The 57,671-nt window shown below is 42.5% G+C and carries 49 protein-coding genes and 9 pseudogenes; 24 read left to right on the plus strand and 34 right to left on the minus strand.

Annotated features, from left to right (window positions below; genetic code table 11):
* Positions 1 to 201 precede the first annotated feature (201 nt).
* From fusA to TT12_RS17690, 5 genes are all read right to left on the minus strand, one after another.
* The gene (gene fusA / locus TT12_RS12180) at positions 202 to 2,328 is read right to left on the minus strand and encodes an elongation factor G (RefSeq protein WP_045455243.1); all 2,127 of its coding nucleotides are present in this window, start codon (positions 2,326 to 2,328) and stop codon (positions 202 to 204) included.
* A 345-nt stretch (positions 2,329 to 2,673) separates the two neighbouring features.
* The gene (rpsG, locus tag TT12_RS12185; RefSeq protein WP_021814163.1) at positions 2,674 to 3,147 is read right to left on the minus strand and encodes a 30S ribosomal protein S7; all 474 of its coding nucleotides are present in this window, start codon (positions 3,145 to 3,147) and stop codon (positions 2,674 to 2,676) included.
* Between the two features lie 206 nt (positions 3,148 to 3,353).
* Complete coding sequence (gene rpsL / locus TT12_RS12190; protein ID WP_011281154.1) at positions 3,354 to 3,728, minus strand: 30S ribosomal protein S12; 375 nt, start codon at positions 3,726 to 3,728, stop codon at positions 3,354 to 3,356.
* Positions 3,729 to 4,185: 457 nt separating this feature from the next.
* Positions 4,186 to 5,130 carry an EcsC family protein gene (locus TT12_RS12195; protein WP_243443670.1) on the minus strand — a complete coding sequence of 315 codons (945 nt, stop codon included), beginning with the start codon at positions 5,128 to 5,130 and terminating at the stop codon, positions 4,186 to 4,188.
* Complete coding sequence (locus TT12_RS17690; protein WP_243443671.1) at positions 5,130 to 5,378, minus strand: hypothetical protein; 249 nt, start codon at positions 5,376 to 5,378, stop codon at positions 5,130 to 5,132. Before TT12_RS17690 ends, TT12_RS12195 begins: the two co-directional genes overlap by 1 nt.
* 496 nt (positions 5,379 to 5,874) lie before the next feature.
* On the opposite strand from TT12_RS17690, the gene TT12_RS12200 reads away from it, so the two are divergent.
* A complete protein-coding gene (locus TT12_RS12200; RefSeq protein WP_045455246.1) occupies positions 5,875 to 7,110 on the plus strand; it encodes a beta-ketoacyl-ACP synthase II in 1,236 nt (411 codons plus the stop codon).
* Positions 7,111 to 7,112: 2 nt separating this feature from the next.
* Positions 7,113 to 8,817: pseudogene (locus tag TT12_RS19460) on the plus strand (anthranilate synthase component I family protein).
* Between the two features lie 124 nt (positions 8,818 to 8,941).
* Here TT12_RS19460 and hisC read toward each other — a convergent pair.
* The 9 genes and pseudogenes from hisC to TT12_RS12245 all read right to left on the minus strand — a co-directional run bounded on the left by hisC (position 8,942) and on the right by TT12_RS12245 (position 17,143).
* Positions 8,942 to 10,074: pseudogene (gene hisC / locus TT12_RS12210) on the minus strand (histidinol-phosphate transaminase).
* Between the two features lie 79 nt (positions 10,075 to 10,153).
* Positions 10,154 to 11,448, minus strand: a pseudogene (gene hisD / locus TT12_RS12215) (histidinol dehydrogenase).
* Positions 11,449 to 11,737: 289 nt separating this feature from the next.
* Positions 11,738 to 12,433: an ATP phosphoribosyltransferase gene (hisG, locus tag TT12_RS12220; RefSeq protein WP_045455248.1), complete on the minus strand. Its 696-nt coding sequence runs from the start codon at positions 12,431 to 12,433 to the stop codon at positions 11,738 to 11,740.
* A gap of 147 nt (positions 12,434 to 12,580) precedes the next feature.
* Positions 12,581 to 13,849, minus strand: coding sequence for a UDP-N-acetylglucosamine 1-carboxyvinyltransferase (gene murA / locus TT12_RS12225; RefSeq protein WP_045455251.1), 1,269 nt, complete (start codon positions 13,847 to 13,849; stop codon positions 12,581 to 12,583).
* Positions 13,850 to 13,954: 105 nt separating this feature from the next.
* A complete protein-coding gene (locus TT12_RS12230) occupies positions 13,955 to 14,206 on the minus strand; it encodes a BolA family protein (protein ID WP_045455254.1) in 252 nt (83 codons plus the stop codon).
* Between the two features lie 122 nt (positions 14,207 to 14,328).
* A complete protein-coding gene (locus tag TT12_RS12235) occupies positions 14,329 to 15,078 on the minus strand; it encodes an alpha/beta hydrolase (RefSeq protein ID WP_243443672.1) in 750 nt (249 codons plus the stop codon).
* On the minus strand, positions 15,051 to 15,335 hold the full coding sequence (locus TT12_RS15690; RefSeq protein ID WP_207804073.1) for a hypothetical protein: 285 nt from the start codon (positions 15,333 to 15,335) through the stop codon (positions 15,051 to 15,053). Before TT12_RS15690 ends, TT12_RS12235 begins: the two co-directional genes overlap by 28 nt.
* Before the next feature lie 276 nt (positions 15,336 to 15,611).
* Positions 15,612 to 16,442, minus strand: a complete 831-nt coding sequence (locus TT12_RS12240; protein WP_045455256.1) for a BON domain-containing protein — start codon at positions 16,440 to 16,442, stop codon at positions 15,612 to 15,614.
* A gap of 227 nt (positions 16,443 to 16,669) precedes the next feature.
* Positions 16,670 to 17,143, minus strand: a complete 474-nt coding sequence (locus TT12_RS12245) for a YraN family protein (RefSeq protein WP_207804074.1) — start codon at positions 17,141 to 17,143, stop codon at positions 16,670 to 16,672.
* Between the two features lie 159 nt (positions 17,144 to 17,302).
* Here TT12_RS12245 and rsmI point away from each other — a divergent pair, with 159 nt between their 5' ends.
* Complete coding sequence (gene rsmI / locus TT12_RS12250; protein ID WP_045455259.1) at positions 17,303 to 18,271, plus strand: 16S rRNA (cytidine(1402)-2'-O)-methyltransferase; 969 nt, start codon at positions 17,303 to 17,305, stop codon at positions 18,269 to 18,271.
* A 51-nt stretch (positions 18,272 to 18,322) separates the two neighbouring features.
* Positions 18,323 to 19,342, plus strand: coding sequence for an adenosine kinase (locus TT12_RS12255; protein WP_045455261.1), 1,020 nt, complete (start codon positions 18,323 to 18,325; stop codon positions 19,340 to 19,342).
* 139 nt (positions 19,343 to 19,481) lie between these two features.
* Here TT12_RS12255 and TT12_RS12260 read toward each other — a convergent pair whose 3' ends face one another.
* Together TT12_RS12260 and nfuA are read right to left on the minus strand one after the other, a co-directional pair.
* Complete coding sequence (locus TT12_RS12260) at positions 19,482 to 20,804, minus strand: O-acetylhomoserine aminocarboxypropyltransferase/cysteine synthase family protein (protein ID WP_045455264.1); 1,323 nt, start codon at positions 20,802 to 20,804, stop codon at positions 19,482 to 19,484.
* A 205-nt stretch (positions 20,805 to 21,009) separates the two neighbouring features.
* Positions 21,010 to 21,693, minus strand: coding sequence for a Fe-S biogenesis protein NfuA (gene nfuA, locus TT12_RS12265; RefSeq protein WP_045455268.1), 684 nt, complete (start codon positions 21,691 to 21,693; stop codon positions 21,010 to 21,012).
* Between the two features lie 859 nt (positions 21,694 to 22,552).
* Between nfuA and TT12_RS17695 the strand changes: the two genes are divergently transcribed.
* The 5 genes and pseudogenes from TT12_RS17695 (at position 22,553) to TT12_RS12290 (ending at position 27,118) form a co-directional block, all read left to right on the plus strand.
* Positions 22,553 to 23,029: an alpha/beta fold hydrolase gene (locus TT12_RS17695; protein WP_243443673.1), complete on the plus strand. Its 477-nt coding sequence runs from the start codon at positions 22,553 to 22,555 to the stop codon at positions 23,027 to 23,029.
* A 190-nt stretch (positions 23,030 to 23,219) separates the two neighbouring features.
* The gene (locus TT12_RS17700) at positions 23,220 to 23,510 is read left to right on the plus strand and encodes a hypothetical protein (protein ID WP_243443674.1); all 291 of its coding nucleotides are present in this window, start codon (positions 23,220 to 23,222) and stop codon (positions 23,508 to 23,510) included.
* 280 nt (positions 23,511 to 23,790) lie between these two features.
* On the plus strand, positions 23,791 to 24,735 hold the full coding sequence (locus TT12_RS12280; protein ID WP_502685187.1) for a bifunctional nicotinamide-nucleotide adenylyltransferase/Nudix hydroxylase: 945 nt from the start codon (positions 23,791 to 23,793) through the stop codon (positions 24,733 to 24,735).
* A gap of 133 nt (positions 24,736 to 24,868) precedes the next feature.
* Positions 24,869 to 26,265: pseudogene (locus tag TT12_RS12285) on the plus strand (nicotinate phosphoribosyltransferase).
* A gap of 4 nt (positions 26,266 to 26,269) precedes the next feature.
* Complete coding sequence (locus tag TT12_RS12290; protein ID WP_045455274.1) at positions 26,270 to 27,118, plus strand: SGNH/GDSL hydrolase family protein; 849 nt, start codon at positions 26,270 to 26,272, stop codon at positions 27,116 to 27,118.
* 139 nt (positions 27,119 to 27,257) lie between these two features.
* Here TT12_RS12290 and TT12_RS12295 read toward each other — a convergent pair whose 3' ends face one another.
* Positions 27,258 to 27,539 (minus strand): type B 50S ribosomal protein L31, encoded by a 282-nt coding sequence (locus TT12_RS12295; protein ID WP_011281173.1) that lies wholly within the window; start codon positions 27,537 to 27,539, stop codon positions 27,258 to 27,260.
* A gap of 587 nt (positions 27,540 to 28,126) precedes the next feature.
* Here TT12_RS12295 and TT12_RS12300 point away from each other — a divergent pair.
* Together TT12_RS12300 and TT12_RS12305 are read left to right on the plus strand one after the other, a co-directional pair.
* The gene (locus TT12_RS12300) at positions 28,127 to 28,627 is read left to right on the plus strand and encodes a YceI family protein (protein WP_243443675.1); all 501 of its coding nucleotides are present in this window, start codon (positions 28,127 to 28,129) and stop codon (positions 28,625 to 28,627) included.
* Positions 28,628 to 28,868: 241 nt separating this feature from the next.
* Positions 28,869 to 29,957: a GNAT family N-acetyltransferase gene (locus tag TT12_RS12305; protein WP_045455278.1), complete on the plus strand. Its 1,089-nt coding sequence runs from the start codon at positions 28,869 to 28,871 to the stop codon at positions 29,955 to 29,957.
* A gap of 107 nt (positions 29,958 to 30,064) precedes the next feature.
* Here the strand turns inward: TT12_RS12305 and TT12_RS12310 are convergent, their stop codons facing one another.
* Positions 30,065 to 30,499 carry a COG4315 family predicted lipoprotein gene (locus TT12_RS12310; protein WP_045447953.1) on the minus strand — a complete coding sequence of 145 codons (435 nt, stop codon included), beginning with the start codon at positions 30,497 to 30,499 and terminating at the stop codon, positions 30,065 to 30,067.
* A gap of 520 nt (positions 30,500 to 31,019) precedes the next feature.
* On the opposite strand from TT12_RS12310, the gene TT12_RS12315 reads away from it, so the two are divergent.
* Complete coding sequence (locus TT12_RS12315) at positions 31,020 to 32,636, plus strand: FAD-dependent oxidoreductase (RefSeq protein ID WP_045455281.1); 1,617 nt, start codon at positions 31,020 to 31,022, stop codon at positions 32,634 to 32,636.
* A gap of 121 nt (positions 32,637 to 32,757) precedes the next feature.
* On the opposite strand, the gene TT12_RS12320 is transcribed toward TT12_RS12315, so the two are convergent.
* Positions 32,758 to 33,435, minus strand: a complete 678-nt coding sequence (locus TT12_RS12320; RefSeq protein ID WP_045455284.1) for an LOG family protein — start codon at positions 33,433 to 33,435, stop codon at positions 32,758 to 32,760.
* A gap of 286 nt (positions 33,436 to 33,721) precedes the next feature.
* Between TT12_RS12320 and TT12_RS17705 the strand changes: the two genes are divergently transcribed.
* A complete protein-coding gene (locus tag TT12_RS17705; protein ID WP_243443676.1) occupies positions 33,722 to 33,985 on the plus strand; it encodes a hypothetical protein in 264 nt (87 codons plus the stop codon).
* A gap of 20 nt (positions 33,986 to 34,005) precedes the next feature.
* Positions 34,006 to 34,611, plus strand: a complete 606-nt coding sequence (locus tag TT12_RS12325; RefSeq protein WP_243443677.1) for an alpha/beta hydrolase family protein — start codon at positions 34,006 to 34,008, stop codon at positions 34,609 to 34,611.
* Between the two features lie 36 nt (positions 34,612 to 34,647).
* Here the strand turns inward: TT12_RS12325 and TT12_RS18605 are convergent, their stop codons facing one another.
* Both TT12_RS18605 and TT12_RS12330 read right to left on the minus strand, forming a co-directional pair.
* Positions 34,648 to 34,779 carry a hypothetical protein gene (locus TT12_RS18605; protein ID WP_279378895.1) on the minus strand — a complete coding sequence of 44 codons (132 nt, stop codon included), beginning with the start codon at positions 34,777 to 34,779 and terminating at the stop codon, positions 34,648 to 34,650.
* Positions 34,773 to 35,333, minus strand: coding sequence for a 3'-5' exonuclease (locus TT12_RS12330; RefSeq protein ID WP_243443678.1), 561 nt, complete (start codon positions 35,331 to 35,333; stop codon positions 34,773 to 34,775). Before TT12_RS12330 ends, TT12_RS18605 begins: the two co-directional genes overlap by 7 nt.
* Positions 35,334 to 35,528: 195 nt before the next feature.
* Here TT12_RS12330 and TT12_RS12335 point away from each other — a divergent pair, with 195 nt between their 5' ends.
* Positions 35,529 to 36,131 carry a M23 family metallopeptidase gene (locus TT12_RS12335; protein WP_045455287.1) on the plus strand — a complete coding sequence of 201 codons (603 nt, stop codon included), beginning with the start codon at positions 35,529 to 35,531 and terminating at the stop codon, positions 36,129 to 36,131.
* Here the strand turns inward: TT12_RS12335 and phoR are convergent.
* The 4 genes and pseudogenes from phoR to dtd all read right to left on the minus strand — a co-directional run bounded on the left by phoR (position 36,128) and on the right by dtd (position 38,625).
* Positions 36,128 to 36,937, minus strand: a complete 810-nt coding sequence (phoR, locus tag TT12_RS12340; protein ID WP_306304350.1) for a phosphate regulon sensor histidine kinase PhoR — start codon at positions 36,935 to 36,937, stop codon at positions 36,128 to 36,130. The genes TT12_RS12335 and phoR overlap by 4 nt on opposite strands.
* A gap of 112 nt (positions 36,938 to 37,049) precedes the next feature.
* Positions 37,050 to 37,229 carry a hypothetical protein gene (locus tag TT12_RS18915; RefSeq protein ID WP_306304351.1) on the minus strand — a complete coding sequence of 60 codons (180 nt, stop codon included), beginning with the start codon at positions 37,227 to 37,229 and terminating at the stop codon, positions 37,050 to 37,052.
* Positions 37,230 to 37,309: 80 nt separating this feature from the next.
* Positions 37,310 to 38,013, minus strand: a pseudogene (gene phoB, locus TT12_RS12345) (phosphate regulon transcriptional regulator PhoB).
* Between the two features lie 156 nt (positions 38,014 to 38,169).
* A complete protein-coding gene (dtd, locus tag TT12_RS12350) occupies positions 38,170 to 38,625 on the minus strand; it encodes a D-aminoacyl-tRNA deacylase (protein WP_045455288.1) in 456 nt (151 codons plus the stop codon).
* Positions 38,626 to 38,737: 112 nt separating this feature from the next.
* Between dtd and asd the strand changes: the two genes are divergently transcribed.
* Complete coding sequence (asd, locus tag TT12_RS12355; RefSeq protein WP_045455291.1) at positions 38,738 to 39,574, plus strand: archaetidylserine decarboxylase; 837 nt, start codon at positions 38,738 to 38,740, stop codon at positions 39,572 to 39,574.
* A 132-nt stretch (positions 39,575 to 39,706) separates the two neighbouring features.
* Here asd and TT12_RS19155 read toward each other — a convergent pair.
* The 8 genes and pseudogenes from TT12_RS19155 to fadB all read right to left on the minus strand — a co-directional run bounded on the left by TT12_RS19155 (position 39,707) and on the right by fadB (position 48,382).
* A pseudogene (locus TT12_RS19155) lies at positions 39,707 to 40,310 on the minus strand (DUF1287 domain-containing protein).
* A gap of 115 nt (positions 40,311 to 40,425) precedes the next feature.
* The gene (locus TT12_RS17710) at positions 40,426 to 40,815 is read right to left on the minus strand and encodes an HD domain-containing protein (RefSeq protein ID WP_243443679.1); all 390 of its coding nucleotides are present in this window, start codon (positions 40,813 to 40,815) and stop codon (positions 40,426 to 40,428) included.
* 64 nt (positions 40,816 to 40,879) lie between these two features.
* Positions 40,880 to 41,053, minus strand: coding sequence for a hypothetical protein (locus tag TT12_RS17715; protein ID WP_243443680.1), 174 nt, complete (start codon positions 41,051 to 41,053; stop codon positions 40,880 to 40,882).
* Positions 41,054 to 41,233: 180 nt separating this feature from the next.
* Positions 41,234 to 41,809: an isochorismatase family protein gene (locus tag TT12_RS12370; protein ID WP_045447933.1), complete on the minus strand. Its 576-nt coding sequence runs from the start codon at positions 41,807 to 41,809 to the stop codon at positions 41,234 to 41,236.
* Between the two features lie 249 nt (positions 41,810 to 42,058).
* Positions 42,059 to 43,723, minus strand: coding sequence for a rhomboid family intramembrane serine protease (locus TT12_RS12375; protein ID WP_207804075.1), 1,665 nt, complete (start codon positions 43,721 to 43,723; stop codon positions 42,059 to 42,061).
* Positions 43,724 to 43,740: 17 nt separating this feature from the next.
* Entirely contained in the window at positions 43,741 to 44,670 is a 930-nt protein-coding gene (locus TT12_RS12380) for a hypothetical protein (RefSeq protein ID WP_045455296.1), read from the minus strand.
* Between the two features lie 123 nt (positions 44,671 to 44,793).
* A complete protein-coding gene (gene fadA / locus TT12_RS12385) occupies positions 44,794 to 45,966 on the minus strand; it encodes an acetyl-CoA C-acyltransferase FadA (protein ID WP_045455299.1) in 1,173 nt (390 codons plus the stop codon).
* 259 nt (positions 45,967 to 46,225) lie between these two features.
* Positions 46,226 to 48,382: pseudogene (gene fadB, locus TT12_RS12390) on the minus strand (fatty acid oxidation complex subunit alpha FadB).
* Positions 48,383 to 49,170: 788 nt separating this feature from the next.
* Here fadB and TT12_RS15695 point away from each other — a divergent pair.
* The 5 genes from TT12_RS15695 (at position 49,171) to TT12_RS12405 (ending at position 52,624) form a co-directional block, all read left to right on the plus strand.
* On the plus strand, positions 49,171 to 49,524 hold the full coding sequence (locus TT12_RS15695; RefSeq protein WP_243443681.1) for a hypothetical protein: 354 nt from the start codon (positions 49,171 to 49,173) through the stop codon (positions 49,522 to 49,524).
* Between the two features lie 43 nt (positions 49,525 to 49,567).
* Positions 49,568 to 50,281: a polyprenyl synthetase family protein gene (locus TT12_RS12395; RefSeq protein WP_502685186.1), complete on the plus strand. Its 714-nt coding sequence runs from the start codon at positions 49,568 to 49,570 to the stop codon at positions 50,279 to 50,281.
* Between the two features lie 41 nt (positions 50,282 to 50,322).
* Positions 50,323 to 50,949, plus strand: a complete 627-nt coding sequence (locus TT12_RS12400; RefSeq protein ID WP_279378898.1) for a DUF72 domain-containing protein — start codon at positions 50,323 to 50,325, stop codon at positions 50,947 to 50,949.
* Positions 50,946 to 51,140, plus strand: a complete 195-nt coding sequence (locus tag TT12_RS18620) for a DUF72 domain-containing protein (RefSeq protein ID WP_279378899.1) — start codon at positions 50,946 to 50,948, stop codon at positions 51,138 to 51,140. The genes TT12_RS12400 and TT12_RS18620 overlap by 4 nt, the downstream gene beginning before the upstream one ends.
* Positions 51,141 to 51,544: 404 nt before the next feature.
* Positions 51,545 to 52,624: a GTP pyrophosphokinase gene (locus tag TT12_RS12405; RefSeq protein WP_045455302.1), complete on the plus strand. Its 1,080-nt coding sequence runs from the start codon at positions 51,545 to 51,547 to the stop codon at positions 52,622 to 52,624.
* 85 nt (positions 52,625 to 52,709) lie between these two features.
* On the opposite strand, the gene sodB is transcribed toward TT12_RS12405, so the two are convergent.
* Complete coding sequence (gene sodB / locus TT12_RS12410; RefSeq protein WP_045448006.1) at positions 52,710 to 53,339, minus strand: superoxide dismutase SodB; 630 nt, start codon at positions 53,337 to 53,339, stop codon at positions 52,710 to 52,712.
* Positions 53,340 to 53,895: 556 nt separating this feature from the next.
* Between sodB and rdgB the strand changes: the two are divergent.
* The 3 genes and pseudogenes from rdgB (at position 53,896) to clpP (ending at position 57,595) form a co-directional block, all read left to right on the plus strand.
* Positions 53,896 to 54,548 (plus strand): annotated as a pseudogene (gene rdgB, locus TT12_RS12415) (RdgB/HAM1 family non-canonical purine NTP pyrophosphatase).
* Positions 54,549 to 55,060: 512 nt separating this feature from the next.
* Positions 55,061 to 56,403 (plus strand): annotated as a pseudogene (gene tig / locus TT12_RS12420) (trigger factor).
* A gap of 487 nt (positions 56,404 to 56,890) precedes the next feature.
* On the plus strand, positions 56,891 to 57,595 hold the full coding sequence (clpP, locus tag TT12_RS12425) for an ATP-dependent Clp endopeptidase proteolytic subunit ClpP (protein ID WP_270896824.1): 705 nt from the start codon (positions 56,891 to 56,893) through the stop codon (positions 57,593 to 57,595).
* Positions 57,596 to 57,671: the final 76 nt, after the last annotated feature.

A 57,671-nucleotide genomic window follows, 5' to 3' on the forward strand; every position in this document is an offset into this window, starting at 1 on the left:
TCAAATGCTAAGCTCGTATAAATACGATAACAAAGACGATCTTGACCACATTAAGATAATTGTTAAAAGGGTACACATACTAATGTGCAGATATTATAAGAAAATCACCGCCAATAACAAGTCTTTTAACCAATTATTGGCGTATTCTTCTATGACAACAGAGAGATAATAGCTACATTGTCATATTTAATAGACGATTACTTACTCGTCATCATCTTTACTGTTGAATTTAGAGATGATGTCAGCAGCAACTGATTTTGGAATTTCAGCGTACTTTTGGAATTCCATTGAATAAGTAGCACGGCCTTGTGACATTGAGCGCATTTGTGTGGCATAACCAAACATTTCTGCTAATGGTACTTCGGCACGGATCTGCTTAGTACCGCCAGGTAGGTCTTCCATACCCTGTACTAAACCACGACGACGGTTAAGATCGCCCATGATATCGCCCATATAATCTTCAGGCGTTTCAACTTCAACTTTCATAATTGGTTCAAGTAGCGCTGGATCCGCTGCCATGAAGCCTTTTCTGAATGCCATAGAACCAGCCATCTTAAATGATAGCTCATCCGAGTCGACGTCATGGTAAGAACCGTCATACAAGGTCGCTTTTACGCCAACCACTGGATAACCAGCAAGTACGCCATTTTTCATGCGTTCTCGGATACCTTTATCAACAGCACCATGGAATTCTTTCGGTACAGTACCACCAACAACTTCTTCAGCGAATTCATATTCAACTGCGCCCGCTGGATCAAGTGGCTCAAGACGTAACCAAACGTGACCGAATTTACCACGACCACCAGTCTGACGTACGAATTTGCCTTCTTGCTCAACCGTGTTACGGATCGTTTCACGATAAGCAACCTGCGGCGCACCGATGTTCGCTTCAACGTTAAACTCACGCTTCATACGATCAACAAGAATCTCTAGATGCAGCTCACCCATACCACTGATGATTGTCTGACCAGACTCTTCGTCAGTATGTACACGGAACGATGGATCTTCTTTCGCCAAACGACCCAAAGCGATTGACATTCTTTCTTGGTCAGCTTTGGTCTTAGGTTCAACCGCTAGGCTGATAACTGGATCGGGGAATTCCATACGCTCAAGCGTGATAACATTTTGCTCATCACATAGCGTATCACCAGTCGTTACATCTTTCATGCCGACCAATGCAGCGATATCACCAGTACGGATTTCTTGCAACTCTTCTTGAGAGTTAGCCATCATCTGTACGATACGACCAACGCGCTCACGCTTCATTTTAACTGGGTTATAAACACTGCTGCCTTGCGTTAAAACACCTGAATAAACACGAACGAAGGTTAAGTTACCAACGAATTTGTCATTCATGATTTTAAATGCTAAAGCTGAGAATGGTGCTTCATCTGACGCTTCACGAGTGCCTTCAGTTTCATCTTTGTCATCAAGGATACCTTTAATAGCAGGTACATCCATTGGTGCTGGAAGATACTGAATAACCGCATCCAACATCTTTTGTACACCTTTGTTTTTAAAGGCAGTACCACAAAGTAATGGAATGATTTGGTTATCAATAGTCAATTGACGAATAGCAACGTTGATCTGCTCTACAGACAACTCGCCATTTTCTAGATACTCATTCATCAATTCTTCTGTTGCTTCAGCCGCATTTTCTACAAGAATCTCACGATACTCTTCTGCTTTTTCTTGTAATTCAGCTGGGATTTCGCGCTCTTCAAACTCCATACCTTGAGATGCTTCATCCCAATAAAGAGCTTTCATGGTAACTAGATCAATAACGCCTTCGAAATCATCTTCTTTACCAATTGGAATAACCAATGGTACAGGATTACCGCCTAGACGAGTTTTGATCTGCTCAATAACACGATAGAAATCAGCGCCAACGCGATCCATTTTGTTTACAAATGCAAGACGTGGCACTTTATATTTATTTGCCTGACGCCATACGGTCTCAGACTGTGGCTGAACGCCGCCTACTGCACAGTAAACCATGCAAGCGCCATCAAGTACACGCATAGAACGTTCAACTTCGATCGTGAAGTCAACGTGACCTGGGGTGTCAATAATGTTGATACGATGTTCGTCAAACTGTTTTGCCATACCTGACCAAAAACAAGTTGTCGCTGCTGAGGTAATAGTAATACCGCGCTCTTGTTCTTGCTCCATCCAGTCCATAGTGGCTGCGCCATCATGTACTTCACCAAGTTTGTGACTAACACCGGTATAAAATAAAACACGCTCAGTAGTGGTTGTCTTACCAGCATCGATGTGCGCTGAGATACCAATGTTGCGATAGCGTTTTAGGGGAGTTTTACGAGCCATAGTGTTTTCCTAGGAAAAGTCGTGTATATAATAATGTATTGTGTCTCTACCTCATACTCTATGACAAAGCGGTCAGCTTCATATTACTTACTGATTATTGAGCCTAATACGGACAAAAAAAGAGCAAATACTAAGAATAGTGCGGCATCAGATTTGGGATGCTCTCTTGTGACAAGCATACTTAATTAAGAGAGACATCTTGATAGATGTCCGCCATCTCGTTGTTGATAGTCAAAAACTACTTACAACAAGATAAACGATGGCGGCAATCAATAGAATAAATAACAATGTAAGATGAGCTGACTTCAGCCAGCTAATCTAAAGCTACTACTAATAGACAGTAGCTTAGAAGCGGTAATGAGAGAACGCTTTGTTAGCATCTGCCATGCGGTGAACTTCGTCACGCTTTTTCATAGCAGCACCTTTGCCATCAGCAGCATCATTCAATTCGCCAGCCAAACGCAAAGCCATTGATTTTTCAGAACGCTTAGCAGCAGCTTCAGCTAACCAACGCATAGCCAAGGCAGTACGACGGGAGGGGCGTACTTCCATTGGTACTTGGTAGGTTGCACCACCAACGCGGCGAGCTTTCACTTCTACCATTGGGCGTACATTTTCTAAAACTTCTTCGAAGAAAGATACTGGATCTTCGATTTTACGTTTTTCGCTTACTGTTTCAAGTGCACCGTATACGATACGCTCAGCAGTAGATTTTTTACCATGACTCATTACATGGTTGATGAATTTTGCAACAGTTTGGCTACCAAACTTAGGATCCGGTAGGATCTCACGGGTAGCAACGACGCGACGTCTTGGCATAATAATAATCCTTTTCTTCAGGAGTGTCTGACATTCACAATCTCGCACCAATTAATATTGGATGGCGTTATATCGAGTTGTCAGTCAGCCTTACTGCACGGCGGTATGTTTTAACAGTGAATTACTAATTTAATAATACTGTCAACACCAGACCCATGCACAGTTAATGTTTGGTATAAAAAAGCTTAGCTAATAACGATTCGTTATTAAACTTTAGGCTTCTTAGCACCATATTTAGAGCGACCTTGCTTACGGTCTTTAACGCCTGCGCAATCTAATGCACCACGAACGGTGTGATAACGTACACCTGGTAGATCTTTTACACGACCACCACGGATAAGAACAACACTGTGCTCTTGTAAGTTATGACCTTCGCCGCCGATGTAGCTTGATACTTCATAGCCTGAAGTCAAACGTACACGACATACTTTACGCATTGCTGAGTTAGGTTTTTTAGGGGTAGTAGTATATACGCGAGTACATACACCACGACGTTGTGGGCACGCTTCCAACGCAGGAACTTTTGACTTTTCCTTGATGGTTTTGCGACCTTTACGAATCAATTGGTTAGTTGTTGCCATGAGGCATCCTTCTCCCGTTTGGTATAAAACAAAAAATGGGGAAACGCACCATCCATCTGACTTTAATGACAGATTTTGGTACACCCATTTTTAGGACAGTGTATTATAAAGAGTTGTTGCTGCTATTTCAACCACTTATGCGTGATTGCACTTTACAACATTTGATAGATATGCATTCACCCTACTACTATAACACTTTATCTATTTTTAGTTAAAAATCAGCTAAAAAGTAGATTGTCATACAGTATATCGAAAGTAGCATTACGAACGATTTAAATAGAATGTTTGACTATAAATAAATAGCAATTTATGAGTACTAAATGGCGATATTATCTTGTTTTTCAAGAGAAAGAAGATAATATCGCCAAAATTAGCAGTAGATATCCAGCTCATAATCCTTCTATGATATAAGCTGTCTTAAGAAAAGTAACACTTAAGTCTGATTGTTTAGACGCTCTTATTTGCTTTTCTTGTTAGCCGTCTTGTTTGATTTGCTGTCAGAGGATTTGTTCTGACTGCCTTGCTTGTTATTATCGTCATTGTCGTCTTTCTGCGTTTCTTTCACGACCTTTTCATCAGCTTCTTGATGGTTATTTTTTTCTTCAGCAGTATCTTTCTTGCTATCGGTATCCTTGCTTGACTCTTTCTCAGCATCTTGCTGCTTGTCATTGTCAGCTGTTTTGTTTACCTTAGCTTCATTACCGCTATCATCAGTGATTGCACGATTGGCAAGTTTGGCTTCTGGGGCAAAAGTCGCTTGAGCCACGCCAATCACTTCATCAATGAGCTGGCTGTTGTAGCGCATACCAACGATAACAGCGGTAACTGGTAAGAATTTGCGTATCCATGTTAAATTGATTTTATCCAGGTCAATACCGACCTGACTGGCAATGCTGTCAACTTGTTCTGCATAAAAGTTGACGTTTTTATCCTTTAGACCTAGGTTTTTTAGCTCATTGTGTAGACCACTGCTTTGGGCATTATCCAATAAGCCTTTGCCGATACCAATACCTGCTAGCAATGCTTGTTTTTCTTGCATCTTGCTCAGATCAGCATTCGCTAGCAGCTCATAAGCCATTTTAACGCCTTGTTTACCTGTGAGGGGTTTATTGTAGACAGCACCCAACTGATAGACGGTACGTAATGATACCAATAAAAGCCAAAGCGTATCAGCCAGCAGACCAGGAAGCCCAGCCAAACCTGTTAGGCCCCCTATCGTTGCCAATGCACGATTTTGATTGGCGATATCAGTGGCTAATGCATAACGCTCTTCATCATCTAAGCTTGCGATATTGGCGAAACGATGCTCATTAGGTAAATCGATCTGACTCCAATTAGAGGCAAGATTTGCCACTTGTGCAAAAGCGCCATCGACCGTCGACTGAAAAAAACTGTTTGGCACTACTTTTTTGGCATATTTACCATAAGTGGCAAAACGTGGCCTAATAATTGCTGAGTGGCTTTTAACGTTTGCTCACGGAACAAATCCTGCTGATAGTCTTCATCGCCTAAGTTGACTGCTTTGTATTGACGCGGTTTTCCCGTCTTAGCATTCATGCTATCAATCATAGCGCCCATGCGCTCTAGATTATTGCGAGTAAAAGAGCCAACGGTAGTGATACCTTTAGAGAGAGTGCTACGCTTCGCCATCGTGATGTCCTTAATGTGATGAGTAATTTTGTTTTATTGTAAGCGATTTATAATAATAGATGTGCCATTCTAGTCAATCACTATAATCGATGTCAGTGCGAACAATGTTATCGCAATCACAAATTTTGTATCCAAAAGTATCACTTGATGTATGATTGATACCATCATATAAGCTGTCTTCAACCAAATAGTCTTTTTAGATGGCTTTAGACAGCAAGCGCGATTTTGTCGTTATTTTGCACTTGTACAAAGATTTTGGACGCTCGATACGTTATCATGTGCCATAACTCACAGTACACTTGTACTTCTATTTATAAGTAGTTCGTTACTTATAAATAATCAGTTACCAAGCATATAGTTTTACTATGATCATCACAATGATTGTAAAATGAGACTTTAACGCTCAATACACCCTAATATTAAATAATAGAAATACATACTTAAAAACGATTATTAAAAGTAATTGTGAAAAATCGTTACTCATAAGGAATAGAATATGCGCCGCGTTGTTATCACTGGAGCAGGGATTGTCTCTTGTATCGGACATGATTTAGCCACGGTCACTGCCGCTTTAAAGCAAGGGCAGTCTGGCATTACATTTAATGAGGCTTATGCTGAGCATGGGTTTAAATCACACGTTAGCGGTAGTATCGACCAGTCGACGCTTGATACCAGTGGTATCGATCGTAAGTTGAAGCGGTTTTTTAGTGATGCCAGTCTATACGCTTATGTCAGTGCTTTAAACGCCATTGAGCAGTCTGGTTTGTCGCTTGAAACCATCAATAATAATCCACGCGTGGGCGTGGTCGCAAGCTCTGGCGGCGCATCGACAGAGAATATTGTCAATGCTATAGATGCCATGCGGGATAAAGGTCTGCGCGGTGTCGGCGCGATGGCTGTGCCAAAAACGATGGGCAGTTCAGTATCAGCGGCATTGGCAACAGGTTTAAAAATCCAAGGCGTATCATACTCGCTCACCTCTGCTTGTGCCACCTCAACCCATTGCATCGGTCATGCGGCTGAACTTATTCAGTTGGGCAAAGCAGATGTGATACTTGCGGGTGGTAGCGAAGCGGAACACTGGACACAGTCTTGTATGTTTGATGCCATGGGTGCAGTCAGTACTCAATATAATCAGACACCGCAGCGCGCCTCAAGAGCTTATGATAAAGATCGTGATGGCTTCGTGATTGCTGCTGGTGGTGCGATGGTAGTGGTTGAAAGTCTAGAGCATGCACAAGCACGTGGCGCCAACATATTGGCTGAAATCGTCGGTTATGGTGCCAGCTCTGATGGCGCTGAAATGGTTGCGCCAAGTGGTGAAGGTGCCGTACGCTGTATGCAGCAAGCACTAGCCGAAGCTGGTTTGCAAACTGTCGACTATATCAATAGCCACGGTACTAGTACGCCACTTGGTGACATCACTGAGCTTAAAGCCATTGCTAAAGCATTTGGCGATGATATCAGTCAAGTACCTGCGATCAGCTCTACCAAATCTATGACAGGTCACAGCCTTGGTGCCGTTGGTGCGCAAGAGCTGATTTATTGCTTGTTGATGCTAGAAGAAGGCTTCATTGCGCCCAGTATCAATGTTGATAATTTAGACCCTGCGGCTGAAGGCTTTGATATTGTCACCGAAATGCGTGAAGCCAAGCTTGAGACACTAATGAGCAACAGCTTTGGCTTTGGCGGTACTAATGCCACATTAATCATTAAAAAGTTTGACGCCTAACTATGCTCGCAGCACATCCTCTCAAAACTGAGCAAATAATGTCTGATCCATCGTCAGCTACTAAACCTAGCTGGCGTTTTGGTGACCTATCGGCTGCAGAACTTATGCCGCTGCTACAGCAGTATTTAATCGCACAAGATACTAAGGCAAACTGGCAATTGGTTTGGCTCGACAATGATGATCAACCAGTGATTGGTTTATTGCCAAAAGTAAGCTGGTCTGTTTATGATTGCGCTGAAAACACGCCAGATTCGAACGAACAAGCAGCCCTTTATCAAGTCACAAAAACCTGCCGTGATGCCGTTCACAATGATATCACTAGCACTCATATGAGTTATAGCGACTGGCAAGATGAATTAATCAGTTATAGTCAAACTTATGATACTGATAATGAAAACTCAGAATCAGTAAGCGATTTAAATGAAAAACCAAGTTATCATCATGGTTTGATAGGTTTTATTGGTTATGATATTGCGGCTCATGAGCTAAGCCCGTCCGCCAAAATTGAGCGAGCAGCACAGCCTTGTGCCGTATTAGGACATTATGATATTTACCTAAGACCTGATGGAAATGATGGCAACACAGGTTGGAAATTAACGATAAAGGCAACTGCTAACGACTCTGAAAACGACTCTGATAATCAGCAAAAAAATAAAATGATCATGGCACTTGTCTCTTATTTAAATATAGTAGATAAAAAGCTGGCTGATGACTGTCTCAATAAAACGCAACTGACAGCATCATCAACGCCTGCTCCTGTAGTATTGAAATCACGATGGCGCAAACAGGACTATCAACAAGCATTCAATCAAACCCAAAACTATCTACAGCAAGGCGACTGTTATCAAATCAACCTAACCCAAGAATGGCAAGGTTTTTTTGATCATAATCCCAGCGATAATGGCGCTTTGCCGATGCTGATTGATTATTTACCTGCTTTACATCGTAATACCCGAGCACCTTTTGCCGGATACTTTGCGGTTAATCCCTTTAACTGTGAAATCAAAGATAATACGTCCCAGCATCCGTTTGAATTATTGAGCTGCTCGCCTGAGTTGTTCTTTACATTTACCAAGGATATCGATACTGGCAAGCACCATATCATCACTAAGCCATCAAAGGGACCATGCCGCGCAGCACCAATATTCAACAAGACCATGCTTATAAACAGCAACTGACTGATAGTGAAAAGGATCGCGCCGAAAACGTGATGATTGTCGATTTATTGCGTAATGACTTGGGTAAATATGCCAAGATAGGTAGCGTAAAAGTGCCGCAGTTATTCGCGATTGAGAGTTTTAGTAATGTGCACCATATGGTCAGCACCATTACCGCAGAATTACAGACGGACACTCACCCACTCGCCGTTTTGTTTGGTAGTTTGCCTGCTGGCTCGATTACTGGCACCCCAAAAAAGCGGGCGGTTGAAATTATATCTGAGCTAGAAACTACACCGCGCGGTGCTTATTGCGGCACATTGGCTATATGAACTTTGATGGCAGTGGTCAATGGAATGTGCTCATTCGTACGCTGCAAGCTAACACTTCATCACATAATGAATTGGATAAAAAAAGACATATCAGCTTATGGGCAGGCGGTGGTATCACTGTCGCCTCTGATTGCGATGCTGAATACCAAGAATGTTTGGATAAAGTCGGTAATCTATTAAGCGTTTTAACTCAAGAAAATATCCACAAATATCCTTAAGGTTGTTCGAAAAACATGATCGGAGAAATCCATCAAAAAGCCTGCTCAACATAATGTTGGCAGGCTTTTTATCAATATAAGCATCGTCATTCAATTATTAACTGTCAAAATCGCGAACCAGATATTAATCAGCAATGATTTCAGCCTCTTTTTGCAACGTCTGTAAAGCCTCTATCAAACGGCTGTTTTGCTCTGCTGTACCAGTAGTGATACGCAAATACTCATTGATGCGTGGCTTGTCAAAATGACGGACGATGATACCTTGCTCACGTAACGCATTCGCTACCGTATTGGCATTACCGTCTTTAGGGCGGGCAAAAACAAAGTTGGCATGCGATGGCAACACATCAAAACCTAACGCTGTCAGCTCTGCTGTAAGAGATTGGCGTAAGTCGATGACTTGCTGGCAGGTCTGAGTAAAATACTCAACATCCAATACACTGGCAGTCGCCCCTACTTGCGCCAGCTTATCCAGTGGATAGCTATTAAAGCTGTTTTTCATACGGGTTAAGGCTTCAATCAATGAGGCATTACCAAAAGCCATACCAACGCGTAATCCAGCAAGCGAACGTGACTTTGAAAAGGTTTGGGTCACAAGAATGTTGTCAAACTCATTGATTAAGCTCACTGCTGAAATTTCTGCATCTGAGCTACCGTCAACTGCCCGCGCAAAATCAATATAAGCCTCATCAATCACAATCACTGAGTTTGAGTGCTCACTAGCCAGCTTGCGAATATCGGCAAGCGATAATAATAATCCAGTTGGGGCATTTGGATTGGCAATGATAATGCCGCTACAAGGCTGGCGATAAGCATCAGGATCAATACTAAAATCTTCTTCCAAGGCAATTTGTACCAGCTCGATACCAAAGGTCTGCGCATAGACTGGATAGAAACTATAGCTGATATCGGGTGCTAAAACAGGTCGCTCTTTTAGGAAAAAGCTGGCAAATACTAGCGCCAACACTTCATCAGAACCATTGCCAACAAACACTTGGTTGATATCAATATCATAGAGTTGTGCCAATGCGGCACGCAAATCATCAGACTCAGGCGCTGGATATAAACGCAGATCATCCGCTTGCTGCTCTAGAACCTTTGCGATTGCCTCACCTACTTTTGGTGACGGTGGGAATGGATTTTCATTGGTATTTAATTTGCATAAATTTTCATGCTGAGGCTGCTCACCAGAACGTAAGGTGACAAATTACGCGCTTTAGATGACCAAAGTCTGGTGTCTATCTTTAACTCACTCATAAGTTATCCTACTATTAGCCACATAAATTATTAAATATAAATCTCAAAAGTACAATTCAAAAGCAATCATTAAGCCACGTTACTGATAACGATAACGGGCTGAGCGCGCATGGGCTTCTAAGTCCTCACGTTGCGCTAAAATATCTGCGGTCTCAGCCAATGGCTTACTACCGGCTTCAGTACAATAAATAATAGAGGATTTCTTTTGGAAATCATAAACACCAAGCGGTGAAGAGAAACGCGCAGTGCCAGAGGTTGGCAACACGTGATTGGGTCCTGCGCAGTAGTCACCAATCGCCTCAGGCGTGTGACGTCCCATGAAAATAGCACCTGCATGACGAATATCGTTGAGTAGCACATCAGGATGATCAACTGACAACTCTAAATGTTCTGGGGCAACCCGATTAATCACCGCCATACCTTCAACGCGGTCTTTGACTAAAATAAGTGCGCCACGATTTTTTAGCGAATCGCGGGCGATATCGGCTTTTGGCAACTCTGCCAGCGCTTTTTCAATTTCAGCCGCTACGTCTGCAAGCTGCTGTTCACTGGTCGTGACAAAGATAGCTTGAGCGATACGGTCATGTTCAGCTTGTGACAATAAATCCATCGCCAACCAATCGGCGCGATCTTGCGCCTCGCCCTCTGCATAGACCAATACTTCAGAGGGACCAGCGATCATATCAATCCCAACTTGACCAAATACTGCGCGCTTGGCGGCAGCAACATATTTATTACCAGGGCCAGTGATTTTATCCACCGCTGGAATCGTTTCGGTACCGTAAGCCAAGGCAGCAACCGCTTGCGCACCGCCGATGGTAAAGACACGGTCGACTTGTGCCAAATGTGCGGCGGCTAGCACCAATGGATTGAGCACGCCTTTTGGCGCTGGCACCACCATGATGACCTCTTTAACACCCGCCACTTTGGCAGGAATGGCATTCATCAATACAGAAGATGGATAAGAGGCCAAACCACCAGGCACATAAATACCAACGCGATCAAGTGCGGTGACTTTTTGACCCAAGCGATTACCAAGCTCATCTTCATACTGCCAAGTCTCTTGTACTTGCGCTCATGAAAGGTCTGCACACGCGTTGCTGCGGTGGTCAATGCCAATTTTACTGTATCATCAAGATTCGCAAACGCTTCAGCAAGCGCCTCTTTAGACAGCTCTAGCTCTTGCATCGTCGTCGCCGGATGCTGATCGAATTGCTGGGTTAACGCCAGTACGACGCGATCGCCATCATGCCGAACTTGCGCGATGATATCATCAACGGTCTTAAGTAAATCGGCATCATTGACGGTTTCAAAGGCAAGTAACTCTGTCAACTGACTGTCAAAATCGGCATCTTGGGTACTTAGTTGGCGCATGACTTAATCCTATATCTGAGCATAAAAGACTGCTGAAAATTAGCGATGTAAAAATGAGTGGTATTGAGTATTAATAATAATTGTGATGGCTGATATACCAGTTTCTATATATTTAGTTTGTTCAGATTATACTAACCTCATACTTTCTGGCAAGCAAATACAACAAAACCAGTTTAGCACGCTATATCTATCTTATAGCGCTAAACTGGTTTAAAAATTTGTATGACAATGCTTAAGATTATCAATGATTAGTATCGTTTGATAAGACATTGATTCATTAGGAATTAATTTATGAAGCGCTGGCAATACTATTTTTAAAGCTATCTAAAATCGGCTCAAGTAACGCAAATTTACGCTTGTAGCTCACTTGATTGACGATAAGGCGTGAGGACACATCGCAAATATGATCGCGTGCTTCAAGACCATTTGCGCGCAACGTATTACCTGTATCAACCACATCGACGATCAAATCACCCAACCCGACCAACGGCGCAAGCTCCATAGAGCCATACAGTTTAATCACATCTACTTGCTGACCTTGGCTGGCAAAGTAAGCGCGGGCCACATTGACGTATTTGGTCGCAATACGTAGGCGACGATTGGGTAGCGGCGCATCTTTCACGCCAGCTGTCATCAACTTACACTGAGCAATTTGCAAATCAAGTAACTCATAGACATGGTTGGCACCATTTTCAAGCAACACATCTTTACCCGCCACTCCAAAGTCAGCCGCGCCATGTTCAACGTAGGTTGGCACATCACTGGCACGCAAAATCAATACACGCACGTTGGGGTTTGAGGTTGGAAAAATAAGTTTGCGTGAGGCTTCAGGATCTTCTAATAACTCAACACCAGCTGCGCGTAGCAGTGGCATGGTCTCTTCTAGAATACGACCTTTTGATAAGGCCAGTGTTAAGCCTGAAAACTCATCATTTACTTCATTTAACAAACCATCATTTGGTAGGCTATTGCTTGCTTCAGTCATAATGACATCGTGTCCATGTGCAGTTAACACCCCCGCTGAAGGGGGCTTTTAGTGGTAGGTTACTAATAGTGGTAGATTGCTAAGCCATTCATATCAACGCCAATCGTATCAATGATTGAGGTCATGGATTTGATAAGAAAATCGATATTAGTCATTAGTATTGATACGTTCGATATTGACCCCAAGCGCACGCAGCTTTTCTTCGACATGCTCATAACCACGATCGATATGATAAATGCGGTCGATTAAACTTTCACCTTCAGCAGTTGCCGCTGCCATCACCAATGACATAGACGCACGTAAATCAGTCGCCATCACAGGGGCAGCGGTGAAGTTTTCGACGCCTTTTACTACGGCCGTATGACCATCTACTTGGATAGAAGCGCCTAGACGATTAAGCTCAGGGACATGCATATAGCGGTTTTCAAAGATATTTTCGATAAAGGTACTCGTACCATCCGCCAGACACGCAATAGCCATGACCTGCGCTTGCATATCGGTTGGGAAACCTGGATGCGGCTGAGTACGGATATCAACCGCTTTAGGGCGACCTTTCATCTGCGCACGAATCCAACCATCACCAGTGGTAATAATGGCACCCATGTCTTCGAATTTTTCTAATACAGGTGTTAGTAATAGCGCAGAGGTGTTTTTAGTCAACACATCGCCACGCGTCATGAGTGCGCCAGCAAGGTATGAGCCTGTTTCGATACGATCCGGTACCACCGAATACTCACAACCGTGTAAGCGCTCAACGCCTTCGATGGTCATAATCGAAGTGCCGATACCGCTGATTTTAGCGCCCATCGCGACCAACATATTGGCCAAATCAACGACTTCTGGCTCAAGGGCACAATTACCTAAGACGGTCGTACCTTTGGCAAGTGCGGCTGCCATAATGACGTTTTCAGTACCGCCAACGGTAATCATATCAAAAGAGTAGTTACAGCCAATCAGCTTACCGCCTTTTGGCGCTTGTGCTTTTACGTAACCATTTTCGACACTAATGTCAGCACCCATCGCCTCAAAGGCTTTTAGGTGTTGGTCAACAGGACGTGAACCAATGGCACAACCGCCGGGCAATGACACTTCTGCCTCACCAAAACGTGCTAGCAATGGTCCAAGCACTAAAATTGAGGCGCGCATGGTCTTTACTAAATCATACGGTGCATAGAAATTATCGATATTTTTGGTATCGCAGGTGACAGTATCGTCCTGCTTTTGGATTTTGATACCCATGCCACCGATCAATTCAATCAACGTCCGCACATCTTGTAACGATGGCACATTGTGCAATGTCGTTGGCGTCTCGGCCAATATCATAGCGGCAAGTAACGGCAAAGCAGCATTTTTGGCGCCTGAGATAGTAACTTCCCCTGCGATACGACTACTACCAGTGATTAAAAATTGATCCATAGAAGTGACAACCTAACGATGAGTATTAAAATAGTGAAAATCAGACCAATCACACCTAGCCAATATAATAGCCAGTCTAATAAGCCCAATCATATGTATAACGGTCTAGCCTTTGGATTGAACTTCCCATTCAGCAGGCGTCAGCGCTTGAATATTGAGCGCATGAATATCGCCACTGGCGATCTTATCATTGACTAATGCATAAATCGCCTGCTGACGTTGCACGGCACGCTTACCTTCAAAACTGGCATCAACCACGCGTACATCAAACTTATTACCTTGATTGGCAGCTTGAATAAAAGCGTCTGGGAAGTGAGTCTGTAAAAATGCAATCAAATCATCAGCGTTCATGCTCATAGAATATTCTGCCTTAAAGTGTCAGATAGGGTATAGATTTAAAGTGACGACATTATAACAAGAGTTTAAGCATCTTACAGTACTGTCTTACGCAACTGCACCTAACTTCTGATTGCCGTCCATTATTTGAGCATTTTATCCAAGTACGTCAGTACTTGCGCGCGTACATCATTGACCCAACGTAGCGGCGGTGCCATCGCACCAATACTGGTCGCATGACTGGCACCTTTTATTTCACCGTTTTCTACGGTGACGCCCGCCTCTTGCAACGCTTTGGTCATTTTAATCGTATTGGTCGCATACACCACTTTGTCTTTTTCGGCAGTCAACAATAAATACGGGGGCTGCTCGCCTTTGATTTGACGGTCTGGCATGACGTCGTCTGGCGTAGCATCAGCAGCAAAGGCGGTGGCGCTATCAAATTTACGGAAGTCGTAACTATAAGGACCAGCAATACCCACGACCGCGGTAATATCCTTTGGCTTAATACCATAAGGCGCTAAAAAATCTTCATTGGCGACCGCTGCAACCGCGTTAAATGCACCAGCAGAATGTCCAATTACCGCTAAGCGTTTAGGATCAGCATGTAGGCTCGGAGCATTATTGATACTCCAAGCAATCGCTTGCGCCGTATCTTTGACATAATCAGGGTACACATGCTCAGGCGCTTTACGATAATTAATTACGGCGGTGACATAACCTGCTTGCGCCAAACTCTGACCGACAAAGGCATACTGTTCTTTATTACCACTCTCCCATGAGCCACCGTGGACAAACACCACCATCGGATAGCTATCATTAATCGCACCATCATTGATGGCGCTTTGGGCTTTCATCGCTTGTGCTAATGGCTTGGGATAATAAATATCCAAATCTTGATCGGGCTCATCACCATAGAGAATATTTTTGCTGACGCCAACGCCGCCACTAGCAGTAATGCCATTGACGATAGCGAGTGGCGATAGGCTTGCGCATTCTGGGTGGCTAGCGCAACGCTACCCAGTGCTAAGGCAGCGACGCCTGTGAATTTTAGAATGCCTACTTTGCTAGCAGTATTATTAATCATGCTTTCATTATTTATTTTTTGACGGCTTTTATTATATTCTAAGCGCTTGTTTGCATCCTTCATTGCCAGTATCCCTATTATATTTATACATGGATCAAAAGTAATAGCGTTGAGACAGCCGTTTTATAAAATAAGCACTAATACTGTCTTGTCTATTCTTCGCTTTTTATATCTTACTGGCTGGCTCAGAAGTTCTCGTGTTTTTCCTGTTAACAGTGTTTAGGTTTCTTGTCATTAAACACGGTTTAAACTAACGGGGCAAATAGCTTACCCTACAAGCTATTTAGCCACTGTTTTTTTGTTTTATTGATAAATAACAGCTGTGTTTTAGAACACTTTTTACTGATCTTGATACAGGTCAATATAGGGGCTTGATGACGGTTGCTCAACGGTTGTGCCATCTTCGGTCACGACGATAGGAGTCGATGTACCAACGGACGCTGGCGCTTCAGAATTATTAACGCTAGCAGCATCCACAACGACTGGCGCTGAAGCAGGATTTACCAAGTTATTTTCAGACATAATGTCGTCTTTACTTATCTTTACGCCCCTGTCATCAACGACGGTCGTCAGCAGCACCAGCTCAGTCACACCAACGGTGCTATTGGCGATATCGATTAGATGACTCTGCTGAGTCGGTGTCATACGTCCCATAATATAAACCACACCATCATTGGTCACGGCTTTGATCTGTGAGGCTTTGACACCATCACTCGCGGCTACTTTTGCCAACAGCTTTGAGGTGATATAGCCATCATGAACCGTCGAGCTATAGCCTTTAGACGCGCTGACGTTTAGCTCATTATAGACATGACGCACATCTGGCATAGAGCTGACGACTTTTTCGACTTCTACTTTGATGGCCTCAGTGGGTACTTCACCTGTCAATAACACTTCACTATTAAAGCTATCAATACCCATACGACTGGTTTGTTGCAGGTCTTCTTTTAATCCATAAACATTGATTTTAACGGTATGTTCGATACTGCGATCCAGTAGTCGCTGCGGAATGGTACGCTCTGTCATCGGCACACCATACGTACCTTCTGTACTGTTGGTCAAATAATTGGTGGTACAGCCCGTAGTGACGATGCTGGTCATTAGCATAACGCCTATCGCGGTGCGGCGTGATGAGCCAAAAATAGCAGTGCGCAAATGCATCCGTGTCATGATTTACCTCTTAGAACATGAGTGTGACGATCGTATAAAGTCAATTGATTGAGCCAGTTTTAATCTAATAACATTTGTTTTGACAACTGTTAATTCAGTTAATAACAACTTAGCTACTTTACTTAATTTTTACTATCAGCGGTTAGGTTTTTGGTAACGCTCATTTGATGATAAGTACTTACTACCTTCTAGTTGGGTAGCTTTTGCATCCTAATATCACGTATCTGCTATAAAGCACCTTTGAGCCATTGTGGTTGATTTGCTATGTTTTGACCAATGGTCTTAATATGATTACCTACCGTATCATAAGCGATGACATCGAACCGGCAATCATAATCCTCATACTCAGGATGCTGTTGCAAAAAATATTGCGCCGTTTTAATCACTTTACGTTGTTTGCTTGCCGTCACGCTCAGTGCAGCACCACCAAAACCTGAACGCTGCCGTTGACGCACTTCAATGAATATCAGTGTCGACCATACTGAACCTGTCTCCAGCATAATCAAATCCAGCTCACCCACTTTGGGCTGCTGCCAATTTTGGGCAATCAAAATCAATCCTTGCGATTGTAAAAACTCACACGCCTGCTGCTCGAACAGACTGCCTTGGCGCTGCTTTGGTGAAGTGAGGCTCAAAGGTTTATGGCTGCACATAAGGTCGATGGGTCTGGTTAACATTTCAGAATTATCATAGCACATCATGCTAAACTAGCCACTTTCGCGTGCAGATGCTGGTATGGTGTTTTATGCTTTTCTTAAGCCCTATTTGATGAAGCACTTTTGCATTTGTTATTAACCAGTTTTGTCAGTCAGCGCGCCACATTATATTTTAATTCCCGCTTTTAATACTCCGAGGTTTTCATGTCTAGCCCTACCGCGATGCCAGCTTGTCTATATATCGTTGCCACGCCGATTGGCAATATGAGCGATATGACGCCGCATGCCATTGACGTTTTAAAGCAAGTCGCCATCATTGCCTGTGAAGACACCCGTACTTCAGGTAAGCTATTGTCGCATTTTGGCATTGATACCAAAGGCAGTAAAGCCGACGACGAAAAAGAGTCAGAAGCTCCCAACACTAAAAATAATACCGATAATAACGTGACAGACGCTGATATCGCGACCAAGCAAAAAGGTCATAACAAGCTTTGGGCATACCATGAACACAATAGTGCCATTCAAACACCCAAAATTATCGAGATGATCGAGCAAGGTCATTCGGTTGCTTTGATTAGTGATGCCGGTACGCCACTCATCAGTGATCCAGGTTATCAACTGGTACAGGCCGCTCATGCCGCAGGCGTTAGAGTCTCTCCTATCATTGGTGCCTCTGCTGCCATTGCCGCACTGTCAGTCGCAGGATTGCCCTCAGACCGCTTTAGCTTTATTGGGTTTTTACCCGCCAAAACCCACGGTCGCCAAAAACAGCTTACGGCTCTAAACTCACGTACCGAAACGCTGATATTTTATGAAGCGCCGCATCGTATTATCGCCAGTTTAGAAGACATGGCGGCGGTATTTGGCGCAGATCGTGAAGTGACGTTTTGCCGTGAATTGACTAAGACCTTTGAGACTGTCCATAAAAGTACCCTTGGCGATTTGGTGGAATTTGTCAAAGCTGATGACAATCAACAGCGCGGTGAGATAGTCGTGGTCGTCGCTGGCGTGAATGTGGCGCAGGATGCGGATGACATCAGTATTCATGATAAATTATTGCAGCGCTTGCTTGAGGACTTATCGGTTAAAAAAGCCGCTGCATTGGGCGCTGATATCACGGGCGTAAAAAAGAATGCGCTATATCAGCGTCTGCTTGAGCTACAAGCTGACTAATTTTGACTATAAAAAATAGGCATTTATAACTTAATTGAGGAGAAGTGAGCAATGTACAATGTAATGGCGATAGGCAACGCATTGGTTGACCATGAATATGTATTGTCAGATGCGGCGCTAGATGAAACCGATTTGACCAAAGGCAATATGACGCTGGCAGGTATCGACGAGCAACAGCAATTGTTGGCGTATTTTAAGCTGGCAGAAATTGCACCTTCAAAGCAGGCTGGTGGTGGCTCAGCGGCTAATACGATGTATACCTTTGCCAGTTTAGGCGGCAAGCCATTTTATGCCTGCCGCGTTGGTGACGATCAACAAGGCGAGTTTTATCTAAAAGACTTACATGAAGCAGGTGTTGCAACTTCAGAGAAATCTATCCATGCAGGCGGAGTAACGGGTTCATGTGTGGTCGCAGTGACTGAAGATGGCGAGCGCACCATGCAAACTTATCTCGGTACTTCAAGCGAAATCACCGCAGAAAATGTCGATTTTGATGCGCTGACACAAGCTGACTGGCTATATATAGAAGGCTACTTGGCCATGACTGAGAGTATTCAGCCTGCCATGACTCAGTTGCGTCAACAAGCAGGGATTCATTCTACAAAAATTGCCGTAAGTTTTGCTGATCCTGCCGTGGTGAAGTTTGCTAAAGACGGTTTACTCAATATGCTGGGCAATAAAGTGGCAGTGATATTCTGTAATAGTGAGGAAGCCAAACTCTTTACGGACAAAAAACAAGTCAAGGCAGCCGCACGCGCACTGCTTGAGTATTGCCAGACAGCAGTCGTCACTGATGGTGCCAATGGTGCAACAATCGCTCATAAAGCTGATGATAAATCAGAGATTGAGATTTATGAAGTTGCTACACCAATCGTTACTAATGTCATTGATACCAACGGTGCCGGTGATAATTACGCAGGAGCATTTTTATACGCGTTGTCGCAGCACTATAGCTTGCCTGAATGTGGTCGTCTTGCCAGCGAAGTGGCGGCGCAGGTGATTCAACAGTTTGGACCACGATTAGCCTCACAAGATTATAGAGATATTGCGAAGCGTGTACTATCTGCTTAACTTATAAAAATCTGTCATTGCCAATAATAAAAAAGCCCATCTCAATTGATATGGGCTTTTTTATTATTAATCATGAGACAAGTTATTCAGCTCACATTGCTCAGCTCACATTGCTCAGTTCAATAAAAAGCGTTTAATACTAAGCCGAGGCTAATGCTTGCGCAAGATCCGCTTTGATATCTTCGATGTGCTCGATACCAATTGATAGACGTACCATATCAGTGCTTACACCTGCATTTTCGAGCTCTTGCTCATTGAGCTGGCGATGGGTGGTCGTCGCTGGATGACAGGCTAGTGATTTGGCATCACCGATATTGACCAAACGAGTAATCAGCTGCAGCGCATCGATAAAGCGCGCACCTGCTTCCAGACCACCTTTAACGCCAAAGGTTAGGATGGCAGATGGCGTGCCTTTCATGTATTTCTTAGCAAGCTCATGCTCAGGATGATCAGGTAACCCTGCATATTTCACCCAAGCAACTTTATCATGGTCACGTAGATATTCTGCAACGGCTTGGGCGTTCTGTACATGGCGCTCCATACGTAGACTCAATGTCTCCATACCCTGCAAAATACCAAAAGCATTGAGCGGGCTAAGTGCCGCGCCCGTATTACGCAGCGGTGCCACACGAGCACGAGCGATAAAGGCTGCTGCGCCCACGTCTTTGACAAAGTTCACACCGTGATAACTATGATCTGGCGTGTTCAATAACGGGAAACGCTCAGGATAGTCGCCCCATGCGAACTTACCACTATCGACAATCGCACCACCAATCGAGGTACCTGTACCACTCATATATTTGGTCAACGAATGAATCACGACATCTGCACCAAACTCAAAAGGACGACATAACGCAGGCGTGGCAACCGTACTATCAATCACCACTGGCACACCATATTCATGTGCGATATCACTCAGCGCTTGAATATCAACGATGTTACCTAATGGATTACCGATACTTTCTGCAAAGACCATCTTAGTCTTATCATCGATCAAATCACGAATCGCCTCAGGATTTTTGTGATCAAAGAAGCGGACTTCGATACCTTGACGCGGCAATGCATGGGCAAACAAATTATAAGTACCGCCGTACAAGGTCGACACAGCAACGATATTATCGCCCGCTTCACAGATGGTTTGGATCGCATAAGTGATGGCTGCCATGCCAGATGCTACTGCAAGGGCACCGATACCACCTTCGAGCGCCGCGACGCGCTCCTCCAATACGGCATTGGTCGGGTTCATGATACGGGTATAAATATTGCCTGCAACTTTTAGATCAAACAAATCAGCACCATGCTGAGTGTTATCAAAAGCATACGAGCTGGTGTGATAAATAGGCACTGCGACCGCCTTGGTCGTTGGCTCAACGCTATAACCAGCGTGAATAGCCAAGGTCTCAAGACGTTGAGGAGTCGCTGATTTTTGGGCTGTTTGCTGGGCTGCTTGTTCGTCACTCATCATATATTCCTTTATTTCGATAAAAGTTATTAATCAATAAATGACTAATCAACAAATTATTAATTAACAATATGTCACTGAAAATTCAGCTAAAAAACAATCTACCAAATCATAGCAATAAAAAAGCCAAGTTCATCAAAACTTGGCTTTTTAATTAAAATAACTCTTCAGACATTACTTAACGCTTTGGCTTTTACTGAGATTTCTATTTATAGTAAGCGTTTTCTGTACGGGTATGATCGGTTTCATCAATGACTTGGGTCAGCTCTGGAATTTGTTGTTTCAGCTGCACTTCAACGCCTTGACGTAAGGTCATGTCAACGGCTGAACAGCCTTGGCAACCACCACCAAACTTCAATACCGCAGTCAGACCAACGCCTTCTTCATCAATCAGTTCAAGCAACTGTACGTCGCCACCATGCGCCGCTAAGCCGGGATTAATCTCTGACTGCAATACGTAGTTGATACGCTCTTCGACACTGGCATCCGCACCCACTTTAGGCACTTTAGAATTTGGCGCGCGGAAGGTCAGCTGACCACCAAAACGGTCTTTATTATAATCAATCACCGCATCCTCTAAATAAGGAACTGACGCCGCTTCGATAAAGGCAGAAAAACTGTCATACGTAAAACGCAGGTCAGCACTATCCTCTTCGCCCGGTTGATTATAAGCCATACAGCACTCTGCACGCGGCGTACCTGGATGCTCAACGAAAATACGCACGCCGATACCATCGGTATCCTGCTTGGATAACAAATCTGCTAAGTAGCTTTGGGCTGACTCAGTAATAGTAATATTGCTCTTTGCTACAGTTTGTTCAGTATCTAGCGCTGATTCATAGTCTGCTGACTGGTCTAGTTGGCTCTCAGCTTGGTTGTGCTCACTCATAATATGTCCTATGCGTTATGACACAAACGCTATATCTGTCATGGCTACTGTGTCGTGAATTTAAAATTAGGTAGCGGGTATAAGTTATATGGGTTATCAATCATTACGGTCTGTTGTCTTAGAATGTTGACTGCCGTTGTTATAACATTTTGCTCAATTTATAGCAGCTATTATAACGTACTCAGCCGACAATTCCGACTGCGCTACTGTGAATTAAACCAAAATGCTTACAAATGACTGCTATCGGTTTTATCAATGCTTTATTAACAATGACGAAATAGTTACGATAAATAGCGCTTATCTAATGATTGATATATCCCCTACTATATAAAGACAGCAACCGTGATTATCAAGCACCTAGAACACTAACTAACCACCTACTTTCTTCCGAATACTACGGCATGTCTAACACTGTGTGAGACCATACAACCAAAGCACTTATCATGCTTGCTATTTTCTAGCGCTAGTTTTAGATCTATTTACAAGGTAAAGTGTATTGTCCTAAATATCTTCTTATAGGTTTACTTATTGATCATTATATTAGGCATTCTTGTTGCCCTTATTATAGTCGTCGCGCTTTTAGTACCGGAGGGTGTTGACTATACCAAAGCTGTAAAAGAAATTATGTCTCGCTATATCAAAACTCATGTAGCGTTGGTATTTTTTCATAATCCATTACTCCAGTTGATATTCTTTTATATTGACTATAGAGATCGCTTAGATATCGAAGAAAAGAGGATGTTCAAGCGTTATTTTATAACGCAATTTTTTAGCATCTTTATATTTATTACTATAATTTTCATTGTTAAACATTACATTTAAGCTAGCAGAAATTTCATATTTTAGTTGAATCAATCTTATGATGACACAAACACTGAATCTAGTAACGACCAAAGACGACGAACAAGTAGCCGTTTGGAAGATTGTAGATAATACAAAAGACGAAACAAAGAGCGATACCTCTACCACTAATACCTTTGCCATAAAAGCGCAAAACATATTTTTGACGCACGGCACGTTTTCGGACAAACAAACCTGTTTGAAAATCGCTGAGTATCTAGCCCGCCTCGGTCATCATTGCTACATCATGGAATGGCGCGGTCATGGCGCAAGCTCAATACCCAAAGAAAAATTCAACTTCGAAACGGTTGCAACCTATGACTATGAAGCGACTTTTCGCTACCTTTTTGAGGAATTAAAACTCGATAATCTACATTGCGTCACCCATAGCGGCGGCGGAGTTGGTTTAACGATGTTTTTGATCCAGCATCCCTGCTATATCGATAAGATAATAGCGCCAGCATGTTTGCCTGCCAAGCTTATGGCGCTGCAATAAATCCGATAAATCATACTAAAATTCTTGTAGCAAAATTATTCACGTGGCTGGTTGGCTACATCCCTGCTAAAAAAATCAAGCTAGGGCCTTTTAATGAAAGCTATCATATGATGAGCCAGTGGTACGACTGGAATCTACAAAAAAACTTTAACAGCAGTTTCTTAAGCAACGTACATTTAAGACAGCCAGCATGGATACATTCGCCGCTGATGATGCACCTTTAGACTACCGGCAACAGATGCCAAAAATCACGATACCTATCTATGCTATCAGCGCAAAAGGCGACAATTTCATCTCCCCTACTCGTGGTTGTCAGCTGTTTTTTGAACCCTTTAAAAACCCTGCCAATATTTTTCGAGAATACTCGCTCAGCCATGGGGATTTGGACGATTATACGCACAGCCGCATTATGATCAGTCGTAACGCCGCTCACGAAATTTGGCCAACAGTTACCGCGTGGATTGAGCAGCATGCCCGTTAAAATAGCGGTGCGGTTGTAGCCTAACTACAGCATGGTAAGGACTATAACCAAAAACCGCACACCTCTAAACATCTTTATACTTGTCAGCGAGTGATAGGCTGTGTCAGTATTGGCGTCATTACTTTTTACTCAATAAATTTTAACCAATGAAATATCCGTAGTAGGAAAGTGGCGTATATGAGCGAATCATCAGAGCAAAGTTCAGCTAAAGACAATAAACACTATCGTTATTTGGTTTTATCGGGCGTTTCCAGCCTTCCATCGTGGACATAAGGCAGTCATCGACGAAGCATTAAAGCGTGCTGATAATGTCATTATGTTGATCGGCTCTGCTAACTTACCGCGTAGTTTACGAAATCCCTTTAGCGTCGCTGAGCGTGCTGCCATGATTAAAGGCGCGTATTCAGCAGCAGAAGCAGCACGTATTCACTGCGTTGCTCTAGATGATGCACTCTACAACGACACGCGCTGGCTACAGTACGTGCAAGCAGGCGTGAAGTCTGTTACTGGTGATTTGCAAACTGATATCGGCTTGATTGGTCATTCCAAAGACAGCTCCTCGTATTATTTATCGCTATTCCCCAACTGGGCGTCCGTCTCAGTACCGAGCTATCACAATCTATCCGCTACCCCGATTCGCGATAGCTATCTAATGGGTGCGACCCCGACTCCTGAACGCACGCCTGAGTCGACGCGCAAGGTTTTGAATGACTTCAAAAAAACAGACGAATATCAAAATCTGCACGAAGAAGCCGACTTTATTGATAAATATAAAAGACAGTGGGAATCAGCGCCTTATCCACCAACCTTTATGACAGCAGATGCCCTGATTGTCCAGTCAGGACATATTCTATTGGTTGAGCGCCGCAGCATGCCAGGGCGCGGACTGTGGGCATTACCAGGCGGCTTTTTAAATCCAAAAGAGACCTTATTCGATGCCTGTATCCGTGAGCTACGTGAGGAGACTCGCCTAAAAGTCCCTGAACCAGTATTGCGCGGCTCTTGTCATAGTCAGCATACCTTTGACGATCCCTATCGTTCAGCACGTGGTCGCACGATTACCCAAGCCTTTTATTTTCAGCTGAAGAATGACCCAAAAGGCTTGCCAAAAGTAAAAGGCGGCGACGATGCAGCCACGGCTTTTTGGCTACCACTCGCTGAGCTTGACGCTACCATGATGTTTGAAGACCATTATGCAATTATTACTAAAATGGTCGGTTTGTAGGATTTTATCAGGCGATTATCCGATTTTTCATTAACAATTTTCCACGCCCAAGCTGATAGACAGCAAGGGCTAACCGCCGTAACTGTTCTTTCATTAACGCAGCTACGGCAACTCAAAGCAGAGGAGTTCTGTGATGTATACCAGCAATTTAAACAATTTAATGCTAAATAGCGACAGCTACAAAACCTCACATTGGGTGCAATACCCAAAAGGTAGTGAGTACCTGTCCAGCTATATTGAGGCGCGTAAAGGCGACTACGATGTGGTGTTCTTTGGCTTGCAAGCTTTATTAAAGAATATCTAAGCACGCCAACCACTCATCAAGACATTGATGAAGCCGAAATGGTCATTCAAGCACATGGTTTGACCTTTAACCGTGCTGGCTGGGAGCGTTTGGTTGATAAACATGGCGGCTACATGCCACTGCGCATCGAAGCCATACCTGAGGGTAGCATCGTGCCAGTATCCAATGTAGTCTGCCAAGTTATCAATACCGATCCTGAGTTTTATTGGCTGCCAAGCTATATCGAAACGGCGCTACTCCGTGCCATTTGGTATCCATCAACCGTCGCTAGTGTCTCGCATTATTGCAAAGGCATTATTCGTCAGGCGTTAGAAAAATCAGCAGACAATACCGAATCGCTCACTTTTCGTTTGCACGATTTCGGCTCGCGCGGGGCATCTAGTCAAGAGTCTGTCGCGCTCGGCAGCCTAGCGCATTTAGTGAACTTTGCTGGAACCGATTCGATGACGGCGTTAGTCGCTGCCAGCCGCTGGTACCACATGGATAAAGACATGCCCGCGTTTTCTATTCCTGCCGCTGAGCATAGCACCATGACCGCGTGGGGTCGTGACGGCGAAACCGCTGCTTTTGCCAATATGATTGAGCAGTTTGGCGGCGTAGGTAAAAGCTTCTCAGTGGTCTCTGACAGCTATGACTTATGGAACGCCATTGATAATATTTGGGGCGGCAGCCTGAAAGACGACGTCAAAAACATGGGCGGCACCTTAGTCATCCGACCCGATAGTGGTGAGCCTGCCAAAGTGGTTCGCGAAGCCTTAGAGCGCTTGGCAGTAAAATTTGGAACGACGATTAATAGTAAAGGTTATAAAGTGCTGCCTGATTATGTACGTGTCATCCAAGGGGATGGTATCAGCCCACAAAGCTTAACTAAGATCATTGAGGTGATCATGAAAGCAGGCTTTAGCGCAGATAACGTGACCTTTGGTATGGGCGGTGGTCTATTACAACAAGTCAACCGCGACACCATGAGCTGGGCGATGAAAGCCAGCGCTATCTCTATCGATGGCACATGGACAGACATCTATAAAGACCCGATTACCAGCCGCTCAAAACGCTCAAAGAAGGGACGTTTGGCGCTGGTCAAAAACAGCAATGGACAGCTAAAAACCATCAAGGCTGAAGACCTAGCTGCAGACGCAGATAACCTACTGCGTGATATTTATGTCGATGGTAAATTATTAATTGAAGACAATCTCACAACTATTCGGAAGCGTGCAGGATGGTAGCAATATGATAAATAGCAATAAAATCGCCTCGGTGGCAAGAGATGTACTGCTTGCTCCTATTTATCTTTATCAAGGGCGCAAAATTAAGCGTGATACGGTACGTCTACCTGAGCCAAATGGCGAAAGGCACGGGCAAGTTCAATTAAATGACGCGATTGAGTCGCTAAAAGAAGCGCACAAGCGGACATTAAACCTAATGGTCGTTGGCGATTCGGCGGCGGCTGGCGTCGGTAGTGAGACGCAGCAAGAAGCGCTTGTCGGTAACTTAATTCCTGTTTTGACGCAGCAGTTTGCTATCCAAAATCAGTTTGATATACTGAACTGGTCATTGCAAGCGACAACGGGGCATACCAGCTTTGATATCTTGCGTAGGCTTTATGTTCTACTCGCGCCTAGCCAGCCTGTTGATGTGATGGTGCTGAGTGTCGGCGTCAACGACACCACCTCTAAAGTCTCTGTGGATAAATGGCAACAGCAAATTGAAAGTATCATTGCTATCGCTCAGCGTAAATTCGGCGTGCGAGAGTTGATTTTTTTAAGCCTGCCGCCGATGGCACAAATGCCTGCGATACCTGCCCCGCTAAGTAACTTTGTGGGTGCTAAAGCCTCTATCCTTGATAACACGTTGCAGCAAGTTTGCGCCGCTCATGATAGTGTCACCTACATGGCCACTGACTTTCCACGAATGATAGCAGAGCATTCGAACGGTACTCCAATCGATATCAAAGTGATGTTTGCCAGTGACGGTTTTCATCCTAGCAGCCTCATGTATGGCTATTGGGCGCAGCAATTGTCAGAGTTGATTATACAGTTACTGAACCCTTCCCCTTCCGATGGTGAGTTGACTGATTAAAAACCATTGAGCCGTTACTTCTAAAACTTAAAACAAAAAAACCGCTGAATAGTCAGCGGTTTTTTTATGTTCTTAATACTATAGCTGTGCATGTTTGAAAAAACACATGCTCAAAATAATATCACGCAATAGGTGTGAATTATTCTGCAGCGTCAGTATCAGCAGCTTTCTTACGGCCACCAAATGCACCAAAGCGTTTGTTGAAGCTAGCAACACGACCTTCAGTAGAAGTTTTGCGTTGTTCGCCAGTATAGAATGGATGCGACGCACTTGAGATATCAAGTGGGTAGTATGGATATTCTGACCCTTCGTATTCACGAGTGGTTTTGGTTTTAACGGTTGAACGAGTTAAGAAAAACACGTCAGCGTTAGTGTCATGGAACAAAACTTCTTGGTAATTAGGATGGATATCTTTACGCATAATAAACTCTCTATGTCCGATGTATGTATAGCACTCTTGAACACCATCTTAGACGATGTGTCAAACAAGTCATGACATACGTAACTGAGGCACTAAGGACATTGATAAGTATGGCAGCTGCATCACTGGCTTATTCCAGCACCCAACACCATTCCTCTGCTCACTTAGCCTTTCCCCAGCGGGAAAATCAAACCGCGATTTTAACGGTTTTTACCGCTAGACGCAAGCAGCAGTTGTGAGTGATATATGTGATAAGTTATCACCAAAATCTCTATTTTGTTGAGAGGTATACGGTATGTTAGTATAATATTAAATTAGTTCAAATAATCAATAAATATCTTAAGTTTAGATCTAGTTAATAATTATTTTCGATGTTAATCATTTGTTAATGATGATGGATACTGTCTGATGTCGCCTCATTAATCAAGCACCCACTATTTATAAACACTCAATAAGGACAATATAATGATAAATACTGTTATGAAGAATAGCGCAAAAGCCTGATTATCAGCTCAGCACTGGCACTCACCACTATTGCAAGTGCGGCATTACCTAGTCAATGGCAATTAGACGACTCGCACACCCGTGTGGGATTTTCTGTCAATCATTTAGGATTTTCGACCACCATGGGTCATTTTAACGACGTCAAAGGGGTCATTAATTACGACGTCAAATCACCCAGTAAAACCAATATGAGCTTCACCATTGCAACCGATAGCATTGACACCAATTGGGATGCACGTGATGAGCATTTAAAAAAGGCTGAATTTTTTAACGTCGCCAAATATCCAACCATGACCTTTAAATCAACCAGCGTAAAATTTATAAATCCGCAACAAGCCAAGGTCACAGGTGACTTTACTATGTTAGGTCAAACCAAACCATTAACTTTGGATGTGACTTTGAATAAAATCGCCAACAGCCCTCTTACCAAAGAACCAGTTATTGGCTTCCGTGCAACGGGTAATATTGATCGCGCAGCCTATGGTATGACAGCTTTCGCAGATGGCATTACCACCAATGTCCCGATCCAAATCGATGGTGAGTTGATAGAGAAAAAAGCGCAAACCAACAAAAAATCTAAATAAGTCTAATTTTTAGCCAAGCACAAATCGCTACTTCCTCTACATACTCTCTCTACATACTCTAAAAAAAGCAGCCATCATAGTGGCTGCTTTTTTGACAATAATGAATCAACTCACTCGACATTTATATATATTCAATAAATCGCATAAATACTTCCCATCTGCTTGTTAACCTCAGTTTTTATTGTTATATTCATATATACGGATTTACGAATATAAAACATAACGCTGAGGGAGCAGAAAGATGGATACAGTACAGGTAGACTTTACCGAGATAAATACTGAATGGGATAAAAACATCGCTGATTATCACTTTGATATTTATCACTTATCTGGTTGGATTGCTGCGTCAGCTATTGTCGATAAAGGCACTCCTCAAGGAGTGATTGCCACTTATAACAATAAAAAGATCTTTTTGCCTCTCATTATAAGAGAAATCGACTCAGAGCATTGGGATGCTACCTCTACTTATGGTTACGGCGGCCCTGTCATGGATAAGTCTCTCACTGATGCCGAATTAGACATAATATTGGCAGAAGTAAGAGGTTTTCTCTTAGCAAAAGGCTGTGTGTCTTTATTCATGCGACTGCATCCAATCATCAATAAAGAGTGGCTACCAACGGTCGGCAAAGCACTCACTCATGGATTGACATTGATGTCTGACTTGGGTAAATCTGAAGAGGAACACTGGAGCGAGACTCAAAATCGTCATCGTAGAGGCATTAAAAAAGCCTTAAAAATGGATGTCGTGACAAAAATTGAGCGTTTAACCAGAGAGAATGCAGTGATGTTTTCTAATATTTACAAAGAAACGATGGCGCAGGTGAAGGCAGATCAGTACTACTTCTTTGATGATGATTACTTTTTTAATTTGCTCGAAAATTTGCAAGACAGAATACTACTGATAACTGCCTATCAGGATAATAAAGCCATTGGTTCCTCTATCTACACAATCTGTAAAGAATCGGGCATCATGCAATTTCATCTCGGAGGCACGCTCAACGCCTATACCCATCTACAACCTTCCAAACTTATTACCCATGTGGCTCGTGATTGGGGCCGAACCAACCATTATAAATTACTGCATCTTGGCGGCGGCGTAGGCTCTAATCTAGATTCTTTATACGAGTATAAAAAAGGGTTTAGCTCACAAGAGTTATTATTCAAAACTTATAGACTCGTCGTTAATCCAGCAAAATACGAAGCATTAGTCGCTGATAGCTGGTTCACCGAAAATGATTTACGCTCCGACTTTTTCCCTTTATATAGAAAAGAGCCTACTAAAGAAAGTATCTTGGAGACTGAACAAGCGGAAGCTTTGGCAGATATTTGATCGCGTTATTTTACGATTCTAATCATTCAAGCCAATAAAAAGCAGCCATTACAATGGCTGCTTTTTTGATGCTAATTGTCTTTCATTTCGGTAGACAATGGCTTACTTTACTTGGTTTTGACGATATGCCAAACGCCCAGTTTATTGTCGCCATCTTTATCGCCCACCTTTGTATCATTGGCATAGAAATATAACGGTTTACCATTTACCGCCCATTGATACTTGCCATCTTCGCGCTGAAACGCTGCAAACTGCCCTGAAGCTTTGGCATTACTCGGTGCCATAAATGCGGGCCAAGCAATTAGACAAGCACTCCCACACTCTGATTTGTTCATCCCATCTTTGTCAAAGGTATATAAGGTCATGTGATTGCTTGCATCGACTAACATGCCGTTTTTACTCGCGACTGGCGCGGTATTTTTATTGGTGGCTTGTACATCATGCATGCCAGAATCATCATTGCCGAATACATTGTTTAACGTGGTACAACCAGTAAGCGTTAAAACACCGGTGAGAGCCGATAATATAAGCATACGTTTCATAATAACTTCCTTGTCATTTTGATTGTGATTGTCATCATAAATTTCTATTTGGATTTTTCTCATCGTCAGACCATTTAAATGGCAAAAAAACCTACCGCTGACTTCAAGCAGTTTTAATATAGCATATGCAACAGCGCAGTCGTTTCTATCCATATATAAATTTACAAAAGCTTATGTATTTGCAAATTGGGTAAACTGGCATAGCCATTGCTATCAAGCGCCATAGCCATTCATTGACAAAACTCACCTATCTACTTACGTATTTGCCATCATATTGGTTATCATTTTTCGTAGAATACCCTATATACATTAAGAATTACTACACAATGACAAATATGACCCTTGCGGCTTCATATGGATATTGAACTTGACGTCCTTTGCACGCATATCAATAGTTATAAACGGCTTAGAACAACATCCATTAGGACAAATTTTTTAAAATAAGATTTTAGAATAAAACATTTAACAAATACACCGAGCATGACCTGCTGTAACTGCTATTAAGGATATAACAACGACAATGACTCACTCTTTCATTAAAAACCCAGTGAAAAACCAAGCGCACTCTGCCAAACGTGTCGGTATTCTTGGTGGTGGTACGGCAGGAGCAACCATTGCTATTCGCCTTGCGGCATTGGGGCTTGAAACCTATGTATTTGAAAAAAACAAATCGCTGATTGATGGTCCCCCGATGTGTCACTTGCATGCTGGCGGCAATCTATACCGCGAGATTCCTGATGAAGATTGTGTGGCTCTCCTAAAACAATGTATCGATATATTGCGCCTTTATCCTTATACCATCGATGTTCGCCCGACCGTATTTGCTGTGCCAACCCGCGATGAAGGCTTGCCAGAAGATTTGCTACCACGTCTTGATATCTTGACTGATGCGTATCGTAAGCTTATCGCCGAAGATGCTAATAACAAAGTGTTGGGCGCACCTGAAAACTATTATCAGCTTTATAGTCATGAGCAACTCATTGCGCTGTCAGAACGTGAACAAGTCACTGTGCCGCGGTCGGTTGATGAATGGATGATACCAGTAGCTAAGTATTTGGACTTAAATAAAGTCAAGTTTCCACTGATTGTCGTGCAAGAGTACGGCTGGAATATTTTTCGCTTGGCAGCCTCTGCGCAATTGGCATTAGCAGATTATGAGCATGCTCACGTCTTTACCGATACGCAGGTTAAGCAAGTCATGCCTGTTGATTGTGAAAACTGCTCAAACGCAGACCACCACGTCACTAAATGGCGTATTGATTATCAACGAGCTGCCAGCTCTGAAACTAAGCTTACAACCAAATTTGCAACTGAAAATACAACTGAATCTATCGAAGTGGATTACTTAATCAACGCTTGCGGTTTTCGTACTGGCGTCATCGATGATATGGTCGGGGTCAAAGTCACGCGTATGGTCGAGTTTAAATCGTCTTATATTACCCACTGGAATGATACTGGCGGACAGATACCGGAGATTATCGTTTATGGCAGTCGCGGCACACCAGAAGGCATGGCTCAACTCACGCCTTATCCCGGTGGTTATTTTCAAATACATGGCATGAGCAAATTTATCACGCTATTCAATGATGGCTTGGTCGCCTCTAGCAAAGACAGCGCCCAACCTAAGCTGCCGCCGCAGTATGTACACTATATCGAAGATGGCTGGGATAAGGCACCGTTACAAGCGCGTAGTCAGCAAGCGATTGATTATGTAGCGGAGTTTGTACCGACATTCCATAGCGCACGTACGGTCGGTAACGCGCTATATGGTGGGCAGCAAATTCCTGGTGAGGACGATACGCTGCGAGTAGCTGATGTAAGCTTGTACTCTAATATTCGCTATGCTCGTGCGGAAAACGTCAAAGCATCATCAACTTTGATTGCTGCCGATCAAATCATTGATGAATTGACTGAACTTGGCTTAATCGATCATGACACGCCAGCCAACCGCAATCGTTATGCTCATAATTGGGCGTATTTAACAAAACACGATAGTACGGCGATTGATAAAGTCGCACGTACACTGGCTGATCAACGAGGCTTTCCATTAGCAATGGCTGATGTGAATCACGGTATTGGCGAGACAACCTTAAAGGGTTTCAACACCGCTAATGATGCAAGTGCTACTGAGATATAAAAAGCGTTCTATTAAAAATTGCACAAAAAAAGGAGAGAATGGCTAACGATCAGCCCTTCTCTCTTTTCTTATGCATAAAACATTTATATATAAAAGCATTTATAAATAAGAATACGTACTCTTAATTACCAGCCATTTTTTCAGTATCGACTGCATCATCTATTTTTACGACTGTTTTTAATAGCTCAATGGCTTCATTAATCGTGTTACATACCACCAAACGCTCCAGATCTTCTTGCTTCATAAAACCTTGGTCAGCCGTATATTTTAAGTGCTCGATCATACGATCATAGAAACCATTGATATTCAAAATAATCATCGGTTTTTCATGTTGATAGAGCTGACGCCACGTGGCGATTTCCATAATTTCCTCTAAAGTACCAAGCCCGCCCGGCAAGGTAATAAAGGCATCGGCATACTCCGCCATCACGGTTTTGCGAGTGTGCATGGTATCTGTCAAATGCAGGCGAGTCAGCTGCTCATGAGCAATCTCATGTTTGAGCATAAAGGTTGGAATCACACCAACCGCTTGCGCACCGCCTTGAATCACCTCATCTGCAACGGCACCCATCAGCCCGATGCTCGCGCCGCCGTAGACCAAACCCATGCCATTGTCGGCAAGCGCACTACCCAACTCGCGGGCTGCCTGCTCATAGACTTCATTATTGCCCAAACGCGAACCACAATAAACCGCTACCAACGGCATCGTTAACGTTGATTTATCCACTGCTTTTTCAATATTGGTAATGTCTTGACTGGTAATGACTTCATAAGTGTCATTGTTAATTTTCATTTGCATATAGCTTCCTTAATTTTTATATCGATTGTTTTTGTTAAATACTCGTTAAAACCCTAATGGATAATACCACCCAAGATAAATAGCATAGAACTTGAAAGTCACAATTGAACGCCTTGCTTGCCAGCATTTATCTTAACATAAGCGATGCTATCAGGTGGCTATCAGCTAATTTAAGCGGTTTATCACTACGTAATGACTACATTTTAAGAGCAGATTATTGATAAATAATTGCAAATAAATAACCACTCCACACCGTATAGAACCATAACAATATGAAGGTTACAGCATGGAAAATAAACAGTATCAGACGGATATTTATTCACTGAGTATCATGACTGAGCGCAATCAGGCATTGGCAGCGACTGTCTATCGCCCTAAAAACGAGGTAAAAAAAGCGGTTATGATCGCGCCAGCAACGGGTATCAAGCGCCAGTTTTATCACAATTTTGCCACTCACTTAGCAGAAAATGGCTTTGGTGTACTAACCTTTGACAATGAAGCATCGGTGAATCGCTGTCGTCTGCATTGGCTAAATGCGATGCATCGCTGATTAGCTGGGGTCGCCATGATATGCCAGCCGTCCTTGATGCGTTGCAAGATGAATTTGCCGACGCCACTTATCATTTAATTGGTCATAGTGCAGGCGGTCAGCTGATTGGTTTGATGTCAAATTATAGTGCGCTCGCTTCAGTGTTCAATGTCGCCTGCTCATCAGGTCGTATTAAAAATATGAGCATGCCCTATAAACTCAAGGCGATGGGTTTTATGGATGCCTTTATTCCACTCACCAACTTGACGTTAGGGTACACGCCGTCAGATAAAATTGGTATGGGCGAACCGCTACCACGGGGCGTGTCTCGGCAGTGGCGCGAATGGTGTAATGGCGCAGGCTATATCAAAACAGCCTTTGGCAAAAGTATACAAACGCACTTTTACAATGACATTACTATGCCATCATTATGGCTGGGGTTTAGTGATGATGACATTGCCAATAGCAAAAATATGGATGATATGATTCGTGTTTTTACTAAAATGCCAGTCGAAAAGCAGTTTTTAGATCCCAAAGACTTTGGTCTAAACAGCATCGGTCATATGCGCTATTTTAGTAGCAGAACCAACGCTAAAGCCCCACAGCTTTGGCAAATGGCGGTTGATTGGCTAGCTAAGCAGCAATAAGCTCGGTTTAGTTAACCTATTCAAGTGCAATTCTATTTAGGGCGTATTTTTTGCTGCCTGTTCTACTTTGACACGCTTGGTTAAGGCAGAATAAAGCGACGGCTGCATATTGTGGATATTACCCAGCATCCATTTTACGTAGCTGATGGGCACGTCTTTAATCAGCATGCCCTTATGTTTGCCAAAGGCATTTTGCTCACTGGATTGGCTTTATTAGCGATAGCATGGACAACAGCAAAATCCGTCGGTGCAATGGCTAGGCGCTCACAACACGCCTGATAAAGCAAATAACACATACGCGCATCACCCAGCGCATCATGAGCGGCAATCGTCATCCTGCTTGCTTCCTCTTTGCCTAATAATTGCTCGATACATTTGGACTGACCATAAGCACTCCACTCTGGAAAAGCCACACGCGCCAGCCGCACCGTACATATCAACTTAGTAGATGGACTGCCAATAACCCGCCAATCAAAGCGGACATTATGACCAATCAAATACTGTGGCAACTCAAACGCCTCTAAATCAAAGCGCTCAAGACCAGCGACATCATCATCAGTAATGCCATGAATTCTAATGACAACTGGTGATATCGAACGACCACTATTAAAATACTTCATCCACTCAAAACCCGTCATAGCATTAATAGTCGCCACTTGAATCGGACGCGGATCACGACCTTGGTCGGTTTCGGTGTCGATAATCAGCGCAGTATCAGTCATAAAAGTTCAGCCATAGATAGCAATAATAGATAGCAATATTGGTATCTATTGTAACGTTTTAAAAATACGTAAACTTTAAAAGAAACGTTATATTTATGGGGATAAAAACTAGAGATAACAATGGCATACAAAGAATAGATAACTTCACTTATATAATATCAATTGAAGTCCATTTAAAAAACTGAAGAGAGATAGATGCCAGCAGATGACAGTAATCCGCAATTAAAACAAAAGAAAATGCCAACCTTTTTAAGCAGTGCACTCAGTGTGCTCATTAAAGCGGCTGTATTGTTGATGCTATTATTTGTATTTGATAGGCTCTTACCCAGTATCAGCCAACACACTCAGTCATTTGTGATAGCAAAATGGCAACAGCTCAGCTTATTACAGCAAGAACCACCGACGGAAAACAGCTTACCCAGTCCACTTCCAGAACAACATCTAACAGATACATGGGGCGCTGCACGCAGTCAAGGTCGCAGTCATGAAGGTATCGATATCTTTGCCGCACGAGGCACACCAATACGAGCCACAACACAAGGCATCGTCAGCAAAGTTGGTGAAAATACGTTAGGCGGTCGTGTGGTGGTCGTGGTTGGACCAGGCGGCGCAGGGCATTATTATGCGCATTTAGAAGATTATGCAGATATTAGTCCAAACGACTGGGTTGATGCCGGCGATATCATCGGCTACGTCGGCGACAGTGGCAATGCAAAAGGTACGCCGCCACATGTACATTACGGTATTTATATCAATGGTAGTGCAGTGAACCCCTATCCACTTTTACAAAAAAATTAGGGTATCGCAGCTGATCTAATGTGGGCAGCTGGAAATACCATGCTGAACGTCGAGCCCAGCCCTTCTACTGATTCAATTTGTAAATTAGCCTCATGCTGATATAAAACGTGTTTAACGATTGCCAAACCTAGCCCTGTGCCGCCAGTCGCCCGACTACGACCTTTATCAATACGATAAAAACGCTCCGTCAACCGTGCGATATGCTCAGGTGCAATACCAATACCGTTGTCTTCGACGGCAAATCGGCAGCCTTCTGACGTTTTTGTCCAGCTAATGGCGATATTACCGCCCTTGGGCGTGTATTTGATGGCATTAATCACCAGATTAGAAAGCGCGCTATTTAGATACATCTCTGAGCCATACAGTCCGTCATAAGTGTCTATCTGCAAGTGAATGGTATGCCCATATTCTTGATTGTACGCTTGCGCATCATCATAAACATGGGTCAGCAGCTTGGTCATATCAATATAACTGAGCTCATGGGTTTCTTCGATTTCGATGCGAGATAACAGCAATAAGTCATTCACAATTCTATTCATACGCGCAGTCTGTTGGCTCATCAGCTCAAACCCGCGCTTCCAATGCGGCGGCATATCTGGCTGATCCGAAAAATTTTCCAGATAACCCATCATGACGGTCAACGGTGTGCGTAACTCATGCGAAACATTCGCCACAAAATCGCGGCGCATCTCCTCCAAATGATGCAAGCGCGTCACATCATAAATGATGAGCAGCTTCTCGTCACCAAAAGGCGTGAGCTCACACTTTAAATAACGCTTGGGCGCGCGCCACGAGACAATGTGCACACCATCCTGAGCACCATCGTTAGGTTGGTTGTCGCCTGATAATACTGACGAAATTCAGGCGCACTAATAAAGTCAAAAATGCACTTACCTTTATCTGACAACTGTAACAACATTAAATCTTCGGCGGCCTGATTCCACCATTCAAGCCATCATCGTCATTGAGCAAAACCACCGCATCACGCAATGCGCGTAGTGCGCTTCTAATTTTTTTGAGTTGATCTGTTGTATTCTGCTGAGTTGCTAGCAGTGACTTGTTTTGTTGGTCGCCTTGAGCCGATATTAGGGTGTTCATCCATCATCCTTATCACTATTCGCCGTTTTTCACTGTGCTGCGATTGACATACTGCTTTTATAGCGAATAAAAACCGTTCGTTAAATTGGTTCAATAAAGCTAGAAAATCGATAGCCTGTCCCACGTACTGTCTGTATCAACGTATCACATTGATGCGGTCGTAATAATGTCCGCAAACGTTTGATATGCACATCAATGGTTCTATCTTCGATATATACATTACCGCCCCATACTTGGTCTAGCAGCTGCGTCCGCGTATAGGCACGCTCTGGATGACTCATAAAAAATGCCAATAATCGATATTCTGTAGGCCCGACATCAACCACTTTACCAGCCGCTGTCACTCGCTGGCTTTTGGGATCAAGGCTCAGATTGCCGATTTCGATAGGTTTATCGCTACTGAGCGCGTTACTACGCCGCAATACTGCTTTGATTCTGGATATTAACTCTCGTGTCGAAAAAGGCTTGGTCATATAATCATCAGCACCAGCATCGAGGCCATGCACCTTGCTGTCCTCTTCACTTTTAGCCGTCAGCATAATGACTGGTATCTCAGCGAGTAGCTCATCGTTTTTGAGCAATCGGCAAAAATCAATGCCACTTTTATCACCGGGCAGCATCCAATCTAGCAAAATCAGCGCAGGGCGGTGATCGACACTTGTTGGTGCGCCTCAGATACATCCGCTGCCTGCAGACTATCAAATCCCGCCATCTCTAGCGTCATGACGATCATTTCACGAATCGCAGGTTCATCTTCAACAATCAAAATTTGCTCATTATACATACGGCATTCTCAGTGTTAGAGGACAACATTTGGCTGACAAAAAAGGCGATAAATGCTCGCCTGCTGCTCCCTATTAAACGGGGTAATTATGACAGTTTAATGACATTCGACTTTTAAGCGGTTCATAAGTCTCGTGACGGCTAATGCTTGGTTTACTCAATTTACTTCTAACAAGAAATTCAATGGCCCATCATTGACGCTCGACACTTGCATATTGGCACCAAATTGACCAGTTGCCACGTTTGGATATTGCGTGTTGGCATAAGCGACCAATTGCGCAAACAATGCTTGAGCCGCATCAGGTGCCATCGCACCACCAAAGTCAGGGCGACGACCCTTGTCTGTTTTTGCCATTAGCGTAAACTGTGATACCAATAACAGTCCGCCACCAACTTGCTGGACATTTTTATCCAGTTTGCCGTACTTGGCAGGATCATCATCATTGTCAAAAATACGATAGGTAAGGATTTTATCTACCATGCGCTGGGCGCTTGTTATGTCGTCATCAGGCCCTAAACCAATATAAGCCAATATGCCTTGCTCAATCGTACCAACACACTGCGCATCGACGGTGACACTAGCACGGTGTACGCGCTGTATAAGTGCTTTCATTTACGGATTCCTTACCAATTATGCCCATACAATAATACGCCGTCCATGATAAAATACGGCCATTCTCTTGCTTATTAATTATTACATCACACCCTATTTTGGTAGCCTCATTATGAATGTATTCACTACTTTACAACAGCTTGTCCCGCAGCAGCAACTGAGTAAAGTTGCTGGGCGTCTAGCCGCTAGCCGCCATCCTTATGTTAAACGCACGTTTATCCGTAGCTTTGCTAAAGCCTATAACGTCAGCTTGGACGAGTATGAGCGCCAAAGTCTCAACGCCTATGAGAGCTTTAACGATTTTTTTACTCGTGAGCTAAAAGAAGACGCGCGCCCTATCGACATGACGCCTCATGGTATCGTCAGTCCTGCCGATGGTATTATCTCGCAGTTGGGTCAAATTGACGACCATAAATTGCTCCAAGCAAAAGGTCGCTATTATGACGTTGGTCAACTGCTTGCTGACAGTGAAGATGGCCGCTATTTTGCGGATGGCAGTTTTGCGACGGTTTATCTTGCGCCCAGTAACTATCACCGTGTACATATGCCCTTCGCCGGTACTCTAACCAAAACCCGTTATGTACCGGGCACGCTGTTTTCGGTCAACAATACTACGGCAGCAAATGTGCCAGACTTATTTGCGCGTAATGAACGCTTGGTTTGTCTGTTTGATACAGCATATGGTAAAGCAGCGGTGGTGATGGTTGGGGCAATGATTGTCGCTGGTATCGAAACGGTGGCGACTGGCAAAATTGCCCGCACTGACGATATTCAAGAAGCTGAGCACAATATGAGCTTTGAGAAAGGCGATGAGCTGGGTCGTTTTTATTTAGGCTCAACCGCTATTGTGATACTGCCAAAAGGCGCAAAAGCCGATTGGCAAGACAGTATGAAAGCCGATAGTGTGGTAAAAATGGGACAGTTATTGGGTGTCGCTAACACTCCATAGGCAAGCGATTTAACGACTCAAAAAAGCTCAGTTCAGCATCCTAATCTATGTTGAACTGAGCTTTTTATTATGGGTAATTATCTTATCGCAACGTACTAGCTTAATAATAAAAGTAGTTAATAAAAAAAGTAGTTAATAACGAAAGTGTTTGAGAATAGGATAAGCAAATAAGATATTTTCTTCTTGCGTGCCGCGTCCGATATTGTGAATAATCAGCGGTGTACCATCCGCAGCGACTTTATCAGAGACGATACCTGTATGCGGCAAATTGCCATTCGGTAGTCGCCACGTCACCACATCCCCTGCTTGAAAACTGGCTTTATCAGTCGTCGATAATGTCTTTGCGTGACGCGCAAAAAACACTTCAAGATTGGCACTCGGCGATGGTCGATATTCTTATCGGTTGATTTGAGCCCCAAGTCTTTGGATAAGCCGACCAATTTGACTTCATATCATGGTTGACTAATTGCTGTAGATCTATATTTTGCAAGCGATAAGCACGGACGATAACATCGGTACAGACGCCAGTTTCTATCGGCACATCGCCACGCGGAAAATCCAACTTGCGGTAAGCAGGATCATAGCTAGTGGTAATGCCGATCTGTTTTTTGGCATCGTGCGCCAGTTTATCACCATTACTAATAGGTGCGGCGGCCTGCGTTAGTTGCGCCAAAGTTAATAGGCTAACAAAGACGAGCGATTTAGCAAAAACCTTATAAGTGCCAGTAATTCTCATTTAACAATCTCTCTATATAATGGATTTAACCGCTCATTGAGCTAACTATAAATGCTTTACTAGTTGAAAAAGATAAATATTTGCAAACATGTAAACGGCAAAATGATGGCTTTACTTAAGCATCAACCAACCACCCTTGCCGAGTCGCATAGTCGATATTTTTTGATAGCCAATCATGAATGGGAGGAAAGCTGTCTTTGATAAAAGCAAGTGCCGCAGCCACTTGCGAGCACGTGACGTTAGCATCAATCCACGTTTTTCCATTGGTATTTAAATTCAATAAAAAAGGCAATAAGCGATCAACCACTCTGATCAGCTGGGTTTCTTTACTACTACCCGTCTCCTGCTCTTCCCAAATTTCATTTAAATCCATGATGCCATTGCCACGCTCACGTTGTAACCTGGCAATACCAGCACGTTCTTCAATGTGCGCCTCGCTACGACTGTTTGCGAATAAAAACGTATCGCCAGCGTCAATCTCACCCAAGTCATGTACCAACGCCATCTTGAGTAGTTTTCATGATTGACATCTAGCTCAAACTGTTCAGCGATAGACCAGCACGCCATGGCTAAATGCATGAGTGTTCGGCAGAGTTTTCTTTGCGCGTGGTGTGCGTCACATAGCTACGACGATTGATACGTTTAAGCGCATCAAGCTCTAATAAGAAATGAGTGACATGATCTATATCAATGTTTGAGGCAAGCGTTGGGTTGGTTAATAAAAGGGGTTTTGTTGATGGCATAAATTTTCTCTTAATTTTTCTACGAATATATAGCGCTTCATTTTACCTTTACGCATAAGCAAGTATTATACATTTTATGAGCGCTATAAAAGAGCATGCCAACCTATAGCTAATGAACACCACTATAAAAAATAGCGCTTATGTGAGTAAGCGCTATCGGTTCTATCTTGAATAAAAGAACTATTTAATCAAGTTGCTGATGGTTTTAAAAGCAGGGTCTTGACTACTACGGCAAAGCTCAAACAGAATGGTTTCAACCGTGGTAATCACGCCACCAGCACGGCGAATACGGCGTATTGCTTGCTTTTTATCATATGGAAAACGCGAACCGACCGCATCACCAATAATAACCGGCTGCATACCATTATCTAGCAAATCAAGCGCTGTTTGTAGTACACAGACATGTGTCTCTACGCCAAATAGCAAAACAATACTTCGATTTTGCTGCGCTAAATAATGCCACGAATCATCATTATCACAAGCGCTAAAGGTGACCTTTTCAAAGCTTTTAGCGTTATCGCCTTCTAACACCTCGCGTATTTCAGGTAGCGTATCGCCGAGCCCTTTTTTATACTGTTCATTGAGCATGATAGGGATATTCAGTGCTTGTAAACCTTTAATAAGCGTCACTGTTTTTTTGACGATGTTTTCATGGTCATAAATATGCGGTGTTAAGCGTTCTTGAACATCGATTATCATCGCTTGGGTATTTTCGCGAGCAATTCGATAGGTACGGTCGGTAATCATAGTAGACATGGCACACTCCTTGTACGGCTGACTTTATTGTTAAAGGCTATGTTAGTTTTATCATTGATATTGTCTTTATTAGCCTTACTCTTATTTAGTCATAGTTTGCTGAGGGCGTCAATGGAGATAGTCTCTAATAATGATTAATAACAATTCATCACGTTTGATTAATACTGCTTAGCATAGGTTTTTGATTATGAATAGCCAATAACTATATATTATGACGCCTAGCATTACGTAATAAAGACTGTTTTTGAGTCATGACCATGCCCACACCGAAAGCAACGCCAAACATAAGGTTAAAAGATAATACACCATATAACTGAGCGTGTTTATAAATGCAAAGAACATGCTGGTTAAAGTAATGATTAATATCGCAGCGATAGTACCGCCGAATAGCTCTCGATATTTTTTATTAAAAATCTTAAAGGCCACCAACGGTATCGCGATACCAAACAAGCCAAATGTAGCACCCCAAACACCTGCCATGTCCATATCAAAATATAGCACCCCTAAAACATTAGCGAAAATACCACATATAAAAAAGGCAATCGTAAAACGTATAGGACCCAATACTTTTTCCAAAATATAACCTGTAGCAAAAAGCATCCCCAGACTCATTACTAAATGCATAATTCCTACATGTACAAAAAGCGATGTCACTACCCGCCAATACTTACCAGCTTGCAGCGCGTCCATCGTCAACCCACCTACACTATTTACCTGTCTAGATAAAGGATCAATGATATCCATACCCATGAATACGGTCAGTATAAATGCACCTATACAGGTCAGTATTAACACCAACGTCGCAGGTCGCTCTTTATTATTTCTAAACCAAACTACTAGACTTTTTGATACATCACTGACTGGTGCTCGTTTTTTTACAGGCTTTTGTATATGTTTTCGCTTTTGTATATGTTTTTGCGTACTTTTCTTTTCTTGACTATCAAACTCTGCTGCGAGAACTAGCAACAAGCACAGCACCATACCAATAAAAAAAGAACCAAATCCCCAAACAAAATCACGATCTAAGCTATCAGCAAGTAATCCTGTTTCTGGCTTCAATATCAAGGGTGGCAAATTAGATTGCCTATTAGCCGTAGAAATCGTGTGTAAGTAAGCATTTCTGCTATTTGATGATTTAAGTTTCTTAAAGTAGCTGATAGTAGAGAGGTCGTTGGCTTCGTACTTATGGCGCGAGTCGTTAATAAATGCTGAATATTGACTGTCTTTAATACTTTGGTCTGCACGATTATCGTATTTCGTGTGGTAGCTAGAACCTAGCCAAATATTCTCAGCGGCTATAAATGGCGTCGCAATGTAATAATCAATATGCAATGTTGAGTCAAAATTTCGTCCACTGATTACTTGTGTTTCTATAAAAGAAACGCTCTCTAATTTGAGTGGCTCAAAATCATTTACTCTGAAATACTTTTGCTTTGGATAATGACGAATATCATTCAAGCTATTTACTTCAATGACCTCATAAGCCGCTTTGGACAAATAGTTTTGGCTGAGAACGAGCGGTATCACTAATGCTAGAACCATCGTTATAAAAAAGTAGCCTGAACTACTGCGCTTAACCCATTTTAAGGTTAAAAGCTCATACCTCGGCCACATCCAAATACTAACGACTAAAACAGATAACAGAAAAGGAATACCAAAATCCCAATAGCCTTCCTTTAAAGGTAGAATATCTAGATAAATATCAAGCAACCAGCGTAAAGCCCCAAAAAGCAGAATGGTCAGGACACTAAGACCTAAATATGGCAAGAATACTTGCTTTAGTTTTATTATGATCGATTCTTTAGCGCTTAGGTTTTGTGTTCGCTTCTTTTTATCCCTTTTGCTTACTCTTTTTTTGTTTCTGCTTCTATTTTTATCTTTATACCTATACTGGCTTTGCTTATTATTATCCATGCCCTATCACCACAAATCTAGCGTAACTTAAACTGTTGAAATGCTTTTTTATCAATCGTTGCTTTTAAGACTAATAGTAAGCAAATAAACATGCCAATGATAAAAAATCTAAAGAATTTTGCTAACTCTTTATCTGCTTTTTCGTTAAGTGTGCTCAACTGAGATACAAGTATTATTGGGTCATTAATATGTTGCTGACCTGACAATCTAATCGCTTCTAAATAACCATACTTAGTATCTGAGTTTTGCAATTTTTCAAAATAATCAGCAGTAGATATCTCTTCATTTGCATATTGTTGTCTAGAAATCCTTTTAAAATTTTCTATTTGTTGAACTTTCTCTTTTTCTTCAAGATCATTATCAATAACCTTAGTAAAAGCCTGTCCCCACCAGATATCTTTATCTCCATAAAAAGGAGTGGCAAAATATAAGTATATTTTTAACTCTTGTCTAGATTTCCCCATCTCCCTAGTATTGAAGTAAGAAACAACCCCTTGTTTCTCAATACTTTTATTATCAAATTGGAAGTATTTTTGTTTTGGATATAATTTAATATCACTTATATTACTTATATCAATAATGTCATATGCTGCTTCATATAAGTAAGCTTGACTGATTGATATAGGCGGAAATAAAGCAAGTATCATCACCAAGTAAAATACATTAGCGCTATTATCATCAAATAATTCAAATCGTAGCAGTCTAATCCTTGATCGCATTATGACAAGCACTAAAGTAACACTGATAATTATTGGAATAATTAAGTTCCAGACCGTATCTTTTAGAGGCCATATCCCTAGACAGATGTCCAATATCCATCTTATGATGTTGTAGAATAAAATGGCGCCAATACTAAAACCTAAAAAAGGAAGAAAGATATAACGCATTTTTAACTTAAACGCCTCTAAATCTAAGCTCCTCTTATCTAATGATTTCTGATGTGCCATTTATACTCTACCTTTCATTACTATGACTTAAACCAAAAAAAGCGCCTCCAACATTAAGTTAGAGGCGCTCATCTTACAAGATATTAAAACATATTAATCAACAAATATTAGCTTAGCTGAAACTTAAACACGCTCAATAATAGTCGCGATACCTTGACCAAGACCGATACACATGGTCGCTAGACCGATTTCAGTATCTGATTGCTCCATGGCATTTAGCAAAGTAACCGTGATACGAGCACCTGAACACCCTAGTGGATGACCTAAAGCAATTGCGCCACCATTGATATTGACGATGTCTTGCTTATCCGTCAAGTTCAAGGCTTTAAGTACTGATAAGCCCTGCGCTGCAAAGGCTTCGTTTAGCTCGATGGTTTGCATATCATCGATGCTCATGCCAGCACGTTTAAGTGCTTTTTGCGTGGCAGGTACTGGACCGTAACCCATGATAGCCGCATCACAACCAGCGACTGCCATGCTACGGATACGAGCACGTGGCTTTAGACCTAGCTCTTTAGCTTTTTGCGCGCTCATGATCAGCATCGCTGATGCACCATCAGATAATGCAGATGAGGTAGCAGCAGTCACTGTACCACCTACTGGATCAAAGGCTGGACGTAGTTTTTGCATTTGCTCCATCGTGGCATCAGGGCGAATCACTTCATCAACAGTACATAGTTGCAAGCGACCCGCTTCGTCATGACCTTCGATACCGATGATTTCATTGTCAAAACGACCTTCGGTGGTCGCAGCCCATGCACGGCGATGCGACTCAAGACCAAAGGCATCTTGCTCTTCACGAGTGATATTATTCATGCGACCAAGCATTTCAGCAGTTAAGCCCATCATGTTTGACGCTTTGGCATAGTGCTTTGACGCTTCAGGGTTAAGATCAACGCCATGCATCATGCCGACGTGACCCATATGCTCAACACCACCGATGATGAACACATCACCTTGGTTGGTCATGATCTGAGCCGCAGCAGTATGTAGCGCCTGCATAGAAGAACCACACAGACGGTTGACTGTTTGGCCACCAGCAGTTTTTGGAATACCCGCTAGCAGACCGATGTTACGACCGATGTTCAAGCCTTGCTCTAAGGTCTGATTGACACAGCCCCAAATGATGTCTTCGACGTCACGTGGGTCAAAGTCATTACGTTCAACCAATGCACGAACCAATTCAGCAGACATGCTATCAGCGCGGACATGACGGAACATACCGTTTTTGGTTTTACCCATCGCTGAGCGTACGCCATCTACGATGACCACGTCTTTTGGACTTAAAATTGTCATACTATACTTCCTTTTCAATTTTTATTGTCAGTGTAGTCAGCCCATTTCAATGCTATTACTTCGTCAATCTCACTTGAAGTACAATACGTACCTCTGCGCTCGATTTCCTTGTACTAGCATTAAATAAAACTAACTATAATCGTACGTGTGCTATTAAAGATTTGTTATTAAAAAATAGTGCCATTAAATATAAATAGATTAATAGCTCTCACCCTCAAACAGCACACGTACGGCACTTCATCCTAGTAATGACTGCCTATTACGCGGTGGCGTAAAAGGTCTCGCCTGCTGTTGCCATGTCGCGAATCTTTTGCGGGGCTTCATAAGCTTTGCCAAGGTATGCGTATTTTTCACACAGAGCCAAGTAGTTATCTAGACCCATTTGGTCGATATAACGGCAAGGACCACCGCGGAATGGCGGGAAACCAACACCCATAATCATCGCCATATCGGCTTCAGATGGCGTGCTGACAATGTTGTCTTCTAGCAGCGTACAGTTTCATTGCAGAAAGCCAGCATAGTGCGGTCAATAATTGCTTGATCTTCAAACGTTTGTTTGTCGCTATCAGTGGTGGTTTTTAATAGCTCATAAGTGGCTTCATCAGCAACTTTCTTTGGCTTACCGCGCTTGTCCATTTCATACTTGTAGAAACCAACGCCGTTTTTCTGACCTAGGCGTTTGTTTTCATATAAAAGCTCAATAGCGCCTTTATAATCAGGCTTCATGCGGTCAGGGAAACCCTCTGCCATGACTTCAGCGCCATGGACACCAGTATCCAAACCAACCACATCGATTAGATAAGCAGGACCCATCGGCCAGCCGAATTTTTCCATGACTTTATCGACATGAGCAAAGTCAGCACCTTGCTTAAGCAACAAGTCAAATGCACCAAAGTATGGGAACAACACACGGTTCACTAAGAAACCTGGGCAGTCATTAACCACAACTGGCACTTTGCCCATTTTAGAGGCTAGCGCAACGGTGGTTGCAATCGCCTCTTCAGATGATTTCTCACCGCGGATAACTTCTACCAATGGCATACGGTGTACTGGGTTAAAGAAATGCATACCAACGAAGTTTTCTGGACGCTCAAGTGCTTCAGCCAAGAATGTAATAGAGATAGTCGACGTGTTTGACGCTAGGATACAGTCGTCTTTTACCAAGCCTTCCACTTCTTTTAATACCGCACGCTTCACGTTTGGATTTTCTACGACTGCTTCGATAACGATATCAGTCTCAGCAAAATCACCATAATTCAAAGTAGGACGGATACGGCTTAAGGTTTCACCCATTTTAGTTGGGGTCATTTTGCCGCGATCGACCATTTTGCCAAGTAACTTGCTGGCTTCGCCCATACCAAGGTCTAATTGCTCAGACTTGATGTCTTTCATGATGATTGGCAAGCCTTTGCTGGCTGCTTGATAAGCGATACCGCCACCCATGATACCAGCGCCTAGTACTGCCGCTTCATTGATTTCATGCGCTTTTTTGCTATGCTGCTTGGCTAATTTTTTAACCAACTGATCGCTTAAGAACAAACCAACCAAGCTTTCTGCTTGTGGGGTTTTCGCCGCTTTTGCAAAACCAGCGGCTTCTACTTCAATCGCTTTATCACGTGGTAAGTTAACGTGTTTTTCCATCGCAGCGATAGCCAGTGCTGGCGCAGGATATTGCTTAGGATTGGCTTTAGCAAAGATCATACCTTTGGCACTGTTAAACGCCATCGCTTGCTCAAGCTGATTTAATTTAACAGGAACGAGTTTCTCTTCACGCTTCGCTTTCCAATCAAGCTCACCTGAGATACATTTTTTGACCAAATCAATAGCAGCATCTTGCAAATCATCAGCAGCAACAGTCGCATCAACCAAGCCTAGTTTTAGGGCATCAAGTGGTTTCTTTGGTGTACCAGTCGCAATCAACTCAAGCGCATTATCGATACCGATGACACGCGTACTACGAACCGTACCACCAAAACCTGGGAAGATACCCAGTTGGGTTTCTGGTAGACCGATGATGCTTTGTCGCTCATGACGCGATATTCACAAACCAAGGTCATCTCACAACCACCGCCAAGCGCCGCGCCATTGATGGCCGCTACTTTCGGGAAAGGCAGGTCTTCAAAGCGATTAAAGGCGTCATTAATATTAATAACCCAATCTTTAATCTCTTCTTCTGGCTGTTTAAAAGACGCCACAAATTCTGTAATGTCAGCACCAGCAATAAACACGCCTTTGCTCGAAGTAACAATTAAACCCTTAACGTCATCGGCTTTTTCTAAAGCAGTAACGGCTTCACCAAATTGCTTATTGGTTTCAGCATCAAACTTGTTCACGCTCTCATTTTCGGCGTTGTACTGCATGTTGCGATGCCATCCTCTAGCATTGTCACCGTGATGCGATTTCCTTGGTATACCATTTGGAACTCCTTGCTATATAACGAAAGCTACGTTTTAAAATTAAAAGTTTTAAAATTAAAAGTTTTAAAATTAAAGGTCATAGCCAGTTATTGTTAGTAAAACGAGTAATAACACTGCCAATATACTGTGTTATAAAGTCAGTATAGAGTAAGCAGTGAAGATGTCTTTATTATCCAGCGCTCATGGTTATATATTCATTTTTTATGCTTAATATTACTGCGTTAGCACAAGTGAATACGGCGCTTCATTTATATATATTGTGACCAGTACTGATATTGAACATACTAACATTAAAAATATGGACTGAGAGTTGAGCAAATTTTTCGCTGAAATAAGCACGCAAACCTTCTGCCCTGAATCATCAGATCATTTTTACGCCAATTAGTGTAGGGGATTATGCCCCTAACTGTCACAAGCTAATACCATACTCACAAGTCACTCTTAAATCAGCAGCAGCCCTTTACCTGACTAGTAATGTGCTTTAAGTGACGGTTTGTATACTGAAATTGTATACTAAAAATTCGTCTTTTAAAGATTATAATGACAGATGCTTATCGTCACATGACATCACACGCTTAACTTGATTCTTTATCAAAACATATCCACTGACTAAGTTAAATCACCAATACGTAACGAGGGCTTGTTGCATTATTTCGGTGTGCTTAATCGAATTTTTAACAGTAAGCTGCCAAAAATATGGCATTGATGATGCTCACCCCATAAGCTATATAATCTATCATGCTAAACTAGCGATATTTTTATTATTCACCTGATAAATGGTTGGGTTATGACTGTTTCTTCTACTCCAAGCTTTATACCTGAAAGCCTTATGCCTTCAAGACTTGTATCTTTTACTAGCTTTAATAACAACACCGAGCAATTTCATAGCGCCGTGCGGGCGCAACTTGCACAAGATATCGACGTGCTGTTTGCTTATGCCAACCTGCCAAGCCCGTTGCTTGATGCCTGTCGTTATGTGATGACCGGTCAAGGTAAATTGGTGCGTCCACTATTGGTTGCCAGTGCTTTTGACAGTGTTAATCAAAGCAATGCTAACGACGACTTTAATAGGCTGATGAATATGTCGATAAAAGCACTAATAAAAAAGCCAAGCAAAATAGCGATTTGGCGTCGCTATTAGAAAACGACTCCGATTATGATATGGCGCGCGTGCGGCATTGGCGGTGGAGCTGCTGCATACTTATTCATTGGTACATGATGACTTGCCATGTATGGACGATGATGAGCTGCGCCGTGGTCAGCCAACGGCGCATATCGTCTTTGAAGAATCAACTGCCCTGCTCGCTGGCGACGTATTGCAAACATTAGCCTTTGAAGTATTGACCGCAGAGCTGCCAACCTTTGCGCCTTATAATTCAGCTATCGCCAGCCAGCTTATCGCAATATTTGCGCCACGTGCACGGCGTATGGTTTCTGGTCAAATGCTTGACTTGAACGCTGAGGCTAGTGCTAATATTTCACAAAGCGATCTAGAAGCTATCCACCGTGATAAAACAGGCGCATTGATTGAAGCCGCTATGCTTATGGGCGGTATCTGTGCTGGTGCGACCGCTCCACAGCGTATGGCATTACAAGAGTGCGCCCAGCATATTGGTCTGGCTTTTCAGGTTCAGGACGATATTTTAGACGTGACCACCAGCACCGATACCCTTGGCAAACCTGCTGGCAGCGATGAAAAATTAGACAAATCTACCTATGTGAAATTGATGGGTGTCGAAGACGCGACCAGCTATGCGCAATCGCTATTTAATGACGGACGTGCAGCCATCATTCGTGAACTGAGTCTTTATGAATCAAGCAGTAGCGAGCTTGGCAATGACGCAAACAACGATGCTTTACTGGCATTAATAGAATGGCTATGGGCACGTAAAAAATAGCCAAAAATTTAACCATCAAAGAACGGTAATGAGTGGTCAACATGGACAGTAACCCTATCCCGCGTATTTATCTTGGCACTGGTGGCTATAGCGATACCGACTTGCTTGGTACGCTGTATCCAACTGGCACAAAGAAAACGGACTTCTTACGCGAGTACGCCAAGCAATACGGCACAGTTGAGATTAATAGCACCTTTTACGCGCCTATCGGACAGAAAGCCTTTGCAGGCATGGTCGATAAAGCCTATGTGCAAGCAGACAGTGAGTTGAAGTTCGCGGTCAAACTGCATCAAGACTTTACTCATGTGCGTAAAGGCACGAGCGATCACGCACAAGCTTTTCTTACTGCCCTCACGCCCCTTATCGAAGCCAATGCTCTAGCACCACTATTACTCCAATTCCCACATGGCTTTGATCGTACTCGTGAGCATCGACTCTATCTGGCAAATCTCGTCAGCTGGTTTCAAGATTATCCATTAGCGGTCGAGTTTCGTCATAACGGCTGGCATACCCCGCAAGTGGTCGATAGCTTCGTCAAGCAAGGTTTGATTTGGTGTAGCGTCGATTATCCCAAGGTCAGCGGTCTGCCGCCATCACGATTGATATTTACCGAGCGAACTGGTTACCTGCGTATGCATGGTAATAATCTAACTGGTGGGATGCGATGAGCGCTGCCGATCGTCATGATTATCGCTATAGTGAAGCAGAGATGAACGATTGGGCGCAAGCGATTGCCAATCAGCGTCAGCATTTTGATACGTTATATATCTTCTTTCAAAATACTACCAAAGCACATGCGTATTATAATATTGCGATGTTGAGGGAAGCGTTGGGTAAGTTTGGGTTTGAGGTTTTGTAGAGTGGATAGCGAAACTGTCTGTCAGCGTAGAATGCTTCTTACATACTGATAAATTTTACAAAATTAACTTGTATTAATGACAAAAACATATTCACGTATATAAACTCTACCTAAATATTTACTTTTATGGAGTGTGTATGAAATGCACTCTAATATAACTAAAACATTGTTTATCTTTCACTTGATTATTAGATTTCGTAATACTATAGTGCGCATATACTAGACCTCTTGAAAAAGTACCAGTTCATTGACTTCCACTGACGGAGTTACAAGGGCTAGCAATGACTTATACAAGAGATCTATTCTTCATTTATCTAAAATTTTACATATCCCTTGTTCTAAATAAGCAGTTATATCACTAAACTAAATATACTATCTCTTCCCAGTAATTATAGGAAATTTACATGCCTTCTTTAGATTTTGAGAAAGAAAAAAATGATTTTAGAGACTATTATTCAAGTAATATTAAATTATTGGAAGGAGCAACAGATTCTTTTAAAACTCTGATAAGCACCTTAATTAATTTCTCTGAAGATATACCTATTTCAAGAATAGAAAGCAGATTAAAAGATAAAGAAGAATGTATAAGAAAATTTAATGTCAAATATCGTAAAAAACTTGAGTCATCTTCTACTGACTATATAATTAAAGATAAAATTACGGACTTAATTGGCATTAGAGTAGTGTGCTTATATGAAGATGATATTGAAAAAATAAAAAACATACTAGCAGACCATTTTTCTATAATAGATGAAACAGATAAAATATCTCAAGTTGAAAGCACTGAAGATTCTTTTGGCTATAAAGGTCTACATTTAGATTTAAAAATTGGAGAGCAAAGACGAGAACTACCTGAATATAAAAAATTTACTAATTTTAATTTTGAAATTCAAATTAGAACAATCACTCAAGATTCATGGAGTGTTTTAGATCATAAGATTAAGTATAAAAAAAGCATTCCAAGCTCACTTAAGCGAAGAATCAATACTTTAGCCGCACTATTCGAACTAGCTGATAGAGAGTTTAAAGAAATAAAGTTAGCAACTGAAGAAGAAATTGCAAAAGTCGAAAGAGAGGAGATTGAAGTTAGTGAAACTACAAAGAATGGATCTACTGGACCAACTGAGAATACAAAAAGCAGTAGCAATGGACGATTGAATGCATTCGGGTTCTTAAAAATAGTAAAACATTTTTTTAAAGACTATGATTTTGAAGACTATAAAGTAGATGGCTTTACGCAAGAAATAGTTGCAGTAGATCCAAACATAACTCGGTCTGATTTTAATGAGTACATGAAAGACAATATAAGTAAAGTGAAACAGTATAAATCATTTTTTGAAAAAGCCTCTGAATCTAATGAAAAATTAAATCCCTTCACTATAATTAGACACTGTTTATATCTCCATAACAAAGAAAAATATTCTTCTTTTCTAACAAAAGTTTCAAAAGAAGCTTTCGATCAATGGCTAATGAAAAACAGCTAGATATAGTATATTCTATATTTCAAACCAAAAAAAAAGGACGCCTCTCAGCGTCCTTTTTTCAAATCAAAACCTTACGTCTTAAAGATTACTCTTCAACGCCAGCATCTTGACCTTTATATTTTGCGTTTGCGTAGTCCCAGTTCACTAGCTTGTCTAGGAACGTGTCGACATAATCAGGACGACGGTTACGATAATCGATGTAGTAAGCATGTTCCCATACATCACAAGTCAATACCGCGATTTGGTCATGTGCAAGTGGCGTGTCAGCGTTAGCGGTTTTGGCGATAGACAGTTTGCCACCGACTTTATCAGCGACTAGCCACGCCCAACCTGAACCGAACTGAGTCAATGCTGCGTTTTTGAACTCTTCACGGAACTTATCATAGCTACCGAAGTCTTCTTCGATTTTAGCTTTTAGATCGCCAGTAGGTTCGCCGCCACCATTGGTTGGCGTCATGCAGTTCCAATAGAACGTGTGATTCCATACTTGGGCTGCTTGGTTAAACATACCTTGCTTGCTGTCATCTTTAGCAGTCGCTACGATGATTTCTGGCAATGTTTTGTCTTCTAGACCAGAACCTGGTAGCAATTCGTTAAGCTTAGTCACGTAGGCATTGTGATGCTTGTCATGATGATACTCTAGCGTCTCGGCACTGATATGTGGCTCTAGTGCGTCTTTTGCGTATGGTAGCTCTGGTAAAGTAATGTTTGACATAGTTATTTTATCCTTGCTGTTTTTAGCCGTCATTTGATAAAAGCTCATTATAGAAACTGAATTTTACGCTATTTTTACATGATAAAAAACACGATAAAATAACGGACTAAATTGGCTGAGTTTATTGTTTGAAATGAATGTTATTGCTTAATACCATTTATTGTTTAACACAGTATCACGTATTATTATGAATCCAAAATTAACTTACTTTTGTTACTGTTTGCTCAAAAACCAAATACTTGATTTCATAAGCATTTATTAACTTAATATTCACAAGCCATAAGATATCATTCACGGTAGCTTGGCGGCTATTATAGCAACAGTGGCGACAAATATCAGTTACCAAATGTTATGGATAACACTGTTAGTATAGCCTTTGGTTGTCTATAGACTAAGCGCAGAATGCCTTGCCATGCCAATCGTACTAGCACTTAGCTGACTGATAAACTGATGAAATTGGCATTAAGATACCGATATAATTTAAAAACCGATCATACTTTCAATAATGATACTTTCACTAACCATATTCTTAATAATGACATAACGGAATGACCCTATGAGCACCACGAATACCTCACGATCCTTCACCCAATCGACCCCTGATAATAAATGGGTGCTCGCCAGTAATAATAAAGGCAAACTGGCTGAGTTTAAAAGGCTGTTTGCCGAGGCAGATTTGGATGTGACAATCATCCGCAGGGTCAGCTCAATATTGACGACGCCATCGAAGACGGGCTAAGCTTCGTAGAAAACGCTATTATTAAAGCGCGTCATGCCAGCCGTATCAGCGGAATGCCTGCGATTGCTGATGATTCAGGACTATGTGTGCCAGTATTAGGTAATGCACCGGGGATTTACTCCGCTCGCTATGCTGGTGAGCATGGTAACGATAGTAAAAACAACGCCAAGCTCATCGCTGACTTGCAGCCTATCCGTGATGCGCAAGCTAACGAGCCTATTAAAGGGTTATTTGTTTGCGTACTGGCGATGGTGCGCCATGCTGATGATCCGCTACCGATTATCGCGCAAGGTCTGTGGCAGGGTGAGATTTTAGAGACAGCGCATGGTGACGGCGGTTTTGGTTACGATCCGCTGTTTTGGTTGCCAGAGTTACAAGCTAGCGCCGCGAGCTTAAGTGCTGCTGATAAAAACCACATCAGTCATCGTGGTCAGGCGATTCAGCAATTATTGGCGCAGTTGCCGTTGTAGATAACCTTAAAACCTATAGTCGATTCAATTTACTCCTTTAGTTATTAATGCTTATACAAGAAAATCTAGCGCAGAGATACAAATCGTAGTTTAAGCGAGATTGACGATGTAGCAGATTCAAAGGGAATGGACGATAAAGAGATAATTTTTACTTTAATAAACAGATAGATTATACTGTTCTACTTTTAAAATTTTGTTGAAAGCCGTTATTTGTCTGTATAATTCACCAAAAAGCGTTATTATGCGGTGCATTAACGGTTTATGATTGATATCTGATAGCGCCTATTACTAAGATAACCGTTCCACATTTTAGTATCAGTCAGCGCCAGTGATGACCAAAGGCGATTGCTCAAGGTACTGACTTTGACATTGCGCGCTATCGCTATCCCCTATTTATTCCAACGGCAACCCATGGTACACGCCCGTAATTTGAGGCACGGTTTGTCTATTACCATTTAACCCTAAGTACTATTTAATCAAACGTACTATTTAATCCTAAAGGTGTAATTAACATGGCTACAGATTTACAAGTCACAACCAACAAGCTATCTAATAAAGAAACCCAATTGACAGTTAAAGTACCTGTCGAAAAAATTCAAAACAAAGTCGAAGGTCGTATTCGCCAAGTTGCGAAAACTGCCAAGATTGACGGTTTCCGTAAAGGTAACGTCCCTATGTCACATATCCGTTCACAGTACGGTGCTGGCATTCAACAAGAAGTCATCAACGATGTGATCCGTGATACCGTTTTTGAAGCGATCAAATCTGAAGACATCCGCGCGTTGGCATGCCTAACATCGACGACGTAAAACTTGAAGATGATTTCTTGGTTTATCAAGCCACTGTTGAAATCTTCCCAGAAGTAGACGTACAAGGTATCGATGAGATCGAAGTTGAGCGTCACACGGCTAAAGTAAGCGAAGAAGACGTCGACACTATGATCGAAAACCTTCAAAAGCAACGTGAGGAATTCGTTGAGAAAAAAGGTAAAGCGGACAAAGGCAATCAAGTAACTTTTGACTTTGAAGGCTCTATCGATGGCGAAAAATTCGAAGGCGGTTCTGCTGAAGACTTTAAACTGGTTATCGGTAGCAACCAGATGATTCCTGGTTTTGAAGCGGGTATCAAAGGTATGAAAGCTGGCGAAGAGAAAGTTATCGACGTGACTTTCCCAGAAGATTATCAAGCTGAGAACCTAGCTGGCAAAGAAGCACAGTTCAAAATCAACGTAAAATTGGTTGAAAAATCTAAGCTACCTGAAATCGACGATGCGTTCCTTGAGCTATTCGGTGTAAAAGAAGGCGGCGTTGAGAAGCTGAAAGAAGATGTACGCAAAAACATGGAACGCGAAATCAAAAACGCTGCGCGTAGCCAAGTTAAGCAAGCGACTTTTGACGCATTGTTAGAAAAGAACGAGTTTGACGTACCAAACGCCATGCTAGAGCAAGAAATTGAGCGTCAGCGCAACATGATGATGCAACGTTTTTCTCAGCAGTTCGGTGCCAATGCTGATAGCTTCGATAAAGACATGCTACCAAATGAGCTATTTGAAGAGCAAGCGCTACGTGCTGCCCGTCTTGGCATCATCGTTGCTCGCGTTATCGATACCAAAGGCTTAGAAGTCGATCAAGAACGCGTTGAAACGTTCATCAAAGAAGCCGCTGAAAACTACGAAGATCCAAGTGAAGTAATCGAGTATTACACCAATGACAAGCAGCAGCGCGCGAACATTGAGTCTGTGGTACTAGAAGACCAAGTAGTTGATTATCTAATCGAGCAAGGTAAAGTAACTGACAAAGAAGTTAGCTACCAAGACCTATTAGCTGCACAGCAACAACAGCAGCAAGGCATGTAATTTAGTGAGATAACTTAGCAATTTGCCATTCAATGGCAAATTGCTAATCTCAATCTAAACATGCTCTAACATAATGCTCTAACATAATGCTCTAACATAATGCTCTAACATAATGCTCTAACGCAATGCTCTAACATATGTGTTAGGGCATTTTTATTGGGGATTTATATGCTATCTTTATGGACAGTTTATCACCAAGCCCCTTGATAAATGGTTACAGACGCCTTATTAATAGCGAGTCAATCATTTTATTAATAGCACTCATGTTATAAATAGAAAATTATTTTTCACATGAAAAAGTTACTATTGCCTCAATAAAAAAGTTACCATTAGCTCAATTATTTTTAGCGATATCTGGCGCTTATTATTTCAGCCAGCGAATATTATTAAAAAGCGGCAACATCTAGCATGATGAGCAGCCATACAAGCGTAGCCGCTCGCTCGCTTCAATCCCTTTATTTTATGTACTTATAAACAGGACATCTTTATGACAGATTATGATCGCATCACTGCCAACCCACATTTTGATATGCTGATGAGTGCGCACAATGACGCACAAGGCATGCAATATACCCAAAGCGCCCCTCAAGCTGCGCATGCAGCATTAGTGCCAATGGTCGTTGAACAATCCTCTCGTGGTGAACGCTCGTTTGATATTTTCTCGCGTCTATTGCGTGAGCGCGTTATCTTTTTGACTGGTCAAGTCGAAGACCATATGGCCAATCTGATTGTTGCACAGTTGCTATTTTTAGAAGCAGAAAACCCAGACAAAGACATTCACTTGTATATCAATTCACCAGGCGGCTCAGTGAGTGCAGGCTTGGCAATCTTTGATACCATGAACTTCATCAAACCTGAAGTGTCAACCATCTGTATGGGCGGTGCTTATAGCATGGGCTCGTTCTTGCTCGCGGCTGGTCAAAAAGGCAAACGTTACTCTCTTGCCAATGCTCGTGTCATGATTCATCAGCCTTCAGGCGGCGCGCAAGGTCAAGCAACCGATATCGAAATTAATGCGCGTGAAATTCTAAAAACGCGTGCCCGTTTAAATGAGATTTTGGCAGAACGTACTGGTCAACCATTAGAGAAAATTGAAAAAGACGTTGAGCGTGACTTTTGGTTAGATGCGAAAGAAGCCAAAGAATACGGTCTGGTTGATGAAGTATTAGAGCGCCGCCCTACTTCTTTATAATTACCGCATAAGAGCAAAAGCTTTGATGGGCATCAAAAGCCTGAGCGTTATACGTTTTGGCTTTGATGTAAAAAAT

Origin of the sequence: Psychrobacter sp. JCM 18903 (genome assembly GCF_000586475.1) — a bacterium.
In the GTDB taxonomy this organism is placed as follows: domain Bacteria; phylum Pseudomonadota; class Gammaproteobacteria; order Pseudomonadales; family Moraxellaceae; genus Psychrobacter.

Bases quoted from the DNA above. Each gene is read 5' to 3' on its own strand.
- fusA (WP_045455243.1), bottom strand. From the start codon at position 2,328: ATGGCTCGTAAAACTCCCCTAAAACGCTATCGCAACATTGGTATCTCA.
- rpsG (WP_021814163.1), bottom strand. From the start codon at position 3,147: ATGCCAAGACGTCGCGTCGTTGCTACCCGTGAGATCCTACCGGATCCT.
- rpsL (WP_011281154.1), bottom strand. From the start codon at position 3,728: ATGGCAACAACTAACCAATTGATTCGTAAAGGTCGCAAAACCATCAAG.
- TT12_RS17690 (WP_243443671.1), bottom strand. From the start codon at position 5,378: ATGGCGAAGCGTAGCACTCTCTCTAAAGGTATCACTACCGTTGGCTCT.
- TT12_RS12200 (WP_045455246.1), top strand. From the start codon at position 5,875: ATGCGCCGCGTTGTTATCACTGGAGCAGGGATTGTCTCTTGTATCGGA.
- hisG (WP_045455248.1), bottom strand. From the start codon at position 12,433: ATGACTGAAGCAAGCAATAGCCTACCAAATGATGGTTTGTTAAATGAA.
- murA (WP_045455251.1), bottom strand. From the start codon at position 13,849: ATGGATCAATTTTTAATCACTGGTAGTAGTCGTATCGCAGGGGAAGTT.
- TT12_RS12230 (WP_045455254.1), bottom strand. From the start codon at position 14,206: ATGAGCATGAACGCTGATGATTTGATTGCATTTTTACAGACTCACTTC.
- TT12_RS15690 (WP_207804073.1), bottom strand. From the start codon at position 15,335: ATGAAGGATGCAAACAAGCGCTTAGAATATAATAAAAGCCGTCAAAAA.
- TT12_RS12240 (WP_045455256.1), bottom strand. From the start codon at position 16,442: ATGACACGGATGCATTTGCGCACTGCTATTTTTGGCTCATCACGCCGC.
- TT12_RS12245 (WP_207804074.1), bottom strand. From the start codon at position 17,143: ATGATGTGCTATGATAATTCTGAAATGTTAACCAGACCCATCGACCTT.
- rsmI (WP_045455259.1), top strand. From the start codon at position 17,303: ATGTCTAGCCCTACCGCGATGCCAGCTTGTCTATATATCGTTGCCACG.
- TT12_RS12255 (WP_045455261.1), top strand. From the start codon at position 18,323: ATGTACAATGTAATGGCGATAGGCAACGCATTGGTTGACCATGAATAT.
- TT12_RS12260 (WP_045455264.1), bottom strand. From the start codon at position 20,804: ATGAGTGACGAACAAGCAGCCCAGCAAACAGCCCAAAAATCAGCGACT.
- nfuA (WP_045455268.1), bottom strand. From the start codon at position 21,693: ATGAGTGAGCACAACCAAGCTGAGAGCCAACTAGACCAGTCAGCAGAC.
- TT12_RS17695 (WP_243443673.1), top strand. From the start codon at position 22,553: ATGATGACACAAACACTGAATCTAGTAACGACCAAAGACGACGAACAA.
- TT12_RS17700 (WP_243443674.1), top strand. From the start codon at position 23,220: ATGGATACATTCGCCGCTGATGATGCACCTTTAGACTACCGGCAACAG.
- TT12_RS12290 (WP_045455274.1), top strand. From the start codon at position 26,270: ATGATAAATAGCAATAAAATCGCCTCGGTGGCAAGAGATGTACTGCTT.
- TT12_RS12295 (WP_011281173.1), bottom strand. From the start codon at position 27,539: ATGCGTAAAGATATCCATCCTAATTACCAAGAAGTTTTGTTCCATGAC.
- TT12_RS12305 (WP_045455278.1), top strand. From the start codon at position 28,869: ATGGATACAGTACAGGTAGACTTTACCGAGATAAATACTGAATGGGAT.
- TT12_RS12310 (WP_045447953.1), bottom strand. From the start codon at position 30,499: ATGAAACGTATGCTTATATTATCGGCTCTCACCGGTGTTTTAACGCTT.
- TT12_RS12315 (WP_045455281.1), top strand. From the start codon at position 31,020: ATGACTCACTCTTTCATTAAAAACCCAGTGAAAAACCAAGCGCACTCT.
- TT12_RS12320 (WP_045455284.1), bottom strand. From the start codon at position 33,435: ATGCAAATGAAAATTAACAATGACACTTATGAAGTCATTACCAGTCAA.
- TT12_RS17705 (WP_243443676.1), top strand. From the start codon at position 33,722: ATGGAAAATAAACAGTATCAGACGGATATTTATTCACTGAGTATCATG.
- TT12_RS12325 (WP_243443677.1), top strand. From the start codon at position 34,006: ATGCCAGCCGTCCTTGATGCGTTGCAAGATGAATTTGCCGACGCCACT.
- TT12_RS18605 (WP_279378895.1), bottom strand. From the start codon at position 34,779: ATGCTGATTAAAGACGTGCCCATCAGCTACGTAAAATGGATGCTGGGT.
- TT12_RS12330 (WP_243443678.1), bottom strand. From the start codon at position 35,333: ATGACTGATACTGCGCTGATTATCGACACCGAAACCGACCAAGGTCGT.
- TT12_RS12335 (WP_045455287.1), top strand. From the start codon at position 35,529: ATGCCAGCAGATGACAGTAATCCGCAATTAAAACAAAAGAAAATGCCA.
- TT12_RS18915 (WP_306304351.1), bottom strand. From the start codon at position 37,229: ATGAACACCCTAATATCGGCTCAAGGCGACCAACAAAACAAGTCACTG.
- dtd (WP_045455288.1), bottom strand. From the start codon at position 38,625: ATGAAAGCACTTATACAGCGCGTACACCGTGCTAGTGTCACCGTCGAT.
- asd (WP_045455291.1), top strand. From the start codon at position 38,738: ATGAATGTATTCACTACTTTACAACAGCTTGTCCCGCAGCAGCAACTG.
- TT12_RS17710 (WP_243443679.1), bottom strand. From the start codon at position 40,815: ATGGCGTTGGTACATGACTTGGGTGAGATTGACGCTGGCGATACGTTT.
- TT12_RS17715 (WP_243443680.1), bottom strand. From the start codon at position 41,053: ATGCCATCAACAAAACCCCTTTTATTAACCAACCCAACGCTTGCCTCA.
- TT12_RS12370 (WP_045447933.1), bottom strand. From the start codon at position 41,809: ATGTCTACTATGATTACCGACCGTACCTATCGAATTGCTCGCGAAAAT.
- TT12_RS12375 (WP_207804075.1), bottom strand. From the start codon at position 43,723: ATGGATAATAATAAGCAAAGCCAGTATAGGTATAAAGATAAAAATAGA.
- TT12_RS12380 (WP_045455296.1), bottom strand. From the start codon at position 44,670: ATGGCACATCAGAAATCATTAGATAAGAGGAGCTTAGATTTAGAGGCG.
- fadA (WP_045455299.1), bottom strand. From the start codon at position 45,966: ATGACAATTTTAAGTCCAAAAGACGTGGTCATCGTAGATGGCGTACGC.
- TT12_RS15695 (WP_243443681.1), top strand. From the start codon at position 49,171: ATGACTGTTTCTTCTACTCCAAGCTTTATACCTGAAAGCCTTATGCCT.
- TT12_RS12400 (WP_279378898.1), top strand. From the start codon at position 50,323: ATGGACAGTAACCCTATCCCGCGTATTTATCTTGGCACTGGTGGCTAT.
- TT12_RS18620 (WP_279378899.1), top strand. From the start codon at position 50,946: ATGAGCGCTGCCGATCGTCATGATTATCGCTATAGTGAAGCAGAGATG.
- TT12_RS12405 (WP_045455302.1), top strand. From the start codon at position 51,545: ATGCCTTCTTTAGATTTTGAGAAAGAAAAAAATGATTTTAGAGACTAT.
- sodB (WP_045448006.1), bottom strand. From the start codon at position 53,339: ATGTCAAACATTACTTTACCAGAGCTACCATACGCAAAAGACGCACTA.
- clpP (WP_270896824.1), top strand. From the start codon at position 56,891: ATGACAGATTATGATCGCATCACTGCCAACCCACATTTTGATATGCTG.